46 protein-coding genes, 1 other RNA gene and 1 pseudogene (1 of these 48 running past the window's edge) are annotated in these 57,671 nt (G+C 61.6%); 15 read left to right on the top strand and 33 right to left on the bottom strand.

What is annotated here, in order from left to right; genetic code table 11:
* Positions 1–33, top strand: partial view of a LacI family DNA-binding transcriptional regulator gene (locus tag OU26_RS06260; RefSeq protein ID WP_026646572.1) — the 3' end only. It extends 1,023 nt beyond the left edge of the window; only the last 33 of its 1,056 coding nucleotides appear in the window; its start codon lies beyond the left edge, outside the window; the stop codon is at positions 31–33.
* Positions 34–75: 42 nt separating this feature from the next.
* Here OU26_RS06260 and OU26_RS06255 read toward each other — a convergent pair whose 3' ends face one another.
* From OU26_RS06255 to ffs, 5 genes are all read right to left on the bottom strand, one after another.
* Positions 76–1,224: a DNA polymerase III subunit delta' gene (locus OU26_RS06255; protein WP_026646573.1), complete on the bottom strand. Its 1,149-nt coding sequence runs from the start codon at positions 1,222–1,224 to the stop codon at positions 76–78.
* Positions 1,221–1,874, bottom strand: coding sequence for a dTMP kinase (gene tmk / locus OU26_RS06250; protein ID WP_026646574.1), 654 nt, complete (start codon positions 1,872–1,874; stop codon positions 1,221–1,223). Before tmk ends, OU26_RS06255 begins: the two co-directional genes overlap by 4 nt.
* 120 nt (positions 1,875–1,994) lie before the next feature.
* Positions 1,995–5,054, bottom strand: a complete 3,060-nt coding sequence (gene topA / locus OU26_RS06245; RefSeq protein ID WP_026646575.1) for a type I DNA topoisomerase — start codon at positions 5,052–5,054, stop codon at positions 1,995–1,997.
* Between the two features lie 133 nt (positions 5,055–5,187).
* Positions 5,188–6,276: a phosphatase PAP2 family protein gene (locus OU26_RS06240; RefSeq protein WP_026646576.1), complete on the bottom strand. Its 1,089-nt coding sequence runs from the start codon at positions 6,274–6,276 to the stop codon at positions 5,188–5,190.
* 53 nt (positions 6,277–6,329) lie between these two features.
* Positions 6,330–6,426, bottom strand: an RNA gene (ffs, locus tag OU26_RS09895) — signal recognition particle sRNA small type.
* Positions 6,427–6,559: 133 nt separating this feature from the next.
* Here ffs and glf point away from each other — a divergent pair.
* On the top strand, positions 6,560–7,738 hold the full coding sequence (glf, locus tag OU26_RS06235; protein ID WP_026646577.1) for a UDP-galactopyranose mutase: 1,179 nt from the start codon (positions 6,560–6,562) through the stop codon (positions 7,736–7,738).
* Positions 7,739–7,983: 245 nt separating this feature from the next.
* Here the strand turns inward: glf and OU26_RS06230 are convergent, their stop codons facing one another.
* Positions 7,984–9,126 (bottom strand): inositol-3-phosphate synthase, encoded by a 1,143-nt coding sequence (locus OU26_RS06230; protein WP_026646578.1) that lies wholly within the window; start codon positions 9,124–9,126, stop codon positions 7,984–7,986.
* Between the two features lie 221 nt (positions 9,127–9,347).
* Here OU26_RS06230 and OU26_RS06225 point away from each other — a divergent pair, with 221 nt between their 5' ends.
* The gene (locus OU26_RS06225; RefSeq protein WP_081815633.1) at positions 9,348–11,633 is read left to right on the top strand and encodes a transglycosylase domain-containing protein; all 2,286 of its coding nucleotides are present in this window, start codon (positions 9,348–9,350) and stop codon (positions 11,631–11,633) included.
* 266 nt (positions 11,634–11,899) lie between these two features.
* Here OU26_RS06225 and leuA read toward each other — a convergent pair whose 3' ends face one another.
* The gene (leuA, locus tag OU26_RS06220; protein ID WP_026646579.1) at positions 11,900–13,810 is read right to left on the bottom strand and encodes a 2-isopropylmalate synthase; all 1,911 of its coding nucleotides are present in this window, start codon (positions 13,808–13,810) and stop codon (positions 11,900–11,902) included.
* A gap of 197 nt (positions 13,811–14,007) precedes the next feature.
* Between leuA and OU26_RS06215 the strand changes: the two genes are divergently transcribed.
* A complete protein-coding gene (locus OU26_RS06215) occupies positions 14,008–15,534 on the top strand; it encodes a metallophosphoesterase family protein (RefSeq protein ID WP_026646580.1) in 1,527 nt (508 codons plus the stop codon).
* 76 nt (positions 15,535–15,610) lie between these two features.
* Here the strand turns inward: OU26_RS06215 and OU26_RS06210 are convergent, their stop codons facing one another.
* Together OU26_RS06210 and OU26_RS06205 are read right to left on the bottom strand one after the other, a co-directional pair.
* Positions 15,611–18,046, bottom strand: coding sequence for a PASTA domain-containing protein (locus tag OU26_RS06210; protein ID WP_026646581.1), 2,436 nt, complete (start codon positions 18,044–18,046; stop codon positions 15,611–15,613).
* Between the two features lie 81 nt (positions 18,047–18,127).
* Entirely contained in the window at positions 18,128–18,760 is a 633-nt protein-coding gene (locus tag OU26_RS06205; protein WP_026646582.1) for a DUF5701 family protein, read from the bottom strand.
* A gap of 251 nt (positions 18,761–19,011) precedes the next feature.
* Between OU26_RS06205 and asd the strand changes: the two genes are divergently transcribed.
* The gene (gene asd / locus OU26_RS06200) at positions 19,012–20,106 is read left to right on the top strand and encodes an aspartate-semialdehyde dehydrogenase (RefSeq protein ID WP_026646583.1); all 1,095 of its coding nucleotides are present in this window, start codon (positions 19,012–19,014) and stop codon (positions 20,104–20,106) included.
* Between the two features lie 189 nt (positions 20,107–20,295).
* Here the strand turns inward: asd and OU26_RS06195 are convergent, their stop codons facing one another.
* The 4 genes from OU26_RS06195 to dnaX all read right to left on the bottom strand — a co-directional run bounded on the left by OU26_RS06195 (position 20,296) and on the right by dnaX (position 25,130).
* Complete coding sequence (locus OU26_RS06195) at positions 20,296–20,862, bottom strand: ACT domain-containing protein (protein WP_026646584.1); 567 nt, start codon at positions 20,860–20,862, stop codon at positions 20,296–20,298.
* Positions 20,863–20,938: 76 nt separating this feature from the next.
* Entirely contained in the window at positions 20,939–21,700 is a 762-nt protein-coding gene (locus tag OU26_RS06190; protein ID WP_081815634.1) for an aspartate kinase, read from the bottom strand.
* 188 nt (positions 21,701–21,888) lie between these two features.
* Positions 21,889–22,491 carry a recombination mediator RecR gene (gene recR / locus OU26_RS06185; RefSeq protein WP_026646586.1) on the bottom strand — a complete coding sequence of 201 codons (603 nt, stop codon included), beginning with the start codon at positions 22,489–22,491 and terminating at the stop codon, positions 21,889–21,891.
* 89 nt (positions 22,492–22,580) lie between these two features.
* Positions 22,581–25,130, bottom strand: coding sequence for a DNA polymerase III subunit gamma/tau (gene dnaX, locus OU26_RS06180; protein ID WP_026646587.1), 2,550 nt, complete (start codon positions 25,128–25,130; stop codon positions 22,581–22,583).
* A gap of 224 nt (positions 25,131–25,354) precedes the next feature.
* On the opposite strand from dnaX, the gene OU26_RS06175 reads away from it, so the two are divergent.
* Positions 25,355–25,951, top strand: coding sequence for a TetR/AcrR family transcriptional regulator (locus tag OU26_RS06175; protein ID WP_026646588.1), 597 nt, complete (start codon positions 25,355–25,357; stop codon positions 25,949–25,951).
* A 21-nt stretch (positions 25,952–25,972) separates the two neighbouring features.
* Here the strand turns inward: OU26_RS06175 and OU26_RS06170 are convergent, their stop codons facing one another.
* The 8 genes from OU26_RS06170 to OU26_RS06135 all read right to left on the bottom strand — a co-directional run bounded on the left by OU26_RS06170 (position 25,973) and on the right by OU26_RS06135 (position 31,813).
* The gene (locus tag OU26_RS06170) at positions 25,973–27,118 is read right to left on the bottom strand and encodes a diacylglycerol/lipid kinase family protein (RefSeq protein ID WP_026646589.1); all 1,146 of its coding nucleotides are present in this window, start codon (positions 27,116–27,118) and stop codon (positions 25,973–25,975) included.
* A 134-nt stretch (positions 27,119–27,252) separates the two neighbouring features.
* Positions 27,253–27,621, bottom strand: a complete 369-nt coding sequence (locus tag OU26_RS06165) for an Rv3654c family TadE-like protein (protein WP_237743817.1) — start codon at positions 27,619–27,621, stop codon at positions 27,253–27,255.
* Positions 27,622–27,697: 76 nt separating this feature from the next.
* The gene (locus OU26_RS06160) at positions 27,698–28,063 is read right to left on the bottom strand and encodes a TadE family type IV pilus minor pilin (RefSeq protein WP_026646591.1); all 366 of its coding nucleotides are present in this window, start codon (positions 28,061–28,063) and stop codon (positions 27,698–27,700) included.
* Between the two features lie 3 nt (positions 28,064–28,066).
* A complete protein-coding gene (locus OU26_RS06155; RefSeq protein WP_026646592.1) occupies positions 28,067–28,369 on the bottom strand; it encodes a DUF4244 domain-containing protein in 303 nt (100 codons plus the stop codon).
* A 220-nt stretch (positions 28,370–28,589) separates the two neighbouring features.
* Positions 28,590–29,111 carry a type II secretion system F family protein gene (locus OU26_RS06150; RefSeq protein WP_237743816.1) on the bottom strand — a complete coding sequence of 174 codons (522 nt, stop codon included), beginning with the start codon at positions 29,109–29,111 and terminating at the stop codon, positions 28,590–28,592.
* Complete coding sequence (locus OU26_RS09700) at positions 29,108–29,737, bottom strand: type II secretion system F family protein (RefSeq protein WP_241435490.1); 630 nt, start codon at positions 29,735–29,737, stop codon at positions 29,108–29,110. Before OU26_RS09700 ends, OU26_RS06150 begins: the two co-directional genes overlap by 4 nt.
* Positions 29,738–29,835: 98 nt before the next feature.
* The gene (locus OU26_RS06140) at positions 29,836–30,825 is read right to left on the bottom strand and encodes a TadA family conjugal transfer-associated ATPase (protein WP_026646595.1); all 990 of its coding nucleotides are present in this window, start codon (positions 30,823–30,825) and stop codon (positions 29,836–29,838) included.
* A complete protein-coding gene (locus OU26_RS06135) occupies positions 30,806–31,813 on the bottom strand; it encodes a CpaE-like family protein (RefSeq protein ID WP_237743815.1) in 1,008 nt (335 codons plus the stop codon). The genes OU26_RS06140 and OU26_RS06135 overlap by 20 nt, the downstream gene beginning before the upstream one ends.
* 638 nt (positions 31,814–32,451) lie before the next feature.
* On the opposite strand from OU26_RS06135, the gene OU26_RS06125 reads away from it, so the two are divergent.
* The 4 genes from OU26_RS06125 to upp all read left to right on the top strand — a co-directional run bounded on the left by OU26_RS06125 (position 32,452) and on the right by upp (position 37,632).
* A complete protein-coding gene (locus OU26_RS06125) occupies positions 32,452–34,686 on the top strand; it encodes an RNA degradosome polyphosphate kinase (protein WP_026646597.1) in 2,235 nt (744 codons plus the stop codon).
* A 176-nt stretch (positions 34,687–34,862) separates the two neighbouring features.
* Complete coding sequence (locus OU26_RS06120; protein ID WP_026646598.1) at positions 34,863–35,951, top strand: NUDIX hydrolase; 1,089 nt, start codon at positions 34,863–34,865, stop codon at positions 35,949–35,951.
* A 1-nt stretch (position 35,952) separates the two neighbouring features.
* A complete protein-coding gene (locus OU26_RS06115; RefSeq protein WP_026646599.1) occupies positions 35,953–36,726 on the top strand; it encodes a hypothetical protein in 774 nt (257 codons plus the stop codon).
* Positions 36,727–36,990: 264 nt separating this feature from the next.
* Positions 36,991–37,632, top strand: a complete 642-nt coding sequence (gene upp, locus OU26_RS06110; RefSeq protein ID WP_026646600.1) for a uracil phosphoribosyltransferase — start codon at positions 36,991–36,993, stop codon at positions 37,630–37,632.
* Between the two features lie 184 nt (positions 37,633–37,816).
* On the opposite strand, the gene OU26_RS06105 is transcribed toward upp, so the two are convergent.
* Positions 37,817–38,881 (bottom strand): glycerophosphodiester phosphodiesterase family protein, encoded by a 1,065-nt coding sequence (locus tag OU26_RS06105; RefSeq protein ID WP_026646601.1) that lies wholly within the window; start codon positions 38,879–38,881, stop codon positions 37,817–37,819.
* A gap of 192 nt (positions 38,882–39,073) precedes the next feature.
* Here OU26_RS06105 and OU26_RS06100 point away from each other — a divergent pair, with 192 nt between their 5' ends.
* Entirely contained in the window at positions 39,074–39,343 is a 270-nt protein-coding gene (locus tag OU26_RS06100; protein WP_026646602.1) for a FitA-like ribbon-helix-helix domain-containing protein, read from the top strand.
* Positions 39,340–39,780 carry a type II toxin-antitoxin system VapC family toxin gene (locus OU26_RS06095; protein WP_033498981.1) on the top strand — a complete coding sequence of 147 codons (441 nt, stop codon included), beginning with the start codon at positions 39,340–39,342 and terminating at the stop codon, positions 39,778–39,780. The genes OU26_RS06100 and OU26_RS06095 overlap by 4 nt, the downstream gene beginning before the upstream one ends.
* 92 nt (positions 39,781–39,872) lie before the next feature.
* Here the strand turns inward: OU26_RS06095 and OU26_RS06090 are convergent, their stop codons facing one another.
* The 10 genes and pseudogenes from OU26_RS06090 to OU26_RS06040 all read right to left on the bottom strand — a co-directional run bounded on the left by OU26_RS06090 (position 39,873) and on the right by OU26_RS06040 (position 51,889).
* Positions 39,873–40,712 (bottom strand): hypothetical protein, encoded by an 840-nt coding sequence (locus OU26_RS06090; RefSeq protein ID WP_026646604.1) that lies wholly within the window; start codon positions 40,710–40,712, stop codon positions 39,873–39,875.
* Positions 40,713–41,100: 388 nt separating this feature from the next.
* Positions 41,101–41,636, bottom strand: a pseudogene (locus OU26_RS09485) (class C sortase); the annotation flags it as partial.
* Between the two features lie 152 nt (positions 41,637–41,788).
* Entirely contained in the window at positions 41,789–43,456 is a 1,668-nt protein-coding gene (locus OU26_RS06080; RefSeq protein ID WP_152571337.1) for an ABC1 kinase family protein, read from the bottom strand.
* Between the two features lie 258 nt (positions 43,457–43,714).
* A complete protein-coding gene (locus OU26_RS06075) occupies positions 43,715–43,957 on the bottom strand; it encodes a phasin family protein (protein ID WP_026646606.1) in 243 nt (80 codons plus the stop codon).
* A 117-nt stretch (positions 43,958–44,074) separates the two neighbouring features.
* Positions 44,075–44,833 (bottom strand): type 1 glutamine amidotransferase, encoded by a 759-nt coding sequence (locus OU26_RS06070; RefSeq protein ID WP_026646607.1) that lies wholly within the window; start codon positions 44,831–44,833, stop codon positions 44,075–44,077.
* Positions 44,834–44,862: 29 nt separating this feature from the next.
* Positions 44,863–46,398: a Mur ligase family protein gene (locus OU26_RS06065; RefSeq protein WP_026646608.1), complete on the bottom strand. Its 1,536-nt coding sequence runs from the start codon at positions 46,396–46,398 to the stop codon at positions 44,863–44,865.
* Position 46,399: 1 nt separating this feature from the next.
* On the bottom strand, positions 46,400–47,857 hold the full coding sequence (gene dnaB, locus OU26_RS06060; RefSeq protein ID WP_026646609.1) for a replicative DNA helicase: 1,458 nt from the start codon (positions 47,855–47,857) through the stop codon (positions 46,400–46,402).
* Positions 47,858–48,233: 376 nt separating this feature from the next.
* Positions 48,234–50,060: a [protein-PII] uridylyltransferase family protein gene (locus OU26_RS06050; RefSeq protein ID WP_026646610.1), complete on the bottom strand. Its 1,827-nt coding sequence runs from the start codon at positions 50,058–50,060 to the stop codon at positions 48,234–48,236.
* A gap of 193 nt (positions 50,061–50,253) precedes the next feature.
* Positions 50,254–50,592: a P-II family nitrogen regulator gene (locus tag OU26_RS06045; RefSeq protein WP_003807443.1), complete on the bottom strand. Its 339-nt coding sequence runs from the start codon at positions 50,590–50,592 to the stop codon at positions 50,254–50,256.
* A gap of 1 nt (position 50,593) precedes the next feature.
* Positions 50,594–51,889, bottom strand: coding sequence for an ammonium transporter (locus OU26_RS06040; protein WP_003807439.1), 1,296 nt, complete (start codon positions 51,887–51,889; stop codon positions 50,594–50,596).
* A gap of 369 nt (positions 51,890–52,258) precedes the next feature.
* Here OU26_RS06040 and OU26_RS06035 point away from each other — a divergent pair, with 369 nt between their 5' ends.
* Positions 52,259–53,509, top strand: coding sequence for a cation:proton antiporter (locus OU26_RS06035; RefSeq protein ID WP_237743814.1), 1,251 nt, complete (start codon positions 52,259–52,261; stop codon positions 53,507–53,509).
* 364 nt (positions 53,510–53,873) lie between these two features.
* On the opposite strand, the gene ftsY is transcribed toward OU26_RS06035, so the two are convergent.
* A complete protein-coding gene (gene ftsY / locus OU26_RS06030) occupies positions 53,874–55,148 on the bottom strand; it encodes a signal recognition particle-docking protein FtsY (RefSeq protein WP_026646611.1) in 1,275 nt (424 codons plus the stop codon).
* Between the two features lie 313 nt (positions 55,149–55,461).
* Between ftsY and OU26_RS06025 the strand changes: the two genes are divergently transcribed.
* Positions 55,462–56,241 (top strand): TetR/AcrR family transcriptional regulator, encoded by a 780-nt coding sequence (locus tag OU26_RS06025; RefSeq protein WP_033498985.1) that lies wholly within the window; start codon positions 55,462–55,464, stop codon positions 56,239–56,241.
* Positions 56,242–56,444: 203 nt separating this feature from the next.
* Positions 56,445–57,476 (top strand): glycosyltransferase family 2 protein, encoded by a 1,032-nt coding sequence (locus OU26_RS06020; RefSeq protein ID WP_026646612.1) that lies wholly within the window; start codon positions 56,445–56,447, stop codon positions 57,474–57,476.
* Positions 57,477–57,671 lie beyond the last annotated feature (195 nt).

Here is a 57,671-nt window from a genome sequence, read left to right as displayed (position 1 = left end):
ATTGTGCGGGATTCCTCGGTGTTCCGCCGGTGAATCGCGAATCGAATCGCCGGTAATTACTGGAAATTACGAAAATCACGGAATCAGCGCGCAGAACAGCGCTTCGAACACCAAAACCGGATTGCCGTTGCCGTTGAGCCTGCGGCGCGCGGTGGCGATGTCCTCCAGCCGGCGCACGGCGCCCGTACGGTCGAGCCGTACCGACAATTCCGTGATGGCGGAACGGTTTTCGAGGTTGATGAGTCCCACCGCGTCCTCGGCGTTGTTCTGCAGCACCGCCACGTCGCGGTAGACGCTGGCGATGGAATTGAGCGCACGGTCGAGCACGTCGCGCGTGAGTCTCGTGGCACGCCGCTTGAGCTCGTCTTTTTTGGCGATCGCATTGTACGCGCCGCGCAGTTTTGGAGGTATGCGGTCCTTCGCGTCGAGGCCGTTGACACGACGGAAATCGGCTTCGGCCGCGGCCGCTTTGACGTTGACTTCCGCTTCGGCCTGGGCTTTCGCATTGTCGATGAGATCGCCGGCCAGCAGCACCGCGTCGGACGCGCGATGCAGCTCCAGCACGCCGACGATGAGCTCGTCGCGGTCCGTCATGACACGTTCGTTCTTGGCATACAGGTTCGCGATACCGATGTGCCCTTCCGAAAGCCTTGCCGCACGTGCGGCGATCTTCGGCTCGAATCCTTCCGATTCCAGGAATTTCGCAACCGCCTGATTGGTGGGCACCGCAAGGTTGACGATGCGCGTGCGCGAGCGGATGGTCGGCAGCACGTCCTGGGCGCTCGGCGCGCACAACAGCCAGATGGTATGCGCGCTCGGCTCCTCGATCTCCTTCAGCAGCACGTTGGTGGTGCGCTCCAACATGCGGTCCACGTCCTCGATGATGATGATGCGCCACGGCGCGGTGCCGGGCATCTGTTCGGATGTGGCGATGATGTCCCTGACCTCGTCGATGCCGATGGTGACCTTGTTGGTGGCCAGCACGGTCACGTCGGGATGGGTTCCGGCGAGTACCTGTTCGGTGGTTTTGGTCGGCTCGTCGTTCAGTCCGTGGTCGAGGCTTTCAAGCGCGGCGGCGAACGCGCGCGCCACGTTGGACCGTCCGGATCCGGGAGGGCCGCAGATCAGCCACGATTGCGCGATGGCTTTCGGATCGCCGCTGGAAACGGCTTTGAGCTGCTCGACCACCTGCGATTGGCTGACTATGGAATCCCATACGCTCATGCGACACCCCCGTCAGTAGCGGTCACGTTGTCGAAATCGGCTTTGATGTGGGACCACACCTCGTCGATGGACGGTCCGGCGTCGATGACACGGAAGCGTTCCGGCTCGGCTTGGGCCAGGTCGAGGAACGCGGCGCGCGTGCGACGCTGGAATTCGTCGCCGGCCGCCTCCATACGATCCTCGGCATGCTGCAGCCGCGCGTGCGACCGCGTGGGATCCATGTCAAGCAGGTACGTGCGCTTCGGCAGCAGACCACCGGTGGCCCACATACTGAGGTTCCTGATCTCCGCGGGTGTCAGCTCACGGCCGCCCGCTTGGTAGGCGAGGGACGAATCGAGATAGCGGTCGGTGATCACCACCGCGCCTCGCCGCAAGGCCGGTGCAATCACTTCCGCGACGTGCTGCGCGCGATCCGCGGCGAACAGCAACGCCTCCGTACGTGGGGCGATGTCGGCGCAATCGCCGTCATTGTCCGTATCCACGCCATGCAGCAGCATTCTGCGAATCGCCACGCCCAGCGCGGTACCGCCCGGCTCGCGCGTGACCACGCATTCGCGACCCTGCGATTCAACGTACGCGCGCAACCGTTCGACCTGCGTGGTCTTGCCCACGCCGTCAACGCCTTCAAACGAGATAAAAGTGCCCTGCATGCCTTTCACTGTACCGTGCGCCCCTGCCGTGCCCGGCCATTCGGCCCACGGCTTGGTGTCGTACGATGCCGATTGTCTTGCGGAACATCAGATCGTGCGACGTTTCCGCACCGCGTAACGTCAGCGTGCGGGAACGACTTCAGGACGCGCGTAGCCTTCGTTGGCGGTCAGCCAGTCGACGTCAGCCTTCACGGTGGACGCGGTGGAGCCGATCTCCTTCGCTATACGCGTATTCGCCCAGCCCTTGTCGGCCAGTTCACGCACCTTGGCGCGGCGGTCGGCACGCGCCTGTTCGGTCGCGCTCACTTTCTTCGCGGATTTCGCGCCTTTGGCAGCGCCCTTCTTGGCTCCCTTCGCAGCCGTCTTGCGGCCACGACGCTTCGACGGGCCCTGCGCGCGCTTCTCCGCCAGCAGGCGGAACGCCTCGGCCGGTTCGATCGATTCGGGAGCATATTGCTTCGGCAGTGTACGGTTTGTCTCGCCGTCGGTGATGTACGCGCCGTAGAAGCCGTCCTTGATGGTCACGTGCTTCTGGGTTTCCGGATCGGTGCCCAAGTCGCGCAGCGGCGGCTTGGCCGCGCCACGTCCACGACCGCGTCCGTACTTCGGCTGCGCGAACAGTTCCTTGGCCTTCTCCAAGTCGACGGTGAAGATTTCGTCTTCGGAAGCCAGCGAACGTGTGTCGGACTTGCCGTCGGCACCGGTTTTGGTCAGGTACGGGCCGTAACGGCCATTGTTGGCCATGACCGTAACCGTCTGCATTTCGCCGGTTTCGGCGTTCGCTTCCTCGTAGGAGCCGACTTCGCGCGGCAGGCTCAGCAGTTTCAGCGCGTCTTCCAGCGTCAGCGATTCCGGGCTCATCGTCTTGAACAGCGATGCCATCTTCGGACGGTCGGCGGCGGCCTTCTTGCCGGCGCGCTTCGTCTTGCCGGCTTTGTCTGTCTTGTCCGCCTTATCCGCGGCAGCGGCGGTTTCCTGCGATTCCGGCATGACCAGCGCCACGTACGGGCCGAAACGTCCGTTGCGCACCTCGATGGTGCCGCCCGACACCGGGTCCTTGCCCAGCTCGCGCGGGCCACCGGAATGGTTCTCGATCAGATCGTGACCGACCTCGACGGTCAGCTCATCCGGAGCGAGCGTATCCGGCAGCGAGGCGCGCTTCGGATTGCCTTCCGCATCCAGATGCTTCACGTCCTCAAGATACGGGCCGTAACGGCCGACACGCACGTGCAGACCATCGCCGATCTCAATCGTGTTGATCTCACGCGCGTCGATCTCGCCAAGCTGCGCCACCTGCTGCTGCAGGCCCTCATGCGCCTCGTCGGCGGACTGGGCCGCACCATCGCCGGAACCGAAGTAAAAGCGGGTCAGCCACGCCTTGCCGGTCTCATGGCCGCCTGCGATCCGATCGAGGCCGGTCTCCATATCCGCGGTGAACTCGTAATCCACATACTTCGGAAACTTGGTCTCCAGCAATTTGATGACGGAGAACGCCAGCCAGGACGGGATCAGCGCACGGCCACGCTCGTACACGTACCCGCGGTCGATGATCGTGGAGATGATGCTCGCATACGTGGACGGACGGCCGATTTCCTTCTGTTCCAACGTTTTGACGAGCGACGCTTCGGTGTAGCGCGCCGGCGGCTGGGTCTCATGCCCGTCCGCGGCAACGTCCACGGCGGCAAGCTCGTCACCGGGGTGCATCGGCGGCAGCGAGACGTTGTCATCGCTCTTCCTTGAAGCCTTCGAATCGACCTTCACTCCGGCTGCGGCCGCGCTCTTCTTCGCGTCGGCAACGCTACGGCGGCCCTCGCCGGTGGCCTTCATGAAGCCGGGGAATTCGATGACGGTGCCGGACGCCTGGAACATGGCCTCGCCGTCGGATTCGGTGGGCGCGGACAGGCGCACGGTTGCGGTGGAACCCGTCGCATCGGCCATCTGGCAGGCCAACGTGCGCTGCCAAATCAGCGTGTACAGCTTGAGCTGGTCCGCCGGCACCTTGCTGGCGATTTCGGCCGGGTCACGGAAATGCGCGCCCGCCGGCCTGATGCATTCGTGGGCCTCCTGGGCGCCAGCCGTCTTCGTGGCGTACTGCTTGGGCGCGTCGGACAGATACTGCTTGCCGAAATGCGTGGTGACCGCCTCGCGCGCGGCCGCGATGGCCTCCTGCGACAGCGTCACCGAATCGGTACGCATGTACGTGATGAAACCGTTCTCGTACAACCCCTGCGCGGCGCGCATGGTCTGCCGGGAGCTCATGCCGAGCCTATTGCCAGCCGTCTGCTGCAACGTGGACGTGGTGAACGGCGGCACCGGACGGCGACGATACGGCTTGGTCTCCATCGAAGCCACGGTGAACGTCGCATATTCCAGCGATCGCGCGATCGCATTCGCGTGCGTTTCGTCCAGCTGCACGACGTTGTCTTTGACGCCGGCCGCGGTCAGCTTGCCATCGTCGCCGAAATCCTTGGAACCGGCCAAACGGCGGCCGCCAAGCGACACCATACGAGAATCGAACGCAACATTGTTGCCGTCGGCGTCGGGCGCTTCCAGCGTGGCGGCGACATCCCAATAGGGGGCATGCACGAACGCCATGCGCTCACGTTCACGCTCCACAATCAGACGGGTGGCCACGGACTGCACACGGCCTGCAGACAGTCCCGGACCGACCTTGCGCCACAGCACCGGCGACAGCTCGTAGCCGTACAGACGATCCAGGATTCGACGGGTCTCCTGCGCGTCCACCATGGCGCTGTCGACGTCTCGCGTGTTGTTCAACGAAGCCTTGATCGCTTCCGGCGTGATCTCGTGGAACACCATGCGCTTGACGGGCACCTTCGGCTTCAGCGTCTGCACAAGGTGCCATGCGATCGCCTCGCCCTCGCGATCCTCATCAGTCGCGAGGTACAGGGTGTCGGCCTTCTTCAGCGCGCTTTTCAGTTCGGAGACGGTTTTCTTCTTATTGCCGTCCACGATGTAATACGGCTTGAAACCGTCTTCGATGTCCACGCCGAACTTGCCATACTTGGCTTTGTCGGCAGCCGGCACCTGGCTGGGCTGCGCAAGGTCGCGGATGTGGCCGACCGATGCCATAACCGTATATCCGGAGCCCAAATATCCGCCAATTTTCTTGGCTTTAGTCGGGGACTCCACAATCACGAGTTTGCTGCCGGTAGCCATAGCCACTCCTTATTACTAGTGTTTGCAACGCAATAATACTCATGAAACGAGCGGACATGGCAAACCGTCCGTGTGCCGCGCGCCCCCGGCAGGCCGGACGCGCGACTACCGATAAACCCGGAACCGGCTGTTTTCAACGCTTCGGCGGCGCGGGCGGAGCGCCCACCAAACCAAGCTTCGTCAACGGTGACGCGGTCAACTGCCGCATCGCAAGCGTCAGACCGAACATCAAAGCGGACACGGAAGCCGTCAGCACCATGGTGGAAAGATGCGCGCCGGAATACGTCCATTCCGCGCTCATGGCGAGTCCCGGCTGGATCTGCCAGATGATGTACGCGCCGTACAACGTGCCCAACACGCCGAACGTCAGCATCACACTGCCGACGATCTGCACGCCCGCGGACGAGGCGCGCGTGCCCGGCTCATCCATGCCATTGGAGAAGGTGGCGGCGAGCATCAGCATAGCCAATCCGCCGACGATCAGCAGACCCATGACCACGTCAGTCGGACGGTGCCATTGCCCGGCGATCACCGACATGCCGACCAGTACCGTATATATCCAGCCGACCACGGCCGCCAATGCGCGGAACGCACGCGGCACGGCGCACAGCAGTATCACGCTGGCCGCGGCGGCGAGGATGACATGTCCGGATGGCGCGGAATTACTGCGATTCGACATGAGATTGATAAGATACGGACGCGGCAGCAGCGGCTTGAGCAGTTCGGCCGCGGCGAAGCACAATCCGCCAAAAACGGCGAGCTGCGCGATGGTCAGCCATCGTTTGCGAACGACCAGCACAGCTATCGCGATCACCGACATGATGACGCTTACGGCGATCACCACGGCGGAAATGGTGAAGACATGCACGACCGGTTCCAACCATCCCGGCAGGGCGGCGTCGAATTTCGACCAGACGATGTCCTCATAGCTTTGACCGTCCATGGTGCGCACACCCAGCCACCAGATTCCGGCGGACGCGGCCAGCAGCAGCACGCCGAACACCACGCACAGCACGATGCTGGACACCCGTGGATGGCGGGTCAGCGGATCGGCTTTCGCCAATCCCCTGCTGACCTCATGTGGGGACAGCACCGATTCGACCTCGCCCGTGTCGGGGAACGACAGCGGCTCCACCGGTTTCGGCGGGACCGGCACGGGCTGCTGCAATATGTTCGTGGTTTTTTGCGGGTCTCGGATCAGTGGCTTGAATTCGTCGGTCATATTCACCGAGGATACGGCATCGCCCCTACTGTGGAACGTGCGTTGAAGAAGATATAAGAAAACCTCCACGCACCCGGAAGAGGCCACTTACCCTTGCTGCATTCCTGCCCTGGGGGAGTTGGGTGACGTACCGCCACGCGGAGGCTCTTGCCATATTACACCATGCCCCGACCTTGCCGCGCCGACCATGCGCGCGGGTACACTTGAGAAGGAATCGCACGCGTCGATTGTGCGTTTGCGTATCTGCGATAGGCATCGATTTGTTTCGGAAGGTTGTTTTGTTATGACTGATGCGGTGGAATATCCCGATCTGGTGGTCGTGGGCGCGGGCCTGTTCGGCCTGACCGTGGCCCAGCAGGCCGTGGAGCATCTGGGCGCGCGGGTCGAGATCATCGATGTGCGCGACCATATCGGCGGCAACGCGTACTCGTACATGGACGAGGAGACCGGCGCGGAGATCCACAAGTACGGCGCGCACCTGTTCCACACGAGCAACAAACGCGTCTGGGACTACGTGAACCGTTTCACGAGTTTCACGGACTACGTGCACCGCGTGTACGCGACGCATGACGGCGAGGTGTATCCCCTGCCGATCAACCTCGGGACCATCAACCAGTTCTTCCACGCGAGCTACACGCCGGCCGAGGCGAAGGCCCTGGTCGAACGGCAGGCGGGCGAGCTGGCGGGCACGGATCCGCAGAACCTGAACGACAAGGGCATCAGCCTGATCGGCCGTCCCCTGTACGAGGCGTTCATCAAGAACTACACGGGCAAGCAGTGGCAGACCGATCCGAAGGACCTGCCCGCGGGCATCATCAAGCGCCTGCCGGTGCGCTTCAACTACGACAACCGGTACTTCCGCGACACGTGGGAGGGCCTGCCCACGGACGGCTACACGGCATGGATGGAGCGCATGATCGACGACCCGCGCATCCACGTGACCCTGAAGACCGACTTCTTCGACGAGTCCCAGCCGTACAACAAGGCAGCGCTGGCGGCGGCAGGCGTGCCGGTCGTGTACACGGGTCCGGTGGACCGCTACTTCGACTACTCGCTCGGCGAGCTGAAGTGGAGGACCGTGGACTTCAAGGAGGTGCGCTACGACGAGGGCGACCACTTCGGATGCCCGGTGATGAACTTCTCCGACGCGGACGTGCCGTACACCCGCGCGATCGAGTTCAAGAACTTCAACCCGGAGCGCCGCGCGTCGCAGAACCCGGACAGGACCGTGGTGTGGGAGGAGTACAGCCGTTTCGCCGAGCGCGGGGACGAGCCGTACTATCCGATCAACACGGAGGCCGACAGGGAATTGTACGCGAAATACGAGGAGCTCGCGAAGGCGGAGCCGCTCACGGTGTTCGGCGGGCGTCTGGGCACGTACAAGTATTACGACATGCACCAGGTGATCGACACGGCCCTGACCGCATATGAGGAGCAGGTCGAACCACTCCTCAAGAAGTAAGGTCCGAATCGCTCTTTTAATCGTGCTGCATCCAAACATTGCACCGTCTGGATGTAGCACGATTCTGTTTTTTTCGGCGAAAAATGGAATCGTGCGACAAAAAACACAGTCCTCTGCCAGCCGAAAGCAGGCATCCGCCGATCCGCAATACCCCCGAATTCGATTGGTGGCACCGACATACAAAAATCCCCAATCCGCCGATGGCAGGTTGGGGATTTCCGCGTCCAGTTCAGGGGACCAGGCGATCAGGCGCGCCACACGTCCTTGCCGGCGGCCTTCGCAGCCGCCACATCGGCGTCAAGCTGCTCCTCGGTGCCTTCCACATCGCCCTTGATGAACTCCTCCACCAGACGACGGGCCTCGCCGTCCTCATGCTGCACGGCCGGGGACTTCATGAAGTAGGAGCTGGGAGCCAACACCGGGCCGGCCAGATGGCGGTCGAGCGCGATCTTGGCCGCACGCACGGCGTCGATCACGATACCGGCGGAATTCGGGGAATCCCACACCTCAAGCTTGTATTCCAGATTCAGCGGCACATCACCGAAGGTAGTGCCTTCCAGACGCACGAAGGCGAACTTGCGGTCGTCGAGCCAGGCCACGTAATCGGAAGGTCCGATATGCACGTTGTGCGGATCCATGTCGTGCGGCACCACGGAGGTGACGGCACGGGTCTTGGAAATCTTCTTGGATTCCAGACGGGAGCGCTGCAGCATGTTCATGAAGTCCATGTTGCCGCCCACATTGAGCTGGTACGTGCGGTCCAGACGGACGCCGCGATCCTCGAACAGGCGGGCCAGCACGCGGTGCGTGATGGTGGCGCCAACCTGCGACTTGATGTCGTCGCCTACAATCGGCACGCCGGCATCGCGGAACTTCTGCGCCCATTCAGGGTCGGAGGCAATGAACACCGGCAGGCAGTTCACGAACGCGCAGCCCGCGTCCATGGCGGCCTGGGCATAGGCCTTGTCGGCCTTCTCGGAGCCGACAGGCAGGTAGGAGACCAGCACGTCCACCTTCTTGTCGCGCAGCACCTGGGCCACATCCACAGGCTCCGCATCCGACTCCTCGATCATCTGACGGTAGTATTCACCCAGACCATCGTCGGTCGGACCGCGCAGCACCTCGACGCCCAGATTCGGCACATCCGCGAACTTGATGGTGTTGTTCTGCGAGGCACCGATCGCCTCGGACAGATCCTTGCCCACCTTCAGCGCATCGACGTCGAACGCGGTGACGAACTCGATGTCACGCACGCGGTATCCGCCGAAGTTGTTGTGCATCAGTCCGGGGATCTTGTCCTCGTCCTTGGTGTCCTTGTAATACTCGACGCCCTGCACCAGCGACGAGGCGCAATTGCCCACGCCGGCGATAGCCACTCGAATGCTCATCTGAAAACGACTCCTCTTATTACGCGTTTCGCAGGTTTATCAGGTTCCAAGCATACCCGCAGACCATTTTCGAATCTGGAAAATCGCTGAAAAGCACCGGCATTGCGACAGTTCACGGAAATTTGTCGATTTGTAAAAAAGCTGCGGAAAAACGTGCCCTTATCGGCGAAGCCAGTCATCAACACCCTTGTTTTTCAGGTCGTTCGGCTACGGTGGAAGGCATGGTTTCACGAAAACGAAGTGTGAGCTCACGCTCAAGAAGCGCGCGCAGAAGCAATGCCACGTCCACGACGCCGGGAGTAGGCACCACCTATGGCGTGCATGGCGAAGTGCTCAGCGAGCCGACCCATGCCCCAAAGCACACTTCGCATCGCGCTCCCAAAAAACGCAGGAAGCACAAGCATCTCGTACTCAAATGGATACTCGGCATCCTCGCGGCGTTCATCGCCGCGGGCATCGGCCTGTTCGCGTACATGTACATCACCACGGAAATCCCGCAACCTGAGAAATTCGCGCTGGCCGAGAAGACGACCGTGTATTACAACGACGGCACCACGCCGATCGGCAGCTATGCGGAACAGAACCGCGAAATCATCAGTTGCGCCGATCTGCCCGACTACGTCGGCAATGCGATCGTGGCTTCGGAGGATCGTTCCTTCTATACCAACAAGGGCATCGATCCGATTGGCATCGCACGCGCGTTGTACAACAATCTGACCACCGGCAGCAGGCAGGGCGGATCCACCATCACCCAGCAGTACGCGGAACGCTATTATCTGGGCGAAACCACGACATACATAGGCAAGCTGAGGGAAGCCTTCCTGGCCATCAAAATCGCGCAGGCGCAGGACAAGAGCCAAGTGCTGTGCAACTACATGAACACCATCTACCTGGGCCGCAACGCGTATGGCATCCAAGCGGCGGCCAAGGCGTATTACGGCAAGGACGCGAAGGATCTGACGCTTTCCGAGGCGGCCATGCTCGCAGGCATCATTCCGGGACCGAGCGTATGGAACCCGGACGCGAACCCCAAGCAGGCCGAGAAGCGATTCAAGCGCGTGATCCACATCATGGACGAGGACGGCTACATCACACCGGACCAGAAGAAGGAAGCGGCATTCCCGCAGGTCATCGAGATGCAGCAGGACAACCAGATGTCGGGCCCGAACGGCTATCTGCTCACCACCGTCAAGAACGAGCTGGTCAATTCCAAGACGTTCACCGCCGAGGACCTTGAGACGGGCGGCTACAAGATCGTCACCACGCTGGACAAAACCATGCAGGACGAGATCCAGCAGGTGGGCGACACCCGTCCGGAAGGCATGCCGGACAGCATCGAGGTGGGCGGCATCGCGGTGGAACAGAAGACGGGTTCCGTCAAGGCCATCTATTGCGGCCAGGATTATCTGACCAAACAGCTCAACAACGCCACCCAGGCCACCTTCGAACCGGGCTCCACCATGAAGCCGTTCGGTCTGCTCGGCGCGGCACAGCAAGGCGTGAACTTCAACACCACGTTCAACGGCAACTCCGGACAGGTCTTCGAGACCACGCCGGGAGTCACCGCAAGCGTGCCGAACGCGTTGAACACCAACTGGGGGTACATCAACCTCTACCAGGCCACGGCCAACTCGGTGAACACCGTGTTCATGGATGTCAACAAGCACCTCGGCGCGGACAAGCTGGCCCAGATCGCGCATCAGGCCGGCATCAAGGAAGACATCGACACGAACACCACGTACAACATCCTGGGCATCAACGCCATCACCGTGTGGGATCTGGCCCAAGGCCATGCCACCATCGCGAACGACGGCGTGAAGAACACGCTCCACATCGTCGACAGCGTCTCCAGCGCCGACGGCTCCAAGGAGCTATACAAGACCGCCCAGGAGAACGATCCGATCTTCGAGGCCAACGACTGCCATCTCGTGCAGAAGGCCATGCAAGGCACCACCACCTACGGCACCGCGGCGGGCGTCGCCAAACGTCTGGGGCGTCAGGTCGCCGGCAAGTCCGGTACGGCGAACGATGAGCTGGCCGCCTCCTTCGTGGGGTACACGCCGCAACTGCTCAATGTGTGGGCCATCTGGAATCCAGCCGAGGACGGCAGCGCACAGGTCGTGCCGCAGTTCGCCGGATACGGCGTCTCCTCCACCGGATATCCGTCCCACCTGTTCGAAGAGTTCATGAGCCAGGCCCTTCAGGGACAGCCCGTCGAGAACTTCACCGAACCGACCGACAACGGCAAGATCGGCGGACCCGACGGAACCTGGGGCACCGGCGGCGGAAGCTCCACGCGGAAGCGCTATACCAGCAACCAGTGGTACAGGTCCACGAACAGCCAGGGCACCACCACCGAAACCCCGAACACCACGGAGAACACCCAGCCGACGAATCCGACGCCCACGCCGAACACCACGACCGAAAACGGGCAAGGCGGCAACGGTGACAATGGCGCCGGTACCGACGGCGGTGGTGGTACCGATGGAAGTGAAGCGCCACAGTAACAGACAGCCATAGCCGTCATCGGCAGAAAATACCTACCGTAGGCTCATGTACAGCATCCGCCGATCGGAGCGAATCGTCGTTCCGGTCGGCGGATGTTTTTTGTGCGACGCTGCGCCGCTTGACGCCGCATAATTTGCTGTCATATGACTTTGCGCGGCGGTATTGCGGCGGCATACGACACGATATACGACGAGGGGCTTCCCGGGTTATCCGGAAAGCCCCTCGAATCATATGACGGCACGCCCGCTCAGCGCAGGCGGCTCATTCAGCGCTCGGAACGGTTGATGGCCGAGATGATGGCCTTCAGCGAGCTGGTGACGATGGAAGTGTCGATGCCGACGCCCCACACGATGCTCGCGTCATCCTCTTCGCCGATCTGGCATTCCACGTAGGAGGCGGCCATGGCGTCGGTGCCGACGGACATGGTGTGCTCCACGTAATCCATGACGGAAGCCTCGACGCCGAAGTTGCTCACGGCGTTGAGGAAGGCGGCGATTGGACCGTTGCCGATGCCGGAAACCTCACGCTCGACAGGCTCGTCGACACCGACATTCACGCCGCGGTCGAGAATACGGGCCTTGAGCACGGTGTCGGAGCCATCCTCGCCGGAGGAAACGGACACCTTGAGCAGCTTCAGACGGCCCCACTGCTTCAGGGTCTCGTCCTTGCTGTCTCCGACCACGACGCCGGCCGCGGTCGCGCCGGATTCCTCGACCGGCAGATACTCGTCCTTGAACAGGCGCCAGATGTCCTCGTCCTTGACTTCCTTCTTGGTCTCATCGGCGTAGTTCTGCACGACCTTGTCAAACTCGACCTGCAGACGCTTCGGCAGATCGAGGTTGTGGTTGGTCTTGAGCAGGTAGGCCATGCCACCCTTGCCGGACTGGGAGTTCACGCGGATGATGGCCTCGTAGGAACGGCCGATGTCCTTCGGGTCGATCGGCAGGTACGGCACGAGCCACACGAAGCTGTCCAGATCGGCGCCAGCACGGTCGGCGGCCACCTGACGGGCCTCGAGACCCTTCTTGATGGCGTCCTGGTGAGAGCCGGAGAACGCGGTGAACACGAAGTTGCCGGCGTACGGGTGGCGCTCGGAGATCTTGATCTGGTTGCAGTATTCGACGGTCTTGCGGATTTCCGGAACGTTGGAGTAGTCGATCTGCGGATCGATGCCCTGGGTCAGGAAGTTCAGACCAAGGGTGACCAGGTCGACGTTGCCGGTACGCTCACCGTTGCCCAGCAGGCAGCCTTCCACGCGGTCGGCGCCGGCCAGCACGGCCAGCTCAGTGGCGGCAACGCCCATGCCCTCGTCGTTGTGCGGGTGCAGGGACAGCACGATGGAATCGCGGTTGTCGAGGTTGTTGGACACGTACTCGACCTCGTCCGCGAACACGTTCGGCGTGGTCATCTCGACCGTGGCCGGCAGATTGATGATCATCGGATGCTCAGGGGTCGGCTTGATCACGCCGGTCACGGCATTGCAGACCTCGACGGCGTACTCGGGCTCGGTGCCGGTGAAGGACTCCGGAGAGTACTCGTAGTACAGGTCGATGCCCTTGGCTTCGCTTTCAAGGCTCTTGCACAGTTCGGCGGCGTCGATGGCCAGCTTCTTGATCTCTTCCTTGTTCTTGCGGAAGACGACCTCGCGCTGTAGCACGGAGACGGAATTGTAGAAGTGCACGATCGCGCGCTTGGCGCCCTTCAGCGCCTCGTACGTGCGGCGAATCAGATGCTCACGGCACTGGGTGAGCACGACGATGGTCACATCGTCCGGAATGAGCTCACGCTCGATCAGCATGCGGATGAAGTCGAAATCGGTTCCAGAAGCCGACGGGAAGCCGACCTCGATCTCCTTGAAGCCCATCGACACCAGCAGGTTCCAGAAACGCAGCTTACGCTCGGAATCCATCGGGTTGACGAGGGCCTGGTTGCCGTCGCGAAGATCGACGGAGCACCAACGCGGTGCACGCTGCAGTCGCTTGCCCGGCCACGTACGCTCCGGGTAATCAAACGGCACCTGCTTATCGTATGCGACGTACTTGTTGTACGGCATCTTGCTGGGCTTTTGCGGAGCTCCAATGAAACGCGCCGGAGGCAGCAGCGGGTCGTTATTCCCTCCGTTGGACGCCGCGGCGACTGCCGCGAGATCGAATACTGACGATTGATCCTGACCCATCACTCCTCCTTATCTTTAGAGTCGAACCGGTTATGCGCCGATCCACCTTGTTACGTGCATGTTACCTACCTGCACTGCCGCCCATACTAGCGACAACCAATCCCATATTTTGCCGACATTTCGAGATATGACGGATTAGTTTCGATTTTCGTCTTCTTTTTTCACCCCATATCCAGATTTTCCGCATTACAGTGGGCATCATGAGCTTGCGATTCAACAGCGACGGCACGTTCCGCGTGCTGCAGATGGCCGACATCCAGGACGGACCGGATGTGCGCGAGGACACGATCCGGCTGATCGACGCCGCCATCAAGGCATCGCACCCCGATCTCATCGTGCTCACCGGCGATCAGATCCGCGGCTACGATCCGGCATATATCGATACGTTTCTACGTCGCCGTGGCGAACAGCCCGGTACGCATGTGCGCGCGATCACCGAAATCGAAGCGAAAATCCGCGGCATCAAACGTCATCCAATCGCCAAAACACTGACCAAATCGCAACCCTCCGACGAATGGTGGATGATCGACGGCATCGGCACCGATTCGCCGAAACTGGTGAAAAGCGCAGGTCGCAACGGTTCTGCCAGCAAGCTGGAATCGTGGGCAGAAGCCATCAATCGCGTCACCGCGGCGTCGCTGCTCGACGAGACACGGCAGAAAGTGCGCGACACGTTCGCCGCGTTTTTGGGGCCGGCGTTGGAATCGCATATCCCCTTCGCCGCGACGTACGGCAACCATGATTTCCAATGTGGCATCCTCGCCGACGAACAGGACGATCTTTACCGCGAGTTTGCCGGCTGTATGAATCCCGTCGCCGGCTCGTCGCCATTGGCGCTCGAACCGGGCACGTTCGCGTTGCCGATCGAAGCGTCCGACGGTTCGGGGCGTATCACAATGAGCGTGATGATGGTCAATTCGGGCGATTACGCCGACACGGCAGACGCGGGTGACGGCAACGGACGGCAGTCGGTCACCGAATACGCGAAATACGCGGCGAATTCGCGCGGCTGGGATTTGGCCGACTCCGACGGCTACGGCACCCCCTCGCCGGAAGCCGTCGAATGGCTGAAGCGCGTGCAACGCGAGTTGGGCAGGCGCAATGGCGACGGGCAGGCGGTACCGGCAATCGCCTTCCAGCACATTCCGCCGCAGGAATTCTACGATTGCCTGCGCGAAGTGCCCGCCTACACGCCGAACGCCGTGGAAGGCGCGCGCACATTCGCCGGACACTGCTATGTGCTCGACCGCGACGTGTGCCGTCCCGGCTCCCGACTGGGCGAGGCGATTGGCTGCGCCGACGTGAACGTGGGCGAAGTGGACGCGCTGCGTGAGGCGGGCGGCTATTTCGCACTGTTCTGCGGGCACGACCACAAGAATTCGTTCGTCGGGCACGTGCATGACATCGACCTGGGATACGCGCCGACCTGCGGATTCGAATGCTACGGGCCGAAATCGCGGTTTCGCGGCATCCGACTGTTCGAATTCCGCGAAAGCAATCCGATGGCCTACGTGACGCGCATGCTGACATGGGGCGACCTGATCGGCCGATATTCCAGCAACGAGATGCGCGTGTTCTTCGAGGATCACTGCGTGACCGATTTGATCGGCGTGCGCAACGAGCTTCGCCGGCCGCAGGTCAGCGCCACGCTGCTGGGCGCTGGCGCGGTGGCCTGCGGCGCGATCGGATACGCGGTTCGGGGACTGCTGCGCAAATCGCAGTAATGCGATGCTCGTGGCAATCGCAATAATCGACAGCGACTCGACGGCAGCACCGCCGACAACGCGACCTTATCGAATATCACTCAAGATATTTCGATTGGAAGAAGGCGTCTTGCTGTGATTCGCTACCGAGATTCGTGTCCTCGGCATTCACGATAATCGGCGTTTCCAGTTTTGCGGGCATGCTGTCATACCACGCACGGCTCCAGCCGACGATCGCTTCGCTGAGCTGCGAACTGTCGTATCCCGCCGGATATACCGTGAATGTACCGCAAGGGGCAATGCCGTAGGGGTCGGCAACCGTATATTTACTACCGTTTTTGATATACGTGTCTCCTATATTGCCATCGATTTTCAGCGCCGATTTGTCGCATTGCATCGTATAGCTGCCGTCCGCGTTCTTCTTGGCATCCTTGAAACGGCCTTTGAAATTCGAAATGGTGACCGATCCGTTCGGATAGTCATCTCCCGTAATGCCCATGTCGGAATCATGATATGTTCCGCTGAACGTGCCATCGGACGCCACCGTCATAGTGGTGCCCCAACCGCCGGAACCGGAAGCGAAACCGTACTTTCCGGCGATGGACTTCATCAAAGACCGAGTGGCGGCATCCGATTGGGAATCAGATTTCTTGGTGTTTGCGTTCTTGCTTGCATTTTTGCCGTTAGATTTCTGACTCTTGGCGGACACGCCCTTGATGCTGGCGTCTTCGAGGGAATCCCAGTCAGGCTGGGTGCCCTCCACCAAGTAGTAGGCGGTCTCGTCGCTCGGGGCCGGCTTCATCTTGGTGATGGAGCTTCTGGAACCGATATGTCCGTTAAACGGCAGGAACGGATTGATGGAATTTTCCGTGACCGATTGTTCCTTCTCACTGTCCTTGTACTGATTAACATCGCGGTACATCAGGAACGGACGATCCGTATCGACAGCCTTCTGCTTCTTGGCTGCCGCAAGCGCGGACGCGTCGAAATAGCCATCGTCCTCCACTGACTTCACATCGGAGCCGACGGGGAACACGGCGAACAGATCCATCATGCGGTAAGAACCGCCGGATTCAACACTGCTGTGAGTTCCGTTTTCTTCGGGCTCCACAACGTGCCCGGCAGAGCAATACGATGACATCGGAGCCCCGCCAAGCACGATTTCGTCACCGCACCAATACGCGGTAAACGCTTTATGGGGGAACAACTCAAATGAACCGGAATCGCCAGTCAACAGATAATCGGCACTCTTGCTGCTGCAGAACGCCTGTTGCACCGCGTCACAGGAAACCAGCATCTCTCCGGTCATGCTGTACTTCGTATCCGCACCGCCTTCAGTCACTTCCAAAGATGTGTCACCGTCGGAATAGCTATCATCATGTCCCAATGTGATGCAGTCACCGGACTTGGTGCACCATTGCCCAGCCGCGACATCGCTGTTTCCAGCCAATTCGGCGCTGTCCATCCCACTGTATTTCTGCATGTACGTCTGCTTGGCACCTTCCGCATCCACGCCCTGATACAACGTGACCGTCTGACCTTCCTCCAACTGGCTGCCCGGCCCCGGCTTGGAACCCGACACCTTGCCGACGTTCTTCTTCGACGCGAGACGCTTCTCCACCTTCACGGTGTAGCCCTTGGACTCCAGCTCGGACTTCACGTCCGAAACGTTCTGGCCGACGATGTCCGACGGCAGGCCGCCATCGCCCTTCGCGGCCACGCCAATGTAGATGCCGTTCTTGCTATCCTTCACGGGCTGGCCCTGCACCGGATACGTACTCACCACGCTCCCCTCGGGGGTCTTGCTCGAATCCGAGACCAGCACCTTCTTGTAATGCACCGGAACACCCATGTCGGAGAACGTCTTCACCACCCGCTCGGCCTTCCTGCCAACAGTGCCGTCCGGAACGCCGGGTCCCAACGACTCACGCACCGTCACCGTGCTGCCGGACCTCACGCGCGCGCCGGAATCCACCCCCTTGTAGCCAAGGAACTTGCCCTTGCCCAGGCCGGAGAACTCCTTGACGCGCTTGACCTTGAAACCCTTGCCCTCAAGCTGCCTGACCACGACCTTCGCGTCCGCCGCCCTCGACGAATCCTTCGGGGATGCCACCGTCACGTCCGGCAGCGACCTGCCGCCCCACAATTCCATGCTGTACGTGACGATGCCCGCGGCAACGGCCGCGACCAGCACCACCGCGGCGACCGCGATTCCGATGACGAGATTGCGGTTCAAAGCCTTGGCACACGCACCGGCATCGTTGCCCTCTTTGCCCGATGGCGCTCCTGATCCGGCCGGGCCAGGTTGCGGCGCCGGCTGAGACTCCGATTGAAACACGGGCCGCACGGCAGGCAACGTCCCGCCGCCCGGCAACGGCACCGGCGGCATCGCACCGCCATCCTGCCCCAAATCCTGCGGAGAGGGAGCCTCGGCCACCGTAACATCACCCGGAACGGCAGCCAACGGACTGCCGCAACTCGTGCAGAATTTCGCCTCCGAAGCATTCCGCGAACCACACTGAGTACAGAACATGGAACCCCCACCGTCTATCGTCGTCTCGTCTCCGCAACCAAGTATAGGGGGAATGCGCGCCAATCCGTGCGACGCAGCCAATCAGCGGAACAAGCTCACTCCGCGACGCGCCATGCAATAGGCGTTGCCCAGCCACGTATGACGGGAATTCGGCCACACCGCACCCAATCGCGGTGCATTCTGGCTCATCCAGATGCTCGGCACGCGACCATCGGCGGAACGCGAGCCGAGCAGATTGAAGCCGTTCTTCTCCAGCAGCCATTCCGGATGCTGTGTGGCGATCGCAAGCCCTTCCTCCAAAGTAAGCGGCAGCCGCTCATCGGAATCGATCAGCTTGCGTGCCACATCCGGCTCGCGATTGATATAGCAGGTGCCGGTATGCGGCTCGACCACCAGATAGAAGGGGCCCTCCGGCGGCTCGAAGCCGTCCTGCGGAAGGAAACTGGCGATATCACGCGGCGGCATGGTGGTGAAGCCAGCCATGCGGTTGATGGAAGTACGGGCGATCAACGATTCGGGCGACACCAGTTCGCGCGTGGGAACCAGCAGAATCCGCGTATCCAATCCGGCCTCATCGCCGCAATCCTCCAACGCGCGGATAAGCGGACGCGCAAGCGCGCGGAACGCGGCGGCCGACATGTCGGCCACGTCCGGATAGCCCAACGCCACGATACGATCCAGCTGCTTCTGCGCTTCTTCTGATGCCTTCGACATGCCTACCAGTGTACGCGGGCGCGTGCTTTTCCCGGCACCGTCAGCACACTGCGAATGTCCGAATCGCCGGAAACGGACATTCCGGCGAACAGACCAGCATACGGATAGCAGGAACGGCTTGACGGCACGTTTTCATAGAATTGAACAACGCGTGTGGCCGCCCACGAAGTCGTTTGGGGCCGGCTGGTCGACCTCAAGCGTGAATCAATCGAATTTGCAGAGCAATTCCGTCATGTAAGCGAGAGGTTGTTATGTCCGAAAAGATCAAAGTCGGCATTCTCGGAGCTACTGGCATGGTCGGTCAGCGTTTCGTCACGCTGCTCGAAAACCATCCGTGGTTCGAACTGGTCACCCTTGCCGCGTCCGCGCACAGCGCCGGCAAGACCTACGAGGAAGCCATCGGCGGCCGCTGGAAGATGGAAACCCCGATGCCCGAGTTCGTCAAGAACATGGTGGTCAAGAACGTGGCCGACGTTGAAGACGTGGTCAAGGACGTCGACTTCGTGTTCTCCGCAGTGAACATGCCGAAGGACGAGATCCGCGCCATCGAAGAGGAATATGCGAAGACCGAGACCCCGGTCGTGTCCAACAACAGCGCCCACCGTTGGACGCCGGATGTGCCGATGGTCGTGCCGGAGATCAACCCGGAGCACTACGAGGTCATCGAGCATCAGCGCAAGCGCCTTGGCACCAAGCACGGCTTCATCGCCGTCAAGCCGAACTGCTCCATTCAGGCGTACACCCCGGCCCTGGCCGCGTGGAAGGAATTTGAGCCGCATGAGGTGGTCGTGAGCACCTACCAGGCCATCTCCGGCGCCGGCAAGACGTTCAAGGATTGGCCGGAAATGGTGGGCAACATCATCCCATTCATCTCCGGCGAAGAGGCGAAGTCCGAGAAGGAACCGCTGAAGGTGTTCGGCCATGTGGACGAGGCCAAGGGCGAGATCGTGCCGTTCGATGGCCCGCTGCGCATCACCTCCCAGTGCATCCGTGTGCCCGTGCTCAACGGTCACACCGCCACCGTGTTCATCAACTTCGGCAAGAACCCCACCAAGGACGAGCTGATCGACCGCCTGGTCAACTACACCAGCAAGGCCGCCGAGATCGGTCTGCCGCACGCTCCGAAGCACTTCATCCAGTACCTGACCGAGGACGATCGCCCGCAGGTGCTCAAGGACGTGGATTACGAAGGCGGCATGGGCGTTTCCATCGGACGTCTGCGCGAGGATTCCATCTTCGACTGGAAGTTCGTGGGATTGGCGCACAACACCCTGCGCGGTGCCGCCGGCGGTGCGCTGGAAAGCGCCGAAATGCTCAAGGCGCTGGGTTACATCACCAAGAAGTGATGTGACGGCTGCCGACCGTTAGTCGCAGCTAAGCCGCGCAGCCAAACCGCACATTCAAACGCAAGGCCGACTCTCCGGAGCCGGCCTTTCTGCTATGCATCAGCAACTCATGCCAATGCAAAAAAGAACGAAAAAAGGGAGCGCGGCCATACAGACCACGCTCCCTGGAAACGCCGGAATCGCCGAAAATCAGCGACCGGTGCCGCCGTACACCACGGCCTCCACCTGATCGGCGTCCAAGCCATAGGCGGTGTGCAGCGCCTTGACGGCGTCGTTGAGCTGCTCGAGCGGCACAAGCGCGGCGATGCGGATCTCGGACGTGGAGATCATCAGCACGTTCACGCCCTTTTCGCTCAGCGCGTTGAAGAACTTCGCTGCCAGACCGGAGTGGGTCTTCATGCCCACACCAACCACGGCCACCTTGCCGACGTTCGGGTCGATGTCGAAGGACTGGTAGCCCAGCTCGGCCTGCTTCTCCTGCAGCACCTCCTGGACCTTGGAGGCGGCGGCGCCCGGCACGGTGAAGGAAATATCGGCGGTGCCGGTGGAGGCGGAGGCCTGCACGATCATGTCCACGTTCACGCCGGCTTCGGCCAGCATGGTGAACACCTTGGCCGCCATGCCCGGCTCGTTCGGCACGCGGCGCACAGTGGCCAGCGATTCGGTGCTGTCGTGCGCAACGCCGGAGATGATCGGCACTTCCGGACCCAGATCGGGGAACAGGTCACCCATGGACTGGTTGTTGTTTTCGCTCATGTTCTTACCTTTGTTTGTAAAGTCTTGCGATTGTTGTCGTTTTGCGATTTCTGCGATTGCGCGCTCCGACCGAACCTCAGATGTTCGGCAGCGTGCGCGGATCGACGCCTTCCGGCACGATCAGCGTGCCACGACGATGGGAGAAGGAGCTGCGCACGTGCAGCGGCATGCCGAATCGCTGTGCGTATTCCACGCAACGCAGCGCCAGCACCTTGGAACCGCAGGACGACATTTCCAGCATCGATTCGTAGTCGATGACGGGAATGCGGCGGGCGGTCGGCACGATGCGCGGATCGGCGGTGAACACGCCGTCGACGTCGGTGTAGATCTCGCAAATGTCGGCATGCAAAGCCACGGCAAGCGCGACGGCGGAAGTGTCGGAGCCGCCACGGCCGAGCGTGGTGGCGTCGCCGCCTTCGTTCACGCCCTGGAAACCGGCCACGATGGCCACGGAGCCCTTATCCAGCGCATGCCGGACGCGGTCGGGCTTCACAGCTTTGATATGCGCGGTGCCGAACTGCGCGTCGGTCATGAAACCGGCCTGGGAGCCGGTGAACGAGTACGCATGGGAGCCGGCCGCATGAATCGCCATAGCGAGCAAACTCATCGAAATACGCTCGCCTGCGGTCATCAGCATATCCATCTCGCGCGCCGGCGGGTTGGAGTCGATGCTGAGCGCCTGATCGATCAGGTCGTCGGTGGTGTCTCCCATGGCGGAGACCACGACGGCCACGTCATTGCCGGCGTTCTTCGTTTCGATGATGCGTCGGGCCACGCGCTTGATCGATTCTGGGTCGGCTACGGAAGAGCCGCCATACTTCTGCACGATGAGAGCCACAACTTATCCAATCTTCTTCAACGTATCGTCTGCCTGTTTTGGCAGACGGCACCCATTATAGGAAAAGTCCGATTTGTCAAGTCGAGCCGTGCCCAGCATACGGAATGCGCGCCGGTTCGACTTGCCTATTTTTGGGCGATTCCGGACTGTTTCAGAGCGGTTTCGGACGAACCGAAAAAGGCGTCGGCTCAGATCGCGCGGCGGCCAGCAAGCGCCCTGCCCAGGGTGATCTCGTCGGCGTATTCGAGATCTCCGCCCACAGGCAAACCGCTGGCGAGACGCGTCACCTTGATGTCGGTCTGGCTGAGCAGCTGCGAGAGGAAGCTGGTGGTGGCCTCGCCCTCCACGTTCGGGTTGAGCGCGAGGATCACCTCCTTGACTTCGTCGTCCTTGAGCCGTTCGATGAGTTTCGCTATGTTGAGGTCGCTTGGCTGGATGTTGGCCATCGGATTGATGACGCCGCCGAGCACGTGGTACATGCCACGGTATTCGCGGGTGCGTTCGATGCTCATCACGTCCTTCGGCTCCTCGACCACGCAGATCACGCTGTGGTCGCGGCGCGGATCGGCGCACACCGGGCATGGGCTGGTTTCGCACACGTTGCCGCAGATGTCGCAGAACCGCACTTTTTCCTTGACTTCCGTTATGGCGTCGATGAGTTCCTGCGATTCCTCATCAGAGGCGTTGAGCAGATGGAAGGCGATGCGTTGCGCGCCTTTCGGACCGATGCCGGGCAAGTGTCCGAACGCGTCGATGAGTCGTTGGATGGCACCGTCATAGGCCAGGGCCATGGTTGTTCACACCTTTCTGATTCACGCCTGTCATTTAGCTTGGTTCCACTGTCGCTCCGCGTTGCGTTCCACGACGTGAGGCCAGCCGTCTAGTCGTCAAGGGTCTTCTTCACCTGCATGTTACGCGGGTTGTGCGGGTCATCCGCGGCGAATTCCTCCACTTTCTTCACCTCGAACAATCTGTTGAGGTCGTTCACGTCCAGTGCATCCGAAGCGCCTATGGACTTGTCGCTCATGGAGTATTCGTCATCCTCCGGGGCGACTTCGGGCTCCGGAGGACCCGCCATCACCGGCGTGGGCGCGCCCCACGGATCGTTGGAATAGTCGACCTGCCCTACCTGCGGTTGCGTCGGTTGGGGCTGCCGTTGCGATTGTTGGGCAAGCTCACGCGGACGGACGTTCGGCTGTTCCGTCGGCGATGCGGCTTGCGACGCGGATGGATTCTCGGACGACGGCGTAGGTGACGGCGCGGGCAATGGCATGGCCCACGGGTCGACGTCGTCGCTTATATCCGGCACGGCCACATGCTTGTGGTGGTGTTCCGGCGGCTTCACGCTATTGGCTGATGCTTCGGCGATCGGAGTCGGCTGAGACGGAGCGCCCCACGGGTCGTCGTCCATTGTTTCCTGCTGGTTCGGCTGGGCTTTTCCTCCGGATGATGGAACCGCCCATGGATCATCATCGACGAATCCGCTCTCCGTTTCGGCGGAGACGGCTCGATGGTCCTCCCCGTCGGAGGAATCGGAGGAATCGGAGGAATCACCCGATTCGCGGAATTCCGGCTGGACCTGCTCCTTGCCGGACGCCTCCATATCGGACGCCTTGCCGAGGTTCGCGGCCAGCAGTGTGGCGGCCTTCAGCTGTTCCTGCGCCAGCTGGGCGTTGATCTTTTTCTGCTCCTCCAGGCTGAGCTTGCTCCATGGCACCGCCGTGGAGCCGTCCGCGAGCTTCTTGGCCGGGGCGAGCGTGATGCCGGGGCCGAACACCTTGTGCACCTCGTTACGCACCATCTGAACCACATTCGTGGTGCCATCGACCGACTCCTTGGCCACGGCCTTGGCGAACGCGTATTTGCTCAGTGGCTTGTCGAACTTGATCCACAGACGCCCCTTGCCGCCTTCCAGCATCACGCGCGGCACCTTTTCGCGATCCACATAGCGTCGGACATCCTCGGGCAGTCCGGCGACGAGCGCGTCCCACTTCTGGTCGGGGGTGCGGTCATCCGACACCGCCGTCTGAGCCTGCGCTGATCCGGTCGATCCGGACGATTCAGCGCCGGCCGACGGCGTCTCGTCCATCGCCTGCTGCACTTGAGCCAGCACGGAAGCCGTTCCGGAGACGACGGCGTCGGCAGGATTCACCGGTGCCGACGATTGCGCGGCATGCCTGCCCTGTGTCTGCGATTGCGCTGCATACCTGCGCGAACCGTTCGCATGCGGACGTTGCGATCCCGTCGAAGAAGCCGCGGGAGCAGACGCCGCAGCCGCAGGCATGCCGGAAGACGGAGCGTCCGAGACTGCGGTGACCGTCTCCGCCTCGCGGCCGGCAAGCAGGCGCGCGGCCAACAGTTCCAATCGCATGCGCGGGGAAATCGCACCGTTCATATTGGCCAGCGTGGCGTTGATCGTGTCCGCCATCTGCGTAAGCGCGGCCAATCCCAATGCGGAGGCCTGACGATGCAGGTCATCCATGTTCTCGGCGGCCGTGTCATCGGAAAGCACGCTTTCCGCTCGTTCGCCGCCCAAAGTGAGCACCAGCAGGTCACGCACACGGGCCAGCAGATCCTCCACGAAGCGACGCGGGTCGAACCCGCCGACCACGACCTTCTGAATCACGCCGTACAGCGCCTCGCCGTTCTTGTCGGAGACGGCGTCGATCGCCTCGCCGATCAGCGCATCCGGCGTGAAGCCCAGCAGCGCGACCGCGGAATCGTACGCGATCTTGCCGTCAACGGCACCCACCATCAGCTGATCGAGCACGGACAGCGTGTCACGCACGGAGCCACCGCCGGCACGCATGGCCAGACGCAGCACGCCCTGCTCGGCCTCGATATGCTCGTCCACGCAGATCTTCTCAAGATACGGCCCCATGACCTCCTGCGGCACCAGACGGAACGGGTAATGGTGGGTACGGGAGCGGATGGTGCCGATCACCTTGTCGGGTTCGGTGGTGGCGAAGATGAACATGACGTGCTCCGGCGGCTCCTCCACGATTTTCAGAAGCGCGTTGAAGCCCTGCGGCGTGACCATGTGGGCCTCGTCGAGGATGAAGATCTTGTAGCGGTCGCGGGCGGGAGCAAATCCGGCGCGTTCGCGCAGTTCGCGGGCGTCGTCCACGCCGTTGTGCGATGCGGCGTCGATTTCCACCACGTCGATGGAACCGGGTCCGCCGGTGGCAAGGTCGCGGCAGCTTTCGCATTCGCCGCACGGATGCGAGGTCGGGCCTTTGGCGCAGTTGACACAACGCGCCAGAATGCGGGCGGAACTCGTTTTGCCGCAGCCGCGCGGACCGGAGAACAGATAGGCGTGCGTGAGCTTGTTCTCGTCAAGCGCCCGCATCAACGGAACCGTGACCTGGTCCTGTCCTATCACGCCATCGAACGTGTCGGGACGATACCTTCTATACAGTGCCAGTGCCATCGCAATAATCCTTCCGCCGTAGTGTTCTAAGGGTACTGATGAATTACGACACGTTCACCGGTCGGAACGCGCCATCCCCCGGCCAACACAGCAGGTTTGTCGCGTGTCAGTCTGATCCGCGGCCGACATAGCCGGTAATCTGGGAGACAAGTACGGTAAGACCCCCATGTCGTGTTGACCGGATGCCAATAGGGGATTCAAAAATAGGGGATCGGAGGAGAGCCATGGCCGAAACAGCCAAGACAACCATGAGCGCCATCGGAGATGCCCGTCGCACGCAGATCGTGCAGGCGGCACGGACAATCTGCCTGGAAAAGGGCTTCTCGAAAATCACGATCAGCGACATAGCCGAACACGTCGGCATGACCAGATCGCTCTTCTACCACTATTTCCAGGACAAGAATCAGGTCGCGGACGCCGTGCTCGACGACGTCATCAACGAGGTCATCGCCCGTCTGGAGGAATGGAACGAGCATCGTGAGACGGGTAACATCTCGAAGGCACTCGATGACGTGGTGCGGCTGACACGCTCGCTCATCGCCGACGAGGGGCCGTTCAGCCAGCGTCTCATCGAGGATGGCAACGCCGGACTGTACCTCAGGTTCATCGACCGCGCAGCCGACCGCATCTCCGACTACCTGTGCAGCTCCACTGTGCGCGAGTTCGAGCAGCATCACGGGATGCCGATCACCTACGAGCACGAGACCTTCTACACGCTGATCGTCGGACTGATCTCGCTGATCCGCCTACACCCGGACATCGATGACGCCATAGTCAGGCAGGTCGCGGCGCAGACGCTGCATCTCGACGAATACCTGTGATCAGACACCTTTCGGAAACGATCATTCGAGAAACTCGCCGGTAAGCGGATCGCGGCCGTCCCGCTTGATGACCTCAAGCACCTGATTCCCATCATCCGCGGACAGGCTTTCCGCCACCACCGGAGGAACCAGCACACGCAGCGAACGGTTCCGCACGGAAACCCTCACCGGCAAACGCCCGACATACTCGCCGTCGGCCATCAGCACCGGCGGTTCGTCGCCTTCAGCGGCACGGGTAATCTCGATACCGCGCACGCGTTTCCATCCGAAGACCCGGCTGCCCAACAGTCTGCCGTCGTAGGCACGCGACACCGCGTCCACGCATTCGGCGAAATTCGGCATATGGTCAAACCAGACCAAGTCAAGAAGACCGTCCGAGAATCGCGAATACGGCGAAACTTCGATGCCGCCACCGATATGGCGTGAATTGGCCACGGTCAGCAACGGGGAGACGATGTCCCGCTCCTCCACCGAGCCGTCGGCCAATGTGGCTTTGACATGGTATCCGTAGCGCTTCATATGCGTCAGCTCCACGAGCACCGCGGCGAAATACCGCAGTGAGCCGTTCGGCAGATGCGAATGGTTGGCCCGATCGTTGATGCTGGCATCCAGACCGCATGACAACATGCCCGCATAATAGCGGTCGATGCCGTCGACTTCCGGAGGCTTCGGGGAATCCACCGAGTCCCCAGCGACGTCCGGCATACCGGCGTCCGACCCACCGGCATGGTCACCAGGCAAAGACTCCACGAAGCCCAGATCCACATCAACATGCGTGCCCCGCACGATCGCACCGACAATGCCGTCGACGGCGGTCTCGACACGATTGACCGGCAATGCCAGTCCGCGCGCGAAGTCGTTGCCGGAACCGATGGCCACGATACCGAGCGGCTTGCCAGAGCAACCGACCGCGTTGACGCCAAGAGCCACCATGCCATCACCGCCGACCGTGACCAGATAATCGTATTCGTCGCCACGAAGACGGGCATTCGACAGGGACTCGTCAAAGCTCGCGCCGGTCACATCGATCACGTCGAAGCCATGCCTGCGCCCGGCCTCGCGCAACAAGTCGAGGACCTGCCCGCTTACCCGCGCGCCCTTGCCTTTGTTCGATGTCGGATTGCCGACCACGGCGACAGTCGTATTCGTATGTGACTTTTGACTCATACCTGTACGATAACCATGACCGGCGCCACGCGCCAGAACGATGAGACCACCGGCGAACTGGGCCACGGTGACGCACGGCGGCGAAACCGCGCACCCTAGCCCTACGGAAGACCATGATCCAGGAAGGCCATGTTCTAGCCGCAGGCGATTGGCCCGGCACGCGATTGACGTTCCACCCATGGTGCGAACGGCAGCTGCGTGGCCGCCCGCACCGTAACCAGCGCGTCCTCGCCTTCGACGGCGCACGATCGCAGCATCGTCTCATTGGCGGCCACCGTACGCGAAGCTACCAAACATGGGTCGGCGGCGCCGTCACGCAACGAAGTCGCGGCAGCCACCGCAGCCATATCCGCCGTGTTCTGCGCGCGATGAGCGCAGAACAGCAGATTCGCCACCATGGCGACCGCGCCAAGCATAATCGAGGCGATCGCGATCAGCGCCACTCCGGACATGGTTCCGGAGCCTTCGTCGGCGCCGCCCAGCCATCGCCTCGCATCATTCAAACGCGCGACAATATGTTTCACGACATATTTCACACCTGTATATCCTTTACGTCGGAACGATTCGGTATGTGCCCCATCAGTAGTATCTGGTCGCCTTGCCCACAACCTGAGCGGGAATCAATCCGGTTGGATCGGACATGACGGGACAGCGCACGGTAACGGTGACCGCATCCACATCGTTCGTGAACGACACCGTCGACCCGTCACCGGCGATGGATCTCGCCGCAGCCATGGCCCTGCGCTCGCCGTCCGCGTCGATCGTCATGGCACGCGCCCCGGCGGCAGCGGCGTCCTGGCAATTCATGGATACGATGGCGCCACGTCCAAGACACAGCACCAGCATCGCCATCACCGCCACGCAGGGAAGCACCACTGCGAATTCGGCGGTGACCGCGCCGCGATCGGCCTTATCGACATGGCGCCTCCACCATCGCACGATCACGGCCTACCCCACGCTCAGCGCCTTCTTGATGATGTTGGTCAGCAGCGTTCTGACGGCATCGGATTTCACGATGGCCACCAGAACCGCGGCGAACGCCGTGGCCGCCACCAGCACCACCGCGTATTCGGCGGTGACCGCGCCTTTTTCGGATTCGGCGGACGGCTGCATGGAGGCCAGAGTGCGCATGCGCGCGTCCAACAGACAGGCCGTCCTGTTGGCTCGGTCTCTGGCCGCGCCGAGCTTTCGACCCATTCGCGCCATCATTCCCGACGAACCGTCGACATTGATCGACATTGCGTTGTTCATGGCATTTCCTTTCTTGCGGTACGTATCTCTTTTGACACGTTTCTTTTTGGGTATAGTTCCGACCATCCAGCCGGATTCGTTCAGTGTCGTGCATACGCCATCGTGCATGTCACGTTTCCTCGGGGTTGTGGTCGGAGAACGCGGGTTATCCACATCATCGGCGTGTCATCCACAGTTATCCACAGGCCATCAGGGCATGCGAAAGTCAGATCATGCAACATCAATGCAGGAACGACATCACAGCAGGAATCACACCAATCGCCACAAAGGCTGGAAGCATGCACAATCCGGTCGGCAGCAGAAGCCGAATCGACAGCTTCGCCGCGGACCGTTCTATCCGCGAGCGCTCATTCCACTCCAACTGTTCGATTGCAGTTTCCAGACGATTGACGGGAGACGACCCACTCGACCAGGACGAGGCGAACGCGTCACGAATCACGGCAAGCTCACTACCATCAGGCCATGCCTCGTCCCAGGCGACGCCGTCCTGCAATCGTTCGCCGGCTAGACGCAGTCCGGCGCCGAATTCGTCGGACGCGATATCGCCGACCGTAATCAGCGCGGTCGGGATGGATGTTCCATGGCGTATCGCCACGCCCAGCATTTCCAACACCAGCGGCAACGGCATGGCGCAAGGCCGTCCGCTGGAATCGGGAGGCGAACGAACCGGCGACCACCCATGCAGCCATACAGCGCCTGCGGCGCACACCGCCGCCGCGATAGCCCATATCCCGCCCATCATCCTCCCTCCCGCCGCAACAACGCACGTATCCAAACCAAGCCGACGGCATAACAGCATCCTGCGAATCCGAGGCAGGCCCATCCCCTGCCATCACCCAACAGAAATCGCACGGGATGCGCGCCCATGCCTTCGCCCAACGCCACCGTCAATGCCGGCAGCGCCATCAGCAGACGTGCCGTCGCCTGCGGCATGGCGTAGGCATTGGAACGCAGATCGTCCATCAATCGTTGCCGTTTCAACGATGCGGCGACCGCGTCAAGGCAACGGCTCGTCTCGCAGCCAAGCAACAGGCTAAGCGCGCAGACGGCGTGAAGCTCCGCACCGAGACGTTCGCGCCGTTCACTATGCCGGCGATTCCGGCAGCGACTCCGCACCGCCATGTCGATGCGGAAACGGGTCAATTCAGGCACCGCGAAAGGTGCTCCGCGCAATTCCTCGAACGCCCGCACCAACGAGGATCCTCCGCGCACGGATGCCCGCAACGCAGCCACGAACGCGTCGGCGCTGATGGAGGGGAGACGGCTCGTGCTGTCATCGACGCGCTCCTCGTTCCAGCCAGCACCCACCCCACCCTCATGTACCCCACGCAACGCGACCTGGCACCAAACCAGGCAACGAACCAGCAACCGGGCAATCGGAAGGTCTCTCCAGAACGCGTTCCGATTCAGCCACATCCACACGGCCATAGCCGCCAACATCGCGGAACAGCATTCCCAGGCCCCCATCATGCACTCCACCTGTCCGCGAAGTCCTTCCAATGCTGGCTGACCCGCATCCGCCGTCCGTCCCATGCGGCCAGCAATCGCCCCCGCAACCGTCCGTCCACCGTTTCCAGCCTGCCGATCTGCGCGATGCGTCGTCTGCCACCAATACGTTCCACATGCAGCACCACATCGAACGCGTTCTCGGCGAGCGCCGCCGTGGCCCGGGGATCCAGTCCGGCGAGTAATCCCAGCGACACCAGACGTGCCGGCACCGCCTCCACTTGGTTGGCATGCAATGTGGTCATGCCGCCGCGATGCCCGGAATTCAACGCTCTCAGCAGATCCGCGATCTCGCCTCCACGGCATTCACCGACCACCACGCGGTCCGGCCGCATGCGCAGCGTGGCCGCTATCAGCACTGGCAATCCTATGGCGCCGGCGCCTTCCACATTGGCTTCGCGCGTGACCAGCGAGACATGGTTGGCATGCCTGATCATGCCCAGCTCGCGCACCTCCTCGACGGTGACGATGCGCTCATCGGGCGAGCAAAGCATCAGTATGGCTTTGAGCAGTGTGGTCTTGCCCGCGCCCGTGCCGCCGGTCACCAGCACGTTCGCCTTGTTCCGCGCCAAGCCTTCCAACACGGGCATCCATGCGGCTGGAAACATGGCATTGCGCGCCAACGATCCCAAATCGGGCGACACGGCATCCGGCAATCGTATGCTGATGGCCGCGCCTTGCGGCACCAAAGGCGCGATGACGGCATGCACGCGCAAACCATCCACGGTGGATGCGTCCGCGATCGGACAGGCGTCGTCGAGTCGCCGTCCAAGCTGCGCGCATAATCTCACGGCGAAATCGCGAATCGACTTCGCGGATGGAAAGCATTCCGGAAGAGGACATGCCCGCATGCCCCGTCCCCGATCCACCCAGACCATGCCGTCACAGGTCACCGCGATGTCCGTGACGCCTGGCTGTGAGGCGAGCACGCTAAGGGGTCCGAGTTCCATGATTGCCCCGCTTGCCCTCCAGCGCCTCCTGCACGCCATCCGCCAGTATGGACAGCGCCTTGGCGGTCTGCCGGTTCGGTCTGCGCAGCCCCAAACCTCCCAGCAGCTCGCTGCACAATCTGGCATCCGGTTTGATGGCCGCTTCGATGCCACGGTCAAGATAGTTTTCCGCTTCTTCGACCGTGGTCGCGCCATTGCTTCGTATGATGCCCCGCGGCTCGACGCCGACGATGAGATGCCGGTCGCGGTTTTGCAAAGGATGCTTCGATCGCATGGTCGCTTTGGCCCGGGCGAGGCCAAGCACCGTCAATTCGACGGCTGTGACGCGTATGGCTTGGGTGAGCTCCGGCACATCCCGCAAACCGTGCCACTGGCCGACGTCCACGACCACCGCATCCCGCACCTGCGCAAGCGCGCGGACGCACGACTGAACCTCCCATGATTGCGGATTCTCGTTTTTCCAAGGATCGCAGGCCAGCAACGGCACGCCGTCCCACACCGGCAGTTCGCGGATCAGCGCCTTGCCGTCGATGTTGCCGAGCGGCGCGCTGACGTCTCCGAAACGGGTGCCGTCCTCGTTCTCCACGCCCAGCAGCACATCAAGTCCCCCGCCCGTAAGGTCGGCATCCACCAGAACGCTTTTGCATCCGCGTTCCGTCAACTCGCGGGACAGCAATGCCGCCAGGGTGCTGGCTCCGATGCCTGCGACTGCGGCATCGACCGTCACGACATTGCCCAGCACGGCCGTCGATACCGACATCCGTTCCGCTTCGGACGTTCCCGGACGTGCGGATTCCACGCCTGTCGTCGAACCTCGGAAACCTCCCCTGCCGAACGCATCCGCCCGTTGCACGGAAGCACCGTTCGCGGAGCCGGGCGGCGTATAGAACCGTTGGGGCGAGATCGTCTTGCGCCCGGACGCCGTCCGTCCGCCATTCGACGGCAGCGGCACCGGAGGAATCTGCGAAAAGGAAACTGCGTTGCTCATATCGCGATTGAAAAGCGTGGCCGTCATCGCATGCAAGCCGATCGGCCCCTGTGGTCGGAGAACGTGAGTTATCCACATCCTCGGCGTGTCATCCACAGCTATCCGCAGCGCATGGATCCGAGCTTCCACAGCATTCCATCATCCACAGCGCACGTCACGCAAAACACCGAAAAAGACCGCAAAAAGGCGAAGCGCAACAAAAAGGAAGACCCGCCGAAGCGGGCCTTCCTGCAAGAATCCTCGGAGCAGAATCGCTGCACAACAACATCGTCGTAACGGTAAGTCTATCCAATGCCCGTTCAACGTAACAACCATTCTCGGTCATACACACCTTGTGGGGGCTCTGCTCTTCAGTTGTCCTTGTACTTCGTAATTATGCTCGCCATTTCCATGGATGCAAACCGGAACCGGGCAATGTTCCGTTTTTATCCAAACTGTTGTTTTACGATCGCAAGAATCGAAAAAATGCATCATCGTGTGCGAATCGAACCGCGTGTATGTTCAATCACGTTCGTTTAGACCGAAAAAGCGGCGTGTCGACCCGAATTTCGCTTAATCAATAAACGAATGTAAACTCCGCCTTAATTTTCACGAGTTTTGCGAGACATTCCAAGCACTTGAGGATAAAGTAGGGAACCATGGCACAGATTTTTGACGCACCCTCAAAGGCGATCCTGCGCAGCCAGATAGCTGAGCACATCGCCGAAACAGACAAGAACGACAAGCGGGAGCTCCAAGCCGGTGAGAAGCCGCTTCCCACCGACCGCTTCTTCGATCGTGAGCTCAGCTGGCTGAAGTTCAACAAGCGCGTTCTCGAACTCGCCCAGGACGAGGATCTGCCGATCATCGAACGCGCGAGCTTCGCCGCGATCTTCGCGAACAACCTCGATGAGTTCTTCATGGTCCGCGTGGCGGGTCTGAAGCGCCGCATCGACACCGGCATCGCCGTGACCGCCGCCTCCGGACTGAGCCCGAGGCAGCAGCTGCGCGCCATCAGCGACGAGGCGCACCGACTGCAGGACGAGCACGCGCACTACATCATCGACCATATCCTGCCCGATCTGGCGAAGGAACAGATCGTGCTGCTGAGCTGGGACAAGCTCACCGCAGCCGAGCAGGAGAGGCTCTCGCGCTACTACCGTCAGCAGGTGTTCCCCGTCCTGACGCCGCTCGCCGTGGATCCGGCCCACCCGTTCCCGTACATCTCCGGCGGCTCCCTCAACCTCGCCGTGCTGGTGGAGAACCCGGCTTCCGGCAAATCGCACTTCGCCCGCGTGAAGGTTCCTGGAAACCTGAACCGTCTCGTGCCCGTCGATGACCTGACCGAGGACGAGAGCAGCAACGTGCGCTACGGCTTCATCACCATGGAGAACCTGATCATCGCCCATCTGGAATCCCTGTTCCCCGGCATGATCATCAAGGAAGCCCGCTCCTTCCGCGTCACCCGTAACGAGGACATCGACGTGGAAGAGGATGATGCCGAGAACCTGCTCAACGCCATGGAGAAGGAACTGCTGCGCCGCCGCTTCGGACCGCCGATCCGTCTGGAGATTTCCGATGAGACCAGCCCGTTCCTGTCCCAGCTGCTCGCCGACCAGCTGCGTGTGAGCGCAGACGAGGTCTACCGCCTGCCGGCACCGCTCGACGCGACCGTGCTGTTCGAGCTCGGCGGCATCGACCGTCCGGACTTGAAGTACCGTTCCTTCGTACCGACCACCAACCGTCAGATCGCGGAAGTGGAATCGTCCCGCGCGCAGGACATCTTCGCCGCCATCCGCGAACGCGATATCCTGCTGCACCACCCGTATGATTCCTTCTCGACGTCCGTGCAGGCGTTCCTGGCGCAGGCCGCGGCCGATCCGAAGGTGCTGGCCATCAAGCAGACGCTGTACCGCACGTCCAGCAATTCGCCGATCATCGACGCGCTGATCGATGCCGCGCACGCGGGCAAGCAGGTGCTGGCACTGGTCGAGATCAAGGCGCGCTTCGATGAGGACGCCAACATCGCGTGGGCACGCAAGCTCGAACGCGCGGGCGTGCACGTGGTGTACGGCATCGTGGGATTGAAGACCCACTGCAAGCTGAGCCTCGTGGTGCGTCAGGAAGCCGACGGACTGCGCCGCTACTGCCACGTGGGCACCGGCAACTACAATCCGAAGACCGCCCGCATCTACACCGATCTGGGTCTGCTGACCTGCGATCCGGTGGTCGGCCAGGATATGACCCGCCTGTTCAACCAGCTGTCCGGCTACGCGCCGAAGTCGAGCTTCCACCGTCTGCTGGTGGCGCCGCGCACCGTGCGCTCCGGCCTGATCCAGCGCATCCGCCGCGAGGAGGACGCCGCACGCGCCGGCAAGGAGGCGTGGATCAAGATCAAGGTCAACTCCATCGTCGACGAGAAGACCATCGACGCGCTGTACCGCGCAAGCCAGGCCGGTGTGAAGATCGATATCGTCGAACGTGGCATCTGCGCGCTGAAGCCCGGCGTTCCGGGACTTTCCGAGAACATCCGCGTGCGTTCCATCCTCGGCCGCTTCCTGGAGCACAGCCGCATCTACGCGTTCGCCAACTCCGACGGCCCGCAGATCGGCGAAGGCCCCGCAGCCGGCCCGGAGGTGTGGATCGGTTCCGCCGATCTGATGCACCGCAACCTCGACCGTCGAGTCGAGGCGCTGGTGCGCATCGTGGCTCCGGAACAGATCGACGAGCTCATCAAGTACGTCGATTTGCAGATGGCCGATTCCACCGCATCGTGGCACATGCAGCCCGACGGCACCTATGTGCGCCACTGCAAGGATGAGGAGGGACGTCCGCTGGTCGACAGCCAGGAATACCTCATCAAGAAGCACACCCGTCGTCCGGCGCGTCACTGACGCGAATCAGGAGTAATGGCCGGCCTGCGTGATCGCGCGGGTCGGCCATTGCCTTGTGCACGGGTGGTTTGCGCACGGGTGGTTGCGTACAGATAGTCTGCATACGGACGGCTTCCGCGGCATAAGGCCGCAACCGATCCGCCCAGCCCGGAAGCCCCAGCCTAGAATAGGAAGACATGAGCGAAAAGATGAGACGTGTCGTGGAGGCCGCCGGAGGCATCGTATGGCGATGGAAGGCCGGCAGCGACATCGCGGCGGATCCTGCGATCGCGGCGCAGCGATCGACCGAAGAGCAGCTCGACAGCATCGAAGTATGCATCGTGCATCGTCCGAAATACGACGATTGGAGTTGGCCAAAAGGCAAGCTTGAGCCCAACGAAACGCATCGGCATGCGGCCGTGCGCGAAATCGGCGAGGAGACGGGCGAATCCGTGTCGCTCGGACCGTATCTGTGCGAAGTCGAATACCCGCTTTCCGAGGAAGGCAAGAAAACCCGCCATTCGCGCGATTGCACGGCCGACACCAAGCATACGTTGTATTGGATGGCGCAATCGATTTCCGCCGACGACGCCGAGCATTTGCTGGACGCGTTCGGCCCGGTGCATCGCGCGGACGTGGGCGAGATCAACGACATCGTCTGGGTCTCGCTGCGCGAGGCGCGCAAGATCCTGACGCATTCCACGGATAAGGAAACGCTCGCCGTATTCGTGGATCGGGTGCAGGAAGGCGCGGCGAGGGCGCAGAAACTGCTGATCGTGCGCCATGCGAAGGCGGAATCGCGCAAATCGTGGAAGGGCACCGACGCGAACCGTCCGATCACACCGAAAGGCGCCGCCATGGCGTTCGCGCTCAATCGTGAGCTCGCCTGCTTCAATCCGACCCGTCTGGCCACGTCGCCGTGGCTGCGCTGCCAAGAGACGCTGCAGGTGCTCAGCTGGCAGACCGAACGCCCGATGGAGTACGTCGACGCGCTGACGGAGGACGCGTTCGCCGAACATCCTGCCATCGCGTGGATGGCATTCCGTGAGCAAATCATGCGGACGCTCGACAGCCGCGAAACCACGGCCATCTGCATGCATCGTCCGGTCATCGGCGGCATGTACGACCATCTGCGCGGCCTCTGCTCACGCAAGCAACTCGCCAAACAGCTCATCGCGAAATCGCCGTTCATGCCCACCGGAACGGCCGTGGCACTGTTCATCATCGACACTCCGCAAGGTCCCAGCATCATCGACATCCAGAAGGTCGCGCCCATTGTCTACTAACATGCACTACGGTTCAGGCTCAGTAATTCCCAGCCGTTCCGCCGGTTTCACCAACACCGGCTCCCCGCGTCCGGCACGCCCCGGACAGCTCGACCAGATGATGGCCGACAACATCGCGGGAGGCGCGGATCCGGCGCAGATCAGCGAGATGAGCCACGCTTCGGCGGCGGCCCTGCTTGACCGCGTGCACCACACGCAGAGCGCCGAATTGGTGGAGCGCGTGCTGACACTGGTGGACCGCGAAGGCGTGGATGTGATCGCCGAATTGTGGAGCCATGCCGATCCCGATTCGCTGCCGGGCATTCTGTGGCGGCTGTATCTGCTGCGCACATGGATGCGGAAGAACCGCGAATCGATCGCGCGGTTGTGGCGCATCGGCGAGCCGGTGGCCACCACGGCATCCGCGATCGCGGGCGTGGATCAGGCGCCGACGGAGGACGACATCGCTCGCACCGCCGATTCGATTCTGGCCGGCGCGTTCACCGGCGATTTCGCGGTGGCGCTCGAGCGTGCCGCGGCCTTCACCGACGTGGTCGCGTTGGGGCTGCGTATCGAGGCACGCAAGTTGGCTTCGTTCGGCACTTCCGGCGATTCGGCGTCTTCTGTCACTGCGACTTCTTCCGCGGCAGCCAATTCCGCCGGACAACCTTCCGCCGTCGAGAAGCGTGCGCGCGCGAAATCCGCACGACTGATGCACACCGCGGGCAACTTGTTCGCCACGGCCAAGGATTTCCGCCATGGGGCGAATCTGTGGAAACGCGGACGATTGGAATGATCGAAATAGCTGCCGCGACACGGCAATTCGCGACGACTGAATCGACGGTACAATAGGAATTCGCGTCGGGCCATGCATAGCCCCGGGCTCCATTTTTTGCCGCTGCGAGCGGCCTTTGCGCCGACAGGCGCTTTCGTGGTTCGGCGCATTCCTTCTTCTTTTCGCCTCGTTCCGAAGTAGCGTTCCATTTCAAGCCAAAATCGTCATTCCAAGCCAAAACGACGCGTTTCCCGGCATACGGTCTATGGACTACGCTTAGAAGCCATGGATATTCACGTTTTGAACCACCCGCTGGTAGACCACAAGCTCACCGTCCTTCGTGACAAGAACACTCCTTCCTCCACCTTCCGCGAGCTCATCTCCGAACTCGTCATGCTGGAGGCTTACGAGGCGACCCGCGACGTCGAGGTCGTGGACAAGCCGATCGAAACCCCGGTCGCTCCCATGATCGGCAAGCACATCGCCTCGCCGGCTCCGATCATCGTGCCTGTGCTGCGCGCTGGTCTCGGCATGCTCGACGGCATGACCAAGATGATTCCGTCCGCGGAAGTCGGTTTCCTGGGCATGAAGCGCAATGAGGAGAACCCGACCGAGCAGATCACGTATGCGAACCGTCTGCCCGAGGATCTCACCGGCCGTCAGTGCTTCCTGATCGATCCGATGCTCGCCACGGGCGGCACGCTGGTCGCAGCCACCCATTACCTGGCCGAGCGCGGCGCCAAGGACATCACCGCAGTGTGCATTCTGGGCGCTCCGGAAGGTCTGAAGTTTGTCGAGGAGAAACTTGATCCGTCCATCAAGTTCAAGCTGGTGCTGTGCGCCGTTGATGAGAAGCTCAACGACAAGTGCTACATCGTGCCAGGCTTGGGCGATGCAGGCGATCGTCTGTATGGCGTAATCGACTGATCATCCATTGCGTCGCGCGTCGGAACGAACGAGAACACCTGTTTCGACGTCGATCTAACACCCACGAAAAAACGGCGGTGCCGAATATGCGTCCGCAACCCGAAAACGGGAAATGGACCGCATATCCGGCACCGCCGTTGCTATATCGGCCATATCGGCCGTATAAGCCGTATGCCAGACGACGCTACCGCTCGTCGGGCACGAACGCTTCGAAGATGTGGCGATCGAACTGATCGCTGCACTGCGCGTATTCGTCGCGGCTGCGCACCGTCCACGACACCGGCATGGCTCCCATGAACCGCGCCAGCTTCATCTGCGGGCTGTTGCCGCCCTTCCAATCGTAGGCGATGAAATCGGGGCGGGAAATCCAGTCGAACACCAATGCGCCGGCCGCATATTCCTTGCCCAGCGCGACCGGATCGGCGGGCTTCTCATCGTCCTCCGGCCACCAGGACAGCTGTCCGCGGCACACTTCCGGACGGTTCTCCTTGTACCAGTTCACGGCCGCCGGATTGAACGATTCGATCACGTATTTGCCGGAATAGGCCTGCAGCAGCGCGTCGCCCTTCTCCATGAGCTCCACGTCGCGCGGATCCCACTTCGAATTGTCGTCGAACTTGTATTCCACGATCAGCGGCACGCGACCGGCCACCACCTTGAGCACGTCGGCGAACAGCGGCACGTGCTGGTAGTAACCTTCCGGAGCATTGTCGGGGGTGGTGACCAGCGGCGGATCCTCCAATGCCAACGGCAGCGGCGCGGCCTTGCAGGCACCCGGAGCGTCGGTCGGGAACAGCGGAATGCGGGTCAGCTCATCGTAGGTGAGGTCCTCGATGCGGCGCGGATCTCCGGCGACGCGCATCAGATCGCCATCATGCACGACCACGACCTCGCCGTCGCGCGTCATCTGCAAATCCAGTTCGATGCCATAGCCCGCCTCGCAGGCGGCGGCAAAGGCGGCAAGCGAGTTTTCCGGGGCGATGACGCCGGACACGTCCGGGCTACTGTAGCCGGCCTTCATGGCCATGCGACGGGCAAGCGCCACATATTCGCCGCTTTCGTCGGCATACTGCGCGGTCAGGCCGGAACCGGCGTCATGCAGGCCGCGATGCGCGTACCACACGTCCGGAATGGCCGGCACGTAGTTACGGCGCTTGTCGGAGAAGGAACGCGGAGCGATTGCCCATACAGCGGCACCCGCGACCACAGCGCCACCGAGCAGCGCCTTCTTGAGAAACGACTTTGACATGGGCATCCTCCTTGCGATCGGCCCGCCCGCCGCGTCCCGTTACGCGGCAAGCCATCTCCTACGAGCGTAGCCCACTTCGACTTTTTTCGCTCACGTTTTCACCGATTATTCAGTTTTCGCCAACGCTGTACCGCTGTCTACAGTGATAGCATTATGCTATCACTCGATAATACGGTCATGGAAGGAGCGGGGATGGCTTCGATCACGATCCGCCGATTGGACGACGACGTGCTGGCGCGGCTGAAGCAATCGGCGCACGACCACGGCCGGTCCACGGAGGCCGAGGTGCGGTCGATTCTGGAGGATTACACCGCCGGTTACGTTGCGCACGGCATAGTGACAGCCGGCGATTTCTTCAGCCAAATCCGCGCCGATTTGGATGGTGGCCTGCGCGATGATGAGTTGGATCTTCCGGAACGTCGGAACGATGAGGACGGTCCGCGACCGGTGAACGTCGCATGAACGGCGGCGCCGACGCACGACGTTATCTGCTGGACACCAACGTGCTTTCGGAGGCGATGAAAAGGGACTGCGATCCACACGTGCTCGACTTCCTGCAGTCGCTCGACCTTCCACAGGCGTTCATCAGCACCATTTCCGTCACCGAATTGCTTCACGGCATCGAACGGCTTCCCGACGGCAAACGCAGACGGCAGTTGGAACAGGCGCTGGAGCACCTGCTCGCCACGTTCGGCAGCCGCATCCTGCCGTTCGATCTGCCGGCAAGTCTCAACTGCGCCGCGATGCTGGCGATGCGCGAGCGCAATGGCAGGCCGACCGCTTTCGCGGACGCGCAGATTGCGGCGACGGCGAAGGCCAACGCCTGCGTTGTAGCGACCCGTAATATCAAGGATTTCGAAGGCGCTGGCGTGCAGCTGGTTGACCCATGGGATTTCTAAGAACGCACGGTGTAAGGCACATCGGCACGCGCGACTCGTGCCATGAAGCCTCCGGCGGCCGCCACCTATTCCAGCAACTGCTCCTTGCGCTTCTAGCGCAGCCACCACTCGTGGACGGCGAATCCGGCGATAACCGCCAGCAAGCCGACAATGCCTCCGCCAATCAGGAAGTTCCTGGTGGTCAGACCTCCGGTGAGCGGCAACTGCTCCGCACTTCTGCACACATTCACGAACGCGGCGCCGTCGTTCTCGTCGGTGGCCGTCGTCGCATCGTACCCGGGCGTGGTCGCGATAACGGAATACACGCCCTTCATCTGGTCCCCCTCGACGCGGAATCGCAGATACCGTACGTTCGTCGCGTACGAAAGCGTGGCGTCCGAACCGGCAACCTCCGTCACCTTGTACACGTAGGCACCCGGCTTGGAGAAGCTGAACTCGCCGAAACCGATTGTGGCGAAGTCGCCGGCTTTGGTGACCAATGCGGCGAAGTTCTTCGCGCTGTCGTACGTGTAATAGCCGTTTTTCAGCTGGAGCAGACCCTTGAGATTGGTGTAGGTCTTGCGGTATTGCGTGGCCGAATCCGTGCTTGCTGGATCGAACAGGTAGTCGAGCGACTGCGTGCCGTCGGTCGTCTTATTCGAGTCATACTGCCTGCCGGCCTTGAGCTGCGGGTAGCCGTTGACCAAGGTGTTCTGGACGATGTTAAAATTCGGTCGCGCGCTTCCGGTCCACGCATTGACGCTTTGGCCCATGTTGCCGAAACCGCTGTAGGTGAATTTCAGCTGCTTGCCGTTGTTGATGCCCATATTCCGCTGGTTGGAAGCGTCGGTGCCGTCCGCCTGATGGTACGTTTGCACCCAGTAGTCGAACAGGTCAATGGAGGTGCCGGACGGACTGACCGTGTCCTTCACCACATGGTTGTTATACGGCACATTCGAAGTGTCGTTGGCTTGGGCTGAAGGCGCGATAAGCACTGTGACGAACAGCAGAACGGCCGCGACGATGGCCGCGACGAACCGGTTCGGCGCAAGGGAATGGCAAGACTTTTGCGAACCTTTGCATAGACGTGTTCGGGCTACCTGCGTTTGACCTCTGCTTCGAACAAGAATGCCTCGCCACTTACGAAACCCCGTCTTACGCTTTTAAAGCCTTGCAAAACCAACGGTTTCACACCCCTACCGACACCAAACGACCACTTATCGACATGGTGCCAGCCAATAATGGTCGAAAGTCTACTACATGGGGTCATACCAGCTCAAGATCTGCTGTCAGCCACATCGAATACGGGGGAACAGACAAACGCATTATGCGACACTTTTGCGCGGGCTGCGGAATGGAGACGCGATGCCCCGAAACCAGCAGACGATGCGTGTTCACGCCGTATGGCGTGCAGGTCATCAGCGTCACACGCTCCTCGCCTTTGACCACGCGCAGCTTCGACGTGTCCGAAGGCTCGATCACCTCAATGCGGTCCACCTCGTAGCCGAGCGTCTCCCCCATCACCTCGATGTAGAAGAAATCGCCCTTTTCATCTCGTCCAAACGCGTGAACATGACCGCCTCGACCAGTCCACGGTGCCCGGTGATCACCGCATGCGTGCTCACGCCGCCCACCGGAAGACTCGTGCCATACAGATGCCCTGCGCCCGAAGCGAGCGCCACATCGGAAGTGCCGTGGTGGATCGGCAGTTTGATGGACACTTTGGGCACGCGGATGGTGCCCATCACCCCGCCGCCGGCGTCCAGCAGGGATTGGTATTCCTTGTCCTTGGCGGATAGCGAATCGTTATCGCCGGAAGTGTGCGAGCCGCCGGGAGCGTTTGAGAACGGGTCGGACGCCTCGCCAAGCACGCTCTGCGTGGAAACGTCGATCGCCTCGTCGAACGTCATCGGACGCCATGGCTGCCGGTCCGCCATACGCACCTCCTGACGACCTACATGACCCGCCGGTCGCAACCGGCGAAAACGGACGGAAGCCAAGTCTAGCGCATCATGACAACGCCGATCGGCTACCGCTTCTTCGAACTGCGCCCCTTGAAATAGATGTCGAACACGATCCAGACGGACAGGATGAACGCGATCACATAGCCAAGGAAGCCGACGATCGGAATGCCGAAGATCACCGGCTTGATGCCCGCGTAGTACACGATCGACGAGCCGACGAACAGGCCGACCACGATAAGCGCCATCGTGAGCCTGTTCACCATGTTGGCGAGCAGATGAATCGGTTCCTGCGATCCGACCATCTCCATATTCACGCGCAGCTGGCCGCGCGTGAGCATGCGGGAGGCCACCTCCAGCTCGTTGGCGGCTGCCAGCAGGCTGTGCAGCGCCTGGTGCCCCTCAACTGCCAACGATTTCGCTTCGTCCTTGACGAAATCCTTCTTCGACGTGCTCGCCGCGATGTGGTCGGAGATGATCTGAATCATGTTCACGTCGGGGATGAACTTGTCGAGCAGGCCTTCCAAAGTGACCAGCGCGCGGCCGACCGTGGTGACGGTGCCGGGCACTTCGATGCCGTGGCGCTGCGCCATCTGCGTCAATGCCGTCAGCATGGCCGCGATGTCGAGCTCGGCCAGATCCACCGTGCCGAATTCCTTGACGATCACGTCCAAGTCGGCCAGCAGGGCCGGATAATCCTCCGAATCGGCTTCGGTGCCGGCGAACCGCAGCAGGCCGTCGGCGAGCGCCGGCGAATCCTGTTCGGCCACGGCGAAGATCATGTCCTTCAGAACGGAGCGGGTTTTGGCGTTGAGCCGACCCGTCATGCCGAGGTCAAGCAGCACGATCTGCCCGCCGCGCACCATGATGTTGCCGGGGTGCGGATCCGCGTGGAAGAAGCCCTCGTCAAGCACCTGCGTGGCGTAGTTGTCCACCAGTTTGGTTCCGATTTCCTTCAGGTCGTAGCCGGCCGCGATGAGCTCGTCCGGATGGGACACGGAGATACCTTCGACATAGTCCATGACCACCACGTGCTCGGTGCAGAGCTCCGGATACGGCTTCGGGCAGTCCATGTACTTGTAGCGCTCGCAGAATCGTTTGAATTCCGCCAGATTGCGGGCTTCGATGAGGAAGTCAGTTTCGGATTCGAAGGTGTCCCACAGCTCTTCGACCACGCCGGAAAGGTCCACCACCTGCGCGCTGCGCATGGTTCTGGTGGCGACTTTGGCGATGGTGCGCATGATGGACACGTCCTGCGCCATGGTTTCGCGCACGCCCGGCCGTTGCACTTTGACGGCCACATCCTCGCCGGTGGAGAGTTTGGCGCGATGCACCTGCGCCAGGCTTGCGGAGCCGAGCGGTGTGGCGTCGATGTGTTCGAAGATCTCGTCCACGGGACGTCCGTACTCGCTTTCCAGCACTTTCAGCACCGTGCTGTACGGCATGGGGTCGGCGTCGGCGCGCAGTTTGGACAGTTCGTCGCAGAACGCTTGGGGCAGGATTTCGGAACGCATGGACAGAATCTGTCCGACCTTCACGAAGGTGGGGCCGAGCGCTTCGAGCATAAGCCGCATTTTGACTGGCGTGAGCCCGTGCACCACGTCGAATTGGTTGGCGATGCGCGCGATCTGCATGAGCCGCTTGAGCTTGCCGCGCCGGGTCAGGTGGTAGCGTTCGGAGAATGTGTCCTTGTGAGGCCCGAAGATGCCGATGGTTTCCGCCGATTGCCCGTTCATCCGCGAGGCCGCGTCCGGCGAGGGGTCGGCGGATGGGTTGATGACCGCGTTGACCCTATCGGACAGCGTGACCGGTTCGACGCTTTCGGGGCGTGCCGTGTCCGGCTTGTCCGATGACGATTTCAAAGACATATCACTGCTCGCAAACGGTTGGGATTACTGGGCGATCGGCGCATGGACGATGCGCATAGGACGGGCATAACAAATCGCCGTCCGGGCGCGGGCGTGCGCTGCAGACGGCGATACAAGGGTTTTGCCTTATTCGGCCTTGTCTTCGGTTTCGGCCGGAGCGGCTTCGTTCTTGGCTTCGGAAGTTTCCTTGGCCTCTTCGACCTTGTGCTTAAGTTCGGCGTTGAGGGCCTTGCCTTGCTCGACGGTCAGCTCGCCTTTCTTGACGAGGTCGTCGACGATTTCCTGGCTCTTCTCAACAGTGGTCGCCAAAGCACCGATGCCGGCGAGAAAAACCTTGCGCAGGCCGTCACCAAAATTAATATCAGCCATGATGTCCTCCTTTAGGTGATGGTGGTACCTACTGTATCGCAAATGCTCCACATATGCGGGAGGCAAAACCGGTCAATCGCATGGCGATTGGCGGAATACGGGACGGTTTCCACACACTCAGCGCGGACGGGACATGGCCACGCGACGGGCGCGGTCGGCGATGGCGTCGATGCGGCGCAATTCGGCGCGCTGCTCGTCCGTCTGTCCGGCCGCAGCCGGGTCGAACGTGCCGTCGCGGCGTTCCACGGCGGTGCGGATCAGGAAATCGGCGATCGCGGGATTCTTCGGCAGCAGCGAGCCGTGCATGTACGTGCCGATCACATTGTTGACACGCGCGCCTTCCGTATGGTCCTCGCCATTGTTGCCGGTGCCGTCCGCGTCGACCGTGCCGAGCGGCTGGACGCCGTCGCGCAGGAACGTCTGTCCGGAATGATTCTCGTAGCCGATGATGCCACCGAAATCGCCGGAATGTTCCGTAAGATTGCCGATCATGCGCGTCTCGCGTCCCACCGTGTACGCGCCAATCACGCCGATGCCTTCGAGACGGGAGCCGTCCACCGTTTCGAAATACTCGCCGAACAGCTGGTACAGGCCGCAGATCATAAGCATCGGCACGCCGTCTGCCGCCAGCGATCGCAGCAAATCGGCACGCTGGAAGAAATCATCGATGATCTTCTTCTGGCCGGTATCCTGTCCGCCGCCGCCCAGAATCATGTCGACGTGTTCAGGCCATTCGCAGCCCTGGTTGTAGGCGTGCACACGCGGCTCGTAGCCGTACAGCGCGAGTCGGCGCCGGATGGTGAGTACGTTGCCGGAATCGCCGTAGATGTTCATGTCCTTCGGATACAGCGACACGATGTCGATGACCTGGCCCATATCGTCTCCTCGTTCTTCTTCGCCGCGTCTCACTTACCCACGCCGGCGTCGGCCACGTCGGCGATTTTGGCCAGTGCGGCGCGCGTTCTCAGCATGGCGGTGTACGTGCAGTAGATGTGTTTTGGGGTACCGGGATCCGCGTTCACGAACGCCATGACCGTTTCCTCCAGGTCGGTGCTCACCTGTTCGACGGGCACCTGGTCGTATTCGAGGCGCAATGCCATGTCCCACGCGCGCACGCCGGACACCGCCTTGACGCCGGTGCCGCGCAGCGAGGTGAAGTCCACGTCCCACAGCCAGCTCATGTCGCGACCGTCGGCGTATTCGTCGTTGATGCAGATCATGGTGTTGCAGCCTTCGGGCTTGAACGAGGCCAGGGACAGGCGGAATCCCATCGGGTTCTTGACCAGCAGCAGTTCCACGGGCGAGCCGTTCACGGTGATGACCTCGCCACGGCCGAACGCCGGGGTGACCTCGCCGGCCGCATCGATCATGGCCTGCGTGGTGGCATGTGCGAAGGCGATCATGCGCGGCGATACTCCGGCCTGGCGCAGGATCGCGTTCGCGGCGGTCTGGTCGGGCTGATCGGATGCGCCGTCTGTGCCGGACTTGCCGTTCGCATCGGGCGTGTCGGCCGTATCAGATGCGGAAGCTTCGGCGAGCGCCTCTTCGAACGGCAGGAACATGGCCTGCGCGTCCGCCTCGACCGCACGCACCACGGCGAGCGCGGCGGCCGCGTTGTACAGGTTGTAGACGCCTTCCAGCTTGACGGTCGTCTCGTACGTCTCACCGTCGATGACGAAGCTGGCGCGATGGTCGCCCACGGAACGCAATGTCACGTCGGCGGGCAGCGCGTCGGCCGCGCGATCGGCTGAATCGACGGTATTTCCGCCATTTTCCAGGCTGTCCTGCGATTCCGCGTCGACGGTGGTGCGCATGTCGTCGTCCGACGGGAAGAAGCCGCGCAGCGACTCATCAAGGCCAAAATAGCGTACCTCCACGCCGTCTTCAGTGCCGACGACATCCGCAAGCCGGGCGATGCGCGGATCCTCACGGTTGAGCACGACGGTTCCGGTGGTCGCTTCGGCGGCTTTGCTCAGCAGGCGCGCGGTGTTGTCGATCTCGCCGAAACGGTCGAGCTGGTCGCGCATCACATTGAGCAGCAGGCAGTAGTCGGGTCTCACCTGGCGCACGAAATGCACGGCGTACGCCTCGTCAAGCTCCAGCACCGCGATGTCAGCGTCGAGCTTGCCAGAAAGCGACACTTCGGCGAGCAGCGACGAGACCACGCCTCGAGTGAAATTCGAGCCGGTCGGATTGGTGAAGACCTTCAATCCGAGCGATTCGAGCATGCTGGCCACCATGCGGGTGGTGGTGGTCTTGCCGTTCGTGCCGGAGACGAGCACCACGCCGAGCGGCAGCTGCGCCAGCGTGCGCGAGAGGAAGTCCGGGTCGATGCGTTCCACGATTTTGCCGGGGAACGCGCTGCCGCCGCCGTGCGCAAGACGGGAGGCCGCGCGGACGGCTTTGCCAATCAGGGGCGTTGCGAAGGAGTTCCAAGCCATATCACACCATCTCCTGCTGGGACTGGTAATCCTGGGGCATGTCCTTGAACTTCGAGTAGGCGCCAAGGAACGCCAGATTGAACGTGGCGGTGGGTCCATTACGATGCTTCGCCATGATGACGTCGGCCTCGCCCGGGCGATCCTCCTTGTCGTAAGCGTCCGGACGGTGCACCAGGAACACCACATCGGCATCCTGTTCGATTGAGCCGGATTCACGCAGATCAGCCAACTGCGGCTTCTTGTCCTGACGCATTTCCGGGCCACGGTTCAGCTGGCTCAACGCCACCACCGGCACCTCAAGCTCCTTGGCGAGCAGCTTCAGCGCACGGGAGAACTCGGACACCTCCTGCTGACGGCTTTCCACGGCCTTGCCGGAGGTCATGAGCTGCAGGTAGTCGATGACGACGAGTTTCAGATCGTTCGTCTGCTTGAGCCGGCGGCATTTCGCACGGATCTCCATCAGGCTCATGTTCGGACTGTCGTCGATGAACAGCGGCGCGTTCTGCAGCTTGTCCTGCAACTCGTTCAGAACGGCCCAACGCTCGGGAGTGATGTCTTCCGCGCGGCGCATGGCGGCGAGCGGAATATTGGCTTCGGCGGAGATGATGCGCTGCGCCACCTCGTTTTTGCTCATTTCCAGATTGAAAATGATGGCGGTCATATTGTGATGCAACGCCGCGGAACGGGCGAAGTCGTCAGCCAATGTGGATTTGCCCATACCTGGTCGTCCCGCCACAATGACCATCTGACCAGGCTGCAGACCCTGCGTCATCTCGTCGATGTCACGGAAGCCCGTCGGCACGCCTTTGGCCACCTCGCCACTTTGCAGGCGGTCGATCTGGTCGAGCGTCTCGGCGATGACGCTGCCGATCGGCGCGTAATCCTGGCGCACTTTGCCAGTGGACATCTCGTACACCTCGGCCTGGGCGAGATTGACGACGTCCTCGGCCTGCGAGCCTTCAGCGGTGTAGCCAAGCTGCGCGATTTTGGTTCCGGCGGCGATCACGTTGCGCAGGATGGCACGCTGATGCACGATGTCGGCGTAGAACGTGGCGTTGGCCGCCGTCGGCACCGAAGCCACCAGACTGTGCAGATAATCGGAGCCGCCCACCTTCTCCAAGTTGCCCTCGGCGAGCAGCTCATTGGCCACCAGCACGGCGTCGACCGGCTGGGAGGCCGCAAATAGCTTGATGATCGCCTCGTAGACGGTCTGATTGCGCGGCTGGTAGAAATCGGTCACGTCGATCATCTGCGACACTTCGCCGATGGCGTCCTTGCTCATCAGCATGCCGCCGAGCACCGCCATTTCGGCGTCGTCGTCATGCGGCGGCACGCGGTCGAAGATGGCGTCGCGAACCGGCTGTCCGGGACGCCCGTCCATGCCGTTCCTGCCGTTTCCGGCGCCAGAAAAACCACGGTTCTGCGTCAAATCGTTACCCCACGAATCGTTCTCCGCCATATCTCTCCAAACGCGACATCGACCGAGGAAATCGACCGAAAATATCTTCAATGCTGAGGAAAACCATAATACCTGCGTGCCGTCACGTCCGGCATGGCTCCGCGATTGTGGATGAATCTCCGCATCGGGGCATTCCGCGGATCCGCGACACGCGCGGAAGACCCCATTGTGGATAAGAAAATCGAAAAAAGCCGAGTTATCCACATATTGGGGATAACCATGTGGAAAACGTTCCGACTTTTCCACAGAGTGGGGATAACCAAGTGGAAAACTTGGGGACATTTTCCGTTTTGTCGTGAAATCCCCATATTTCGATTTGCCGAAGTGAACGTGAGGTGATATGTTCCCCACTTTTCGTGAACGGACGGCGAACAGCTCACATGTGGTAGCGGGTGGCGTTGTACATAGTGCGCACCAGCGTCTCCCGCCACCTGCTCCAGCCATACTGCTTGGAAATGGTCTCGCCGGACGTGGCGCCCAAGGACGAGCCGTCCGCGCGAGTCAGGTCGAACAGCATGTCCAGCAAAACGGGGTCATGGTCGAGCCGGCCGGCCAAATCGTCGCCGACGTTCGGATCGTTGGGATTGCGGCCGGTGGCGAATTCGGACAACGTCAGATGCTCGCGTACCAGCAGCGTGACCCAGCGGACGATGTCGCGGTCGAATCCCATGCGTTCCACGACAACGGCCGCGTGCCGCGCGCCTTCCGCCGCATGGTCGGCCACTCCCGGCCGCTTGCCGATGTCGTGCAGTATGCCGGCGAGCAGCAGCGCCTCGTAATGCCGGTCGTCGTACCGTCCGCCGCTGGGCGTCTCGCGGCCGAGTCGCGTGACGACCTCCACCATATGCCGATCGATCGTATATCGGTGCGCGGCGGACGCGCTCGGCCGGTTGCGCACGCCCAGCCATTCGGGGATGAGCTTTCCCGGCACGTCGATGAAGTCGATTTCCTCCCACACGTTGAGCAGCGCGGGTCCGGCGGCGAGCAGCCGCACGAACAGTTCGCGCGATTCGTCCGTCCAATTGCGGTCGCCGATGGCGCTTTTTTTGAGGTTTCGCAACGTTCCCGGGGCGATTGGCAGACCAAACTCCGCGGCAGCGACGGCCACGCGCAGCACGAGGTTCGGGTCGGCGGCCGGTTCCGCGCCCGGAGCGAGGACGATCTCCTCCTCATGTTTGGCCACGCCGGGGGCGATCACGTCGAAGGTCGGCGCCTGGCGTTTGCCGCCGCCACGCGGCTGGAACACTTGGAAGAAAGCGAAACGCGGCTTGTCGTGCGTCAGCGAATGTTCGGCGCGCGACGCGGTGGAATCAAGGGAAAACGCGATTTGCCGGCCGACGCGGGCCAGCAGCGTCTGCAAATCGTCGATCGACTGCGCCTCGCGCTCGCCTTCGGGCAACGTCGGATCGGACAGGCCGAGCATCGCCGCAACCTTCGCCTGGTATGGCGACAACAGCAGATTCGTATCCTTGCCCGCGACCAAATGGATGCAGTCGCGCACGTCTAGCAAACGTTCGACGGCATCGTCGTACGTGCCGTGCGGACGGTCAGCGAGCCAGGACGCGGCGAGCGCGGAGACGAGCACGGAATCGCGCAAACCACCGCGCGACTCCTTGATGTCCGGCTGGTTGATGTAGGCCATGCGGCCGAATTCGTCAAGACGCGACTTCGCGGAGCCGAGCAGCTCCGGCAGACGCTTGCGGGCGGCCTTGCGCCACCGTTCCAATATGGAGGTGGCCGTGTCCGCGATCAGCTGAGTGTCCCCAGCGATCGGCACCACATCCAGCCAGCCCATCGCGGCAGGCAGGTCGCGGTCGGTGACGGCCTCGCATTGCGCGACGGTGCGCACCGATTGGTCGAGATCGAGGCCGGAATCCCAAATCGGATACCACAATTTGTTGGCGAGCTCGTTGAGCTGCTTGTCGTTCACCGCATGCGGCTCGTAGATGACCACCAGATCCAGATCGGAGCTGGGGCCGACCTGGCCACGGGCCAGCGAACCGACCGCGCCGAGACCGATGCCGGAGGATGGTACCTCGAAGGGCACCTCGGCGCAGGCCTCCTCCCACAGCCGCTTCAGACTGTCCATCGCCAACCGCGTGCGGGCCTTGCGTTTCGCCGCGCCATCGCGGTAGACACCGTCCTTATCGGGCTGGCTCATAGCCATGAACCGTTTCTTGAGACCTTCGACCGCTGAAGCCATAACGCACGTTCCTTACGAAATCCGACGCATTGAAAACCGGGAAAACACGTCCGAAAAGACGTCCAAAAAGACGAACCTATGGAAATCCCCGCACGGCGCGAAGCACGTACGGGGATCGTCCTAATTGATAACCCGAACCTTGAAGCACGGGGGTATTGAAGCCGTCCGAATCGAAATCGAAAACGGAATCGAATCAGATGGCAGCGGAACCGGTCTCGCCGGTGCGCACGCGGGTCACCGAATCAAGCGGAGCCACCCAGACCTTGCCATCACCGATGGTGCCGGAGCCGGCAGACTTGACGATCACGCCGACCAGCGTCTCGGCATCAGCATCATCGGACAGCACCTCGATGCGGATCTTCGGAATGAGATCCACGGTGTATTCGGCGCCACGGTAGACCTCGGTGTGGCCGCGCTGGCGACCGTAGCCGTTGGCCTCGGACACGGTCAGGCCGTGCACGCCCGCGGCGGCGAGGGCTTCCTTGACATCGTCGAGTTTATGGGGCTGGATGATAGCGGTAATGAGCTTCATCTCACTTCACCTCCTTGAGGACGGAGCTGGCGGTACCAGCAAAATCGTAAGCACGTTCGCCCTGGTCGGCAAGATCGATGCCGCCGACTTCCTGGGCTTCGGTGACGCGCCAGCCGATCGTCTTCTCCAGAGCGAAGGCGATGATGCCGGTGATGACGGCGGACCAGACGATGGCCACGAGAGCGACGATGAGCTGGACGACCAGCTGCCTCCAGTCGCCGCCTGCGAACAGGCCGGTGCCTTCGCCGAAGAAGCCGATGAGCACGGTGCCGGTGAAGCCGCCAACGCCGTGGACGCCGACGACGTCGAGGGAATCGTCATAGCCGAGCTTGAACTTCAGACCGCAGGCCAGGCAGGTGAGCACACCGGCGATGGCGCCGAGGACGATGGCCCACAGCGGGGAGACCACATCGGCGGCCGGGGTGATGGCGACGAGGCCCGCGACGATGCCGGAAGCGGCACCCATTGCGGTGTAGTGGCCGGTGCGGATCTTCTCGGTGAAGCCCCAGGAGAGCATTGCCGCAGCGGTTGCAGCGGACGTGGAAACCCACGCGTAGCCGGCGGTGCCGTTGGCTGCGAAGGCGGAACCGGCGTTGAAGCCGAACCAGCCGAACCACAGCAGGAAGGCGCCGAGCATGACGAACGGAACATTGTGCGGACGGAACGGCTGCGTGCCGAAGCCCTTACGCTTGCCGATGATCAGCACGATGACCAGAGCGGCGACTGCGGCGTTGATGTGGACGACCGTACCACCTGCGAAATCGTGGGCGGCTGCGCCGATCGCTTGGGAAATGGCGCCGTCAGCGGACAGCAGGCCGCCGTTCCACACCATGTGAGCGAGCGGAGCGTAATCGAACGTGATCCACAGCGCCACGAAAATCATCCACGTGGAGTACTTCACACGTTCGGCGATGGCGCCGCAGATCAACGCGACGGTGATCATGGCGAACGCGGACTGGAAGGCCACATCCACGCTGACCGGGTAGTTGTTGCCGTTCAGCGCCGCCGATGTGAAGACGCCCTTATCGGAAACCATGGTGTCCTTCAGCAGGAAGCCGGTTGCCGGGTCGCCGAAGATGCCGCCGACCGAGGTGCCGGCGTAGGCGATCGACCAACCCCACAGCACCCACATGATCATCGTGACGGACAGTGCGGCCGCCTCCATGATCATCATATTCAGCACGGCCTTGGCGCGGACCATGCCACCATAGAAGAACGCCACACCAGGCGTCATGAGGAACACAAGGGACGCGGAAGTCAATATCCACGCGGCATTTCCAGAATCAAGCTGGCCCATGTCACCCTCCTCTTTCTTTCTCTATATTTGGTTCAACATTTCCGTCCCCATCGTGTGGGGCTGACAGAACGATATCGAACGCCGGCCGCGTTTTGAAAACGTTACGACGTGTTACGGCGACGTAACGGCATGCGAGAAAAACGCCCATCAAAGTCGCGGAATGCCGGAAATTCAACGAAAAGGATTACGCGGCGACGGCCGCGGTATGGCCGTCCGGCAATCGCAATATGAAATTGCGGCGACGAGCGAAGGACGAGGTCGGAGTAAGTTGAATGCAGGAAACCTACGTGACGCGCGGCGCATGCGGCGTGCGCGAGACGCATGGCGCACGATATGCGCGGTGTGCGGGACGAGAGAGCGACGAGAATTATGACAACGTTCATCATTTCACTATGCGCCATTCTGATGCTGACCACGGTCTCCGGACTGATCTGCAGGAAGGTGCAGCTGCCGGAAGTGATCGGGCAGATTCTCGTCGGCATCCTCGTCGGCCCGGCGCTGCTGAACGTGCTGCACATGAGCGATTCGCTGTCGCTGTTCAGCGACCTCGGCATCATCATTCTGATGTTTCTGGGCGGCGTCGGCTGCGATCTGCAGCTGCTGAAGAAGTATTCGAAGGCCGCGATCATCATCGCGTGCATGGGCGTGGTGTTCCCCGTGGCCGTGATGGGCGGAGTGAGCCTGCTGTTCGGATTCAAGCCGATTCCGGCGGCATTCATCGGCGTGGTGTTCTCCGCCACGTCCGTGTCGATCTCCGTGGCGGTGCTCAAAGAGGCCGGGCTGCTGGATTCCAAGGAGGGCGTGTCCATTCTCGGCGCGGCCGTGGCGGATGACGTGATTGGCGTGATTCTGCTATCCGTGATGTGCACGCTCGTCAACACCGGCAGCGTGGACGTGGCCGGACTCGGCATGATCCTTCTGAAGCAGGTGCTGTTCTTCGTGGCAGCCGCCGTGGTGGTGGTCTGGGTGGCGCCGGCGCTGATGACGTTGGCAGGCGTGCTGAAGGCGCCTTCCGGCATCGCGGTGATGGCGATCATCATCTGTCTTGCGATGGCGTGGGCGTCGAATCTGGCCGGGTTGAGCTACGCGGTGGGCGCGTTCTTCGCCGGCATCGCGGTCAGCAACAGCGATTACGCCGAGGAGGCGGACCGGTACATCGAACCGGTTGGCGACACGTTGTTCGTGCCGGTGTTCTTCGTGGGCATCGGTTTGCAGACCACGGGCGTGGACGATCCGAAGATGATTGTCTTCATTGTGATCATGACGATTCTCGGCGTGATCACCAAGATCGTCGGCTGCGGACTGGGCGGACGCATGGCCGGCTTCGGCGGAGCTTCCGCGCTGATGATTGGCGCGGGCATGGTGCCGCGTGGCGAAATGGCGCTGATCACCGCGCAAATCGGCTTCAACGAGCACGTGCTCGGCAGCGAATACTATTCGACGATCATCTTCATCATCTCGCTGGTCACACTGGTCGCACCGCTGTTGCTGAAGCTGACGATCCGCAGGGTGCCGGGGGTGGGTGCTGTGGATGGGGTCGCGGGCGAAACTGTTGCAACCGTCGGAACCACCGAAGCCTCCGAAACCTCCGAAACCTCCGAAACCGTATCCGCGGAGTAACCGCCACACCGAATGTCCGATTCTGCAGAATCGGACATCTGAAGTACCAAATCGAAACCTTGTTTGTCCGATTCTCCAGAATCGGACATTCGCGCGCCAAAATCAGGGTCCCAAATGTCCGTTTCCCCAGAATCGGACATTCAAATGTGGTTCGAAGTACCCTGTTTGTCCGATTTTCCAGAATCGGACGTTTTGAGTGCGAAATCCGTATGCCACGTGTCCAATTCTGCAGAATCGGACATCCAGGCGCGGTCCGAAGTGGCCTATTTGTCCGATTCTGGGGAATCGGACACTCGAGATCGCAATAACGCAATAAAAAACGCCTCCCGATTTCGGGAGGCGCGATGCTACGGAATTAGGCGGGTCAGGCGAGGATGCCGTCGACGAAGCCTTCCGGATCGAACGGGGCGAGGTCGTCCGGACCTTCGCCCAGGCCGACGAGCTTGACGGGCACGCCGAGCTCCTTCTGCACGGAGATCACGATGCCGCCCTTGGCGGAGCCGTCGAGCTTGGACAGGACCACGCCGGTGATGCCGATCGCTTCGGCGAACACCTTGGCCTGCGTCATGCCGTTCTGGCCGGTGGTGGCGTCGAGCACGAGCAGCACCTCTTCCACGGGCAGGTTCTTTTCGGTGACGCGGCGGATCTTGCCGAGCTCGTCCATCAGGTTGGCCTTGTTCTGCAGGCGACCGGCGGTGTCGATGATGAGCACGTCGGCGTTCGCCTCCTTGGCCTTGGCACTCGCTTCGAACGCCACGGAAGCCGGGTCGGCGCCGTCCTTGTCGGAGCGCACGACCGGTACGCCCACCTTCGCGCCCCAGGTCTCCAGCTGGTCGGCGGCGGCGGCGCGGAACGTGTCGGCCGCGCCCAGCATGACCTGCTTGCCTTCGGAGACGAGCAGGCGGGAAAGCTTGCCCGCGGTAGTGGTCTTGCCGGTGCCGTTCACACCGACCATGATGATGACGCTCGGCTTGTTCGCACCTTCCTTGTCGGCGTTGAGACGGCGGTCGACGTCGGTGCCGACGAGCTTCAGAAGCTTATCCTTCAGCGCGGCACGCACTTCGGCCGGGTCGGACTGGCCTGCGATGCGGGCGTCGTTGCGCAGTTCCTCAACGAGCTGTTCGCTGGCTTCCGCGCCCACGTCGGCAAGCAGGAGGGTGTCTTCGACGTCCTCCCAATCGGCTTCGGAGAGCTGATCCTTGGCGAGGATGTTGAACAGTGCCCTACCGAACGGGTTGCCGGACTTGGACAAGCGCGCTTTGAGGCGCTGCATGCGGGTACCGGCGGCTTCAGGGGTTTCGACGGCTGGGGTCGCGGATTCAGTTACGGCTGACCCGACCGGAGTTGGTTCAGTTGCCACTGGCGATTCAGGTGTGGCAGACGAAGTCGCGGATTCCACGGATTCCGTCGCTGCGGATTCCGCGGCTTCCTTGGTTTTCTCAGCGTTTTCGGCACTTGCGGCGGCAGATTGCGCGGTGGACTTCTCCGTAGCCAAACGAGCATCGGCCTTCGCCTTCGCCGCTTCAGTGGACTTGTCCACGGCGGACTTGCGGCTCTTACCGAACCACCATCCGCCAATCGCAAGTAATGCCGCGATAACGACGACCGCGACAATCGCAATAATCACATTCGTATCCATGGTTCCAGCCTAAAAAGCGCAACGGACACACCGTCACCTATCCCCCTACCCGTCCTTCCGACCATCCCACGAGTGTCCGATTCCCCAGAATCGGACACAAAAGCTCCCAATCCAACATCGCAAACGTCCGATTCCCCAGAAACGGACACTCAAAAGCCAAATTCCATACTCCACGTGTCCAATTCTGCAGAATCGGACATTGGTGGGCGGCGGAATATGGATTCGGGGATCCGGGGATATGGAGAAGTGGCGGGCGGCCAAGGGACTATCCACGGGACGTGAAAAACTGGACAGTATGGCCAATACATCCAGAATGACGTCGTACCAGCGGCGCGAACAGCTTATCGAAATCGGTCGATCGCTGTTCGCGGCCAAGGGATTCGAAGCAGTGAGCGTGGAAGAGATCGCCTCGACCGCAAAAGTGTCGAAACCCATCGTCTACGAACATTTCGGAGGAAAGGAAGGCCTGTACGCCGTGGTGGTGGACCGCGAAATGCGCGCGCTCACCGACGTTCTCATCAACGCGCTGTCCGACCCGAAAGCGCATCCGCGCCAAATTGTGGAACGCACCGCATTGGCGCTACTCACCTACGTGGAGGAAAACGCCGAAGGATTCCGCGTGCTCACCCGCGATTCGCCGAAAACCGACCCATCCAACTCGTTCAATTCACTGCTCGGAGACGTCGCAGTACGCGTGGAGGACATTCTCACCGAAGCGTTCAAACGCCAGCATCTGCCGGCCAAAAGCGTGCCGTATTATGCGCAGATGCTCATCGGCATGACCGTGTACACCTGCCAGTATTGGGCCGACCAGCGCAAGCTCAGCAAAGAGCAACTCGCCGCGCATATCGTGAATCTGGCCTGGTACGGTCTGAGCCGTATGGAAGCCAAACCGGAACTGCGCTACGAAAGCGAAAAAGCCATGCGCGACGCGGAAAAGCAGGCCGCGCGCGAAGCGAAGGAAAACGCGAAGCGAGAAAAGCAGGAAAAGAAAGCCTCGAAATCGCAAGACAAATCGCCAGCCGAAACGGAAAACGACGAAACGGACGAAGCAATCGCAACCGAATCGCAAGAACAAAACAACAGCATTTGACAAAGACCGACACAATGTCACCTGAAATGACCCTAGGGGAAAATTCAGGTGCAGATTACGTATTTCAGGGTACCGTTTGTGCGACGAGCCATTCCCCGAACGCGCACATGGTGCTACGTTAGTTTCGTTACGCTTTGGCCGACGCAGATAGACCAGCTGCGACCAACCGCATGGCTCGACGTGAGCCCGATACGAGGAAGATTATGCAGGAGAAGAAGACGCTCACCTTCGTGGTGCCCGCGTACAACATGACGGAATACCTGGAACGGTGCGTCTCGTCGTTGATCGCGGCGAAGCGCAACGACGACATCGAAGTGCTGATCGTCGACGACGGTTCGTCCGACGGCACGCTGGACATGGCCAAGACGTTCGAGTCCCGCCATCCGGGAATCGTGCGCGCGATCCATCAAGAGAACAAGGGGCACGGCGGCGCCGTCAACACCGGCATTGCGGCGGCGAGCGGCATGTACGTGAAGGTCGTGGACGCGGACGATTGGGTCGGTCCCGAATCACTGGAACAGGTTCTGGCCGTGCTGCGCGACGAGGTCGGCAAGGACGACCCGCTCGACATGCTCGTCACCAACTACGTGTACGACAAGGTGGGCAAGCGCAACAAGCACGTCGTGAACTTCCGTCACGCCATGGAGCCCGGCAAGCGGCTCACTTGGGACGATCTGGGACATTTCGGCCTGACCGAATACATTCTCATGCACGCGCTGATCTACCGTACGGCCGTGGTGCGCGAATCGAAGATGCAGCTGCCGGAGCACACGTTCTACGTGGACTTCATCTACGCGTATCAGCCGTTCCCGTGGGTCAAGTCGCTGCAGTATCTGGACACGCCGTTCTATCACTATTTCATCGGCCGCGACGGCCAAAGCGTGCAGACGGACGTGATGATCCGACGTGTGGACCAGCTGCGGCTCGTCAACCAGTGCATGGTGCGCGCCACCCCCGAACGAGGTACGGTGCCAGACGGCCTGTATCGCTATATGATTCATTTTCTTGCGATTGAAAGCTCCGTGGCGAGCGTATTCATGATCCTCTCGCGCGACCCGGCGAATTACGAGAAAAAGAAGGCCCTGTGGGCGGATATCAAGGCATATTCGCCGACAATCTACAAGGACGTCCGCAAGAAGGCGATGTCACGCGCGCTGAACCTGCACGGTTCGCTCGGCCGGTTCGTGATCCGCAAGGGATATTTCGTCGCGGAGCACGTGGTCGGATTCAACTGATTTCGCGCGAGTTTCGCGGTATAGCGGTATGGAAGGCACGCGATTACTGCGATTGGCCAGGCGCTCCTGTGTCCGATTCTGGCGATTCGGACACAGGAGCGCTTTATTTTGATGCCTGTCTGTCCGATTCGGGAGAAACGGACAGACAGATAGGTGAAATTGACCCCTGAGTGTCCGTTTCTGCAGAATCGGACA

It is taken from the genome of Bifidobacterium ruminantium DSM 6489, assembly GCF_000770925.1.
In the GTDB taxonomy this organism is placed as follows: Bacteria; Actinomycetota; Actinomycetes; order Actinomycetales; family Bifidobacteriaceae; genus Bifidobacterium; species Bifidobacterium ruminantium.
The sequence above is the reverse complement of the archived record's forward strand: the minus strand, read 5'-3'. Positions and strand labels throughout refer to the sequence as shown.

What these genes read in the sequence shown, in the direction of transcription:
- recR (WP_026646586.1), bottom strand. Translation starts at nt 22,491, where the DNA reads ATGGCCCTGGCCTATGACGGTGCCATCCAACGACTCATCGACGCGTTC.
- asd (WP_026646583.1), top strand. Translation starts at nt 19,012, where the DNA reads ATGTCCGAAAAGATCAAAGTCGGCATTCTCGGAGCTACTGGCATGGTC.
- OU26_RS06105 (WP_026646601.1), bottom strand. Translation starts at nt 38,881, where the DNA reads ATGTCAAAGTCGTTTCTCAAGAAGGCGCTGCTCGGTGGCGCTGTGGTC.
- OU26_RS06120 (WP_026646598.1), top strand. Translation starts at nt 34,863, where the DNA reads ATGAGCGAAAAGATGAGACGTGTCGTGGAGGCCGCCGGAGGCATCGTA.
- dnaX (WP_026646587.1), bottom strand. Translation starts at nt 25,130, where the DNA reads ATGGCACTGGCACTGTATAGAAGGTATCGTCCCGACACGTTCGATGGC.
- OU26_RS06240 (WP_026646576.1), bottom strand. Translation starts at nt 6,276, where the DNA reads ATGACCGACGAATTCAAGCCACTGATCCGAGACCCGCAAAAAACCACG.
- OU26_RS06195 (WP_026646584.1), bottom strand. Translation starts at nt 20,862, where the DNA reads ATGAGCGAAAACAACAACCAGTCCATGGGTGACCTGTTCCCCGATCTG.
- OU26_RS06025 (WP_033498985.1), top strand. Translation starts at nt 55,462, where the DNA reads ATGACGTCGTACCAGCGGCGCGAACAGCTTATCGAAATCGGTCGATCG.
- OU26_RS06080 (WP_152571337.1), bottom strand. Translation starts at nt 43,456, where the DNA reads ATGAACGGGCAATCGGCGGAAACCATCGGCATCTTCGGGCCTCACAAG.
- OU26_RS06040 (WP_003807439.1), bottom strand. Translation starts at nt 51,889, where the DNA reads ATGGGCCAGCTTGATTCTGGAAATGCCGCGTGGATATTGACTTCCGCG.
- upp (WP_026646600.1), top strand. Translation starts at nt 36,991, where the DNA reads ATGGATATTCACGTTTTGAACCACCCGCTGGTAGACCACAAGCTCACC.
- OU26_RS06150 (WP_237743816.1), bottom strand. Translation starts at nt 29,111, where the DNA reads ATGATGGGCGGGATATGGGCTATCGCGGCGGCGGTGTGCGCCGCAGGC.
- OU26_RS06155 (WP_026646592.1), bottom strand. Translation starts at nt 28,369, where the DNA reads ATGAACAACGCAATGTCGATCAATGTCGACGGTTCGTCGGGAATGATG.
- OU26_RS06075 (WP_026646606.1), bottom strand. Translation starts at nt 43,957, where the DNA reads ATGGCTGATATTAATTTTGGTGACGGCCTGCGCAAGGTTTTTCTCGCC.
- ftsY (WP_026646611.1), bottom strand. Translation starts at nt 55,148, where the DNA reads ATGGATACGAATGTGATTATTGCGATTGTCGCGGTCGTCGTTATCGCG.
- OU26_RS06140 (WP_026646595.1), bottom strand. Translation starts at nt 30,825, where the DNA reads ATGGAACTCGGACCCCTTAGCGTGCTCGCCTCACAGCCAGGCGTCACG.
- OU26_RS06115 (WP_026646599.1), top strand. Translation starts at nt 35,953, where the DNA reads ATGCACTACGGTTCAGGCTCAGTAATTCCCAGCCGTTCCGCCGGTTTC.
- OU26_RS06230 (WP_026646578.1), bottom strand. Translation starts at nt 9,126, where the DNA reads ATGAGCATTCGAGTGGCTATCGCCGGCGTGGGCAATTGCGCCTCGTCG.
- OU26_RS06045 (WP_003807443.1), bottom strand. Translation starts at nt 50,592, where the DNA reads ATGAAGCTCATTACCGCTATCATCCAGCCCCATAAACTCGACGATGTC.
- OU26_RS06175 (WP_026646588.1), top strand. Translation starts at nt 25,355, where the DNA reads ATGGCCGAAACAGCCAAGACAACCATGAGCGCCATCGGAGATGCCCGT.
- OU26_RS06205 (WP_026646582.1), bottom strand. Translation starts at nt 18,760, where the DNA reads ATGTCGAAGGCATCAGAAGAAGCGCAGAAGCAGCTGGATCGTATCGTG.
- OU26_RS06210 (WP_026646581.1), bottom strand. Translation starts at nt 18,046, where the DNA reads ATGTTCTGTACTCAGTGTGGTTCGCGGAATGCTTCGGAGGCGAAATTC.
- OU26_RS06050 (WP_026646610.1), bottom strand. Translation starts at nt 50,060, where the DNA reads ATGGCTTCAGCGGTCGAAGGTCTCAAGAAACGGTTCATGGCTATGAGC.
- dnaB (WP_026646609.1), bottom strand. Translation starts at nt 47,857, where the DNA reads ATGGCGGAGAACGATTCGTGGGGTAACGATTTGACGCAGAACCGTGGT.
- OU26_RS06020 (WP_026646612.1), top strand. Translation starts at nt 56,445, where the DNA reads ATGCAGGAGAAGAAGACGCTCACCTTCGTGGTGCCCGCGTACAACATG.
- topA (WP_026646575.1), bottom strand. Translation starts at nt 5,054, where the DNA reads ATGGCTACCGGCAGCAAACTCGTGATTGTGGAGTCCCCGACTAAAGCC.
- OU26_RS06095 (WP_033498981.1), top strand. Translation starts at nt 39,340, where the DNA reads ATGAACGGCGGCGCCGACGCACGACGTTATCTGCTGGACACCAACGTG.
- OU26_RS06170 (WP_026646589.1), bottom strand. Translation starts at nt 27,118, where the DNA reads ATGAGTCAAAAGTCACATACGAATACGACTGTCGCCGTGGTCGGCAAT.
- OU26_RS06065 (WP_026646608.1), bottom strand. Translation starts at nt 46,398, where the DNA reads ATGGCTTGGAACTCCTTCGCAACGCCCCTGATTGGCAAAGCCGTCCGC.
- glf (WP_026646577.1), top strand. Translation starts at nt 6,560, where the DNA reads ATGACTGATGCGGTGGAATATCCCGATCTGGTGGTCGTGGGCGCGGGC.
- OU26_RS06035 (WP_237743814.1), top strand. Translation starts at nt 52,259, where the DNA reads ATGACAACGTTCATCATTTCACTATGCGCCATTCTGATGCTGACCACG.
- OU26_RS06135 (WP_237743815.1), bottom strand. Translation starts at nt 31,813, where the DNA reads ATGAGCAACGCAGTTTCCTTTTCGCAGATTCCTCCGGTGCCGCTGCCG.
- tmk (WP_026646574.1), bottom strand. Translation starts at nt 1,874, where the DNA reads ATGCAGGGCACTTTTATCTCGTTTGAAGGCGTTGACGGCGTGGGCAAG.
- OU26_RS06100 (WP_026646602.1), top strand. Translation starts at nt 39,074, where the DNA reads ATGGCTTCGATCACGATCCGCCGATTGGACGACGACGTGCTGGCGCGG.
- OU26_RS06070 (WP_026646607.1), bottom strand. Translation starts at nt 44,833, where the DNA reads ATGGGCCAGGTCATCGACATCGTGTCGCTGTATCCGAAGGACATGAAC.
- OU26_RS06125 (WP_026646597.1), top strand. Translation starts at nt 32,452, where the DNA reads ATGGCACAGATTTTTGACGCACCCTCAAAGGCGATCCTGCGCAGCCAG.
- OU26_RS06225 (WP_081815633.1), top strand. Translation starts at nt 9,348, where the DNA reads ATGGTTTCACGAAAACGAAGTGTGAGCTCACGCTCAAGAAGCGCGCGC.
- OU26_RS06255 (WP_026646573.1), bottom strand. Translation starts at nt 1,224, where the DNA reads ATGAGCGTATGGGATTCCATAGTCAGCCAATCGCAGGTGGTCGAGCAG.
- leuA (WP_026646579.1), bottom strand. Translation starts at nt 13,810, where the DNA reads ATGGGTCAGGATCAATCGTCAGTATTCGATCTCGCGGCAGTCGCCGCG.